This window comes from Streptomyces sp. RPT161 (genome assembly GCF_027533845.1).
GTDB classification, from domain to species: Bacteria; Actinomycetota; Actinomycetes; order Streptomycetales; family Streptomycetaceae; genus Streptantibioticus_A; species Streptantibioticus_A silvisoli_A.
The window spans coordinates 228845-286515 of sequence record NZ_JAPZVN010000003.1; the positions used below are offsets into that span (position 1 = coordinate 228845).

The following is a 57671-nucleotide window of genomic DNA, read 5'->3' on the forward strand; positions in this document are numbered from 1 at the left end:
GCGGTGGTGACCACGGCGGAGTGCATGTCCGCGCGGGTCAGGTACAGCGGACGGCCACCGGTGGCGGCGTCGAGTTCGGCGCGGGTCGGGGTGCGCGACCCGGGCCAGCGGGCGGCGTCCCAGCCGTGGCCGAGCAGCACCCGGTGCCCGGGGTGCTCGGCCGCGTAGCCGGTGACCCGGGCCAGCGTGTCGCCTAGGTCGCGGGCGCCGGACAGGTCCAGGCCGGTCAGCGCCAGACCGGTGGCCGTGGCGTGCACATGGGCGTCGGTGAACGCCGGGGTGACGAGCGCGCCGTCAAGCGGCACGACCTCGTCCACCGAGTCGGCGAAGCCGTCGGCCGCGCCTTCCGAACCGATCCAGGCGACGGTGCCGCCCTCCACGACCATGGCGGTGGCGAAGGGATCGGCGGGGCTGTACACGGTGCCGCCGCGCAGCAGCACGGTGCCCGGGGTGCGCTCGTTCATGGTCACCAGTCTGGCGCCCGCGCTGCGCGCGCCTGCGCCAGGGTGGCTCACAGATGCGGCGGCCGGGCCTCGTACGGGGTGGACAGCACGACGGTGGTACGGGTCGACACGCCCGCCAGGCTGCGGATCCGGGCCAGCAGGTGCTCCAGGGCGCCGGGGGTGGCGACGCGCACCTTGAGGATGTAGTTCTCCTCACCGGCGACGCTGTGGCACGCCTCGATCTCCGGTACGTCGGCGAGCCGGTCCGCGATGTCGTCGGGCGCGCTGGGGTCGAACGGCGCCACCGAGATGAACGCGGTCAGCGGCAGGCCGACGGCTTCCGGGTCTACGATCGCCGCGTAGCCGCGGATCACCCCCCGTTGCTCCAGTCGCCGTACCCGTTGGTGCACCGCCGAGGTGGACAGGCCGGTGGCCCTGCCCAGGTCGGTGTAGCTCATCCGCCCGTCGGCGACGAGCAATTCCACGATCTGCCGGTCCAACTCCTCCACGACCGATCAACCTACTGCCACCACGCCGCTCAGGCACAACGAGCGTTACCCATGCGCCCCGTGCGCCCCCTCGTGTGATTAACGCCACAGCCCGTGCCACCGGTCGTCCCTGGCGTTGCGATTATCGACTGGGGGTGACGGGAAATGCTCAGCTCAGGTCGTGGCCACGGGCCGGGCCGTCCCACCAGAAGGTGTCACAGGGGGAGATCCACCATGCGTGCAGGCAAGCGGCAACCGGTGCTCGACGAGGACTTCGCCGGGGACGTCACGCAGGACGTCGACGGCGGTGCGGAAGACGACGTCACGGAGGCGTTCGGGGACGGGGACGAGGAGATCTACGGGATTTTCCGGGTGCAGTGCCCGGAGTGCGGCCGCCCCATCGCGCTGCTCGCGGACGAGGAGGTGCTGCCGGAGCACGCTTTGTGCGCGACCCCGTGGAACCCCTTCGGGCTCACGGTGTGCGCGGGTTCCGGCAGCGCCGTCGAGGACGCGGCGCCGGTCGACGATGACGGGGCGGACGAGCAGGACGTGGCGTCGCTGCTCACCCTCCCCGAGGGGCTCGACTGGCGGACCCAGCCGTTCTCGCACGCGAACCGGCCCCGGCGATAACGGAGTTGGGTGGTCCGAGGGCTGCCGTCCTCGGACCACCCCAAGCCCGTGGGCGTGCGGCTCCGGGCAGGATCCCGCCGGAAGGGCGCCTAGCGGCTTTCCGGCCCCGCCAAGTGGCGTGCGATGACCATGCGTTGGATCTGGTTGGTGCCCTCGACGATCTGCAGCACCTTCGCCTCGCGCATGTAGCGCTCGGCGGGGAAGTCGGCCGTATAGCCGTATCCGCCGAGGAGTTGGACCGCGTCGGTGGTCACCCGCATCGCGGTGTCCGTGCAGTACAGCTTGGCCATCGCCGCCTGCTTGCCGAACGGCCGACCGGCGTCCCGCAGCCGGGCGGCGGTCAGGTAGAGCGCCCGGCCCGCCTCGATGCCGGTCGCCATGTCGGCGAGCAGGAACCGCAGGCCCTGGAAGTCCACCAGCGGGCGCCCGAACTGCTGACGCTCCGCGGTGAAGGCCAGCGCCTCGTCAAGGGCGGCCTGTGCGACGCCGATGGCGCAGGCCGCGATGCCCAGGCGGCCGGAGTCCAGAGCGGACAGGGCGATGGTGAAGCCCTGGCCCTCCTCGCCGATCCGCCGGGCGTCCGGCACCCGTACGCCGTCGAAGTGCAGCTGGGCGGTGGGCGAGCCCTTGAGCCCCATCTTCCGCTCCGGCGCGGCGGCGCTGAGCCCCTCCGCGTCGCCCGGCACCAGGAACGCGGTGATGCCCCGCGGACCCTCGCCACCGGTGCGGGCCAGCACGGTGTAGAAGTCGGCCACCCCGCCGTGGGTGATCCATGCCTTCGTGCCGTTGATCACCCACTCGCCACCGTCGCGCACCGCACGGGTGCGCAGGCTCGCGGCATCGGAGCCGGAGGCCGGTTCGGAGAGGCAGTACGCGCCGAGCAGTGAGCCGCCGAGCATCGCCGGGAGGTGTTCGCCGCGCTGCTCCTTGGTGCCGAACTGGGCGACGGCGTGGCAGGCCAGGGTGTGCACGCTGGTGCCGAGGCCCACGGTGAGCCGGGCCGCCGCGAGTTCCTCGAGCACCTGGAGGTACACCTCGTACGGCTGCTCACCGCCGCCGTACTCCTCCGGGTACGGCAGGCCGAGCAGACCGGCGGCACCGATGGTGGCGAAGGTGTCGCGGGGGAAGCTTCCCGCGTCCTCCTCCTCGGCGGCCCGGGGCCGGATCTCCCGCGCGGCGAGCTCGCGGGTGAGTCCGAGAAGATCGCGGGCCTCCTCGGTGGGCAGTTGTCGTTCGACCGGCTGCGGGCCGTCGTATGGCATGGCGGCGCTCCTCCCTGTCGGGCGGGTCGGCGGCGGACGCAGGGGGGTGGCCGACGCCGCCGCGATGGATTACCCAATGCCGATGATCGCCCACCGGGTTACGGTCGTGGCTGATCAGCGGCCTGTGGCGGTTGGAGTATGCCCGATCAGGGGCCGTCCGTCACGGGGTGTGGACCACGCCCCACAGCTCCCGGCCCGGGTGACTTCCCAGCTGGCGGGCACCGCGACGGGATCCACCCACTATCTGATAAACCGCCAGTTAACTGCGGGGGGCGGCTCCGGCGTACGATGGCCCGCCGTTACCGGTACGGGGGCGCGGCGTCGCACCGGCCGGTTCCGGACAACAGCCGGCGGGCAGTCTTGGAACGGTCCGATCCGCCCGGCCGGGAGGGGAAAAGTCACCGTGCCCACCACCATCCGCCGCTCGCTGCTGGTCCTGGCATCAGCGCTGCTGCTCGCGTCCTGTTCCGGCTCGAAGGGGTCAACTGGCCAGCAGGACAACGGCAACAAGGGCGCGCCGCCGTCCGCGGCTGCCCCGTCCGGCGCCAGTGGCTCGATCCCGCAGGGTCCGGGCCCACAGCCCGCCTACCGAGTACAGCCACAGCCCGCCCCGGGGTCGTGCCACTTCCGCTACGAGCACAACCAGCCGCTGCCCGACCCGTCCTGCACGCCGGGCGCGCTCAACCCCAAGGTCACCCAGGCGACTTTGGCCTCCACCATCTGCCGCTCCGGCTACACCTCCGGCATCCGGCCACCGGTGAGCATCACCAGCCGCGAGAAGGAGGCCAACGCCAAGTCCTACGGCTACACCCAGTCGCTGCGCGACGCGGAGTACGACCACCTGGTCAGTCTGGAACTCGGCGGTGACCCGAACGACGCCCGCAACCTGTGGGTCGAGCCCCCGTCCCCGGGCCACACTCCCGGCTCGGGCCCCAACAACGACAAGGACAAGGTGGAGGCCCGACTGCACAGCGCCGTCTGCAGGAACCAGGTAACCCTGTCCGCCGCCCAACAGGCGATCGCCCACGACTGGACGACGGCGGAGCAGGTCCTGGGCATCACGAAGAGCAGCCAGCAGAAGTAGCGCCCGCGGCAAGCGGGTTGACGCTGCTGACGCACCCGCCGGCTTGGCGCCCAGCCATGGCCGGCGGCTCAGCCCTTGGGGTCGAGCCAGTCGAAAAGCGACCGGTAGAGCCGCTGGACCGGTGCGGGGCGGTCGTCGCCGTAAAGGTCGTCGGCGACGGGGTAGCCCCTGGCGTTGAGCAGGTGGGTGAGCATCCGGTAGGAGGGCCGCGTCCCGGCCAGGGTGTCCGGGTCGATCCCAAGGTGTGTTCCCGGCACGCTGGGGAGCAGGCTGTCCCGCTCGTAGACGGGGTCCAGGGAGACGATCAGCCAGCGGCCCGTACGCCGCTCGGCGCGGTACAGGAGCCGTGCGTGTGAGGTGAGGTCCGCCTCGACGCCGTTGAGTTCGCCACGCATGTGGATGGCGGCGGCGACCTCCCCCACGGCCTTCGCGCCGAGAACGTCCACGACGGGCGGGCCGAGGGTGTGGGTCGCGCTGTCACCGCGGGCGGCCATCTCCCGCGAGGCGGCCACGAAGTCGGCGCCGCTGCCGCGAAACCAGCTGAGGCGGATGGCCGCGTCAGCCGCCAGGCACTCCCCCATCTGCGACCACCAGCCCCGATCGCGGCTTCGGCGCTCGTGCAGGATCAGCTGTGACACCTCGGTGACGTCGTCCATGAGCGGACCTTTCTGCTGGACGGAGGCGCGGCGGCGGCCCTGCCGTGGAGGATTTGGCTCACTGTGCCCAGGGCGGCGGGAAGGTGGTGCCGCCGACGGTGGCGTTCATACCGGCCGATGTGACCGCCGTGACCGCCGCCGGGGCGTGCGTTGAGGCGTTGCGCAGTCGCAGGACGGAGCGGGCGGGGACGATGACGGCATCGCCCGGCCCGGCGAGGACCTCCTCGCCCGCGACGCTGGCCGACACCTCGCCGTCGAGGACGACGAACACCTCTTCGCGGTCCATGTGGTGCGGTTCGCTTTGTGCGCCCGGCGCCAACTCCAGCGACCAGACGGCCAGTTCGGTGCTGCCCCGGGAGGGCACGGCCAGCGGACGGAAGGTGAAGCCGTCACGGTCGAAGACCGGCGCACCGGCGAGGGTGGACAGGGGCATGACGCTCCTCCAGGGGATATAGTCAACCTGATTGACCACTTCACACTATGCCGCAGCCACGGACAGGTCAATGCGGTTGACCAATTGAAGGAGACGCCGTGCCGTCCAACCCCGACCTCGCCGATCGCCGCCCGGGACAGGTGCCCCTGCTGCTGGCCATCGCCTACCGGGCGATGACCGACCACTTCCACAGCCGCCTGACCGAACTCGGACGCGAACCGCTACGTCCCGCGCACGGCTACACCTTCCGCTACCTCGCCGCCCACCCGGGCGCCACCACAGTCGACCTCGCCGCCCATCTGGGCATCACCAAGCAGGCCGCCTCCAAGGCCGTCGCCGAGCTCCAGGACTGGGGCTACGTGCGACGCCAACCCCACCCCGTCGACAAACGGGCACAGTCGCTCGCCCTCACCGAACGCGGCCACGAGTACGTGCGCCTGGCCGACCGGCTGTGGGCGGAGGTGGAACAGCGGTTCGCCGACATCATCGGCCCCGACCGCCTCGCCGCACTCGACCAGGACCTGCGCGCCTACATCGACCACGTCTACGGCGACCAGCCCGTCCCGTTCCGCCCGGTGTGGTGAGCGCACCGGCAACGCCAGCGCGGTCAGCGCACCCGGAGCCGCAGACGCCCTGGCCGCCCGGCGAGCCGCACCGGCCCTGTCCGACCCCGTCGCCGACTGCTCCCGTTACGCCGCCTTCGGCGAGACCAACTCCGAAGTCGCCGACGTGCCCGCCAAGTTCGACGAAGTCGTGGCCTACGAGCCTGTACGGCCCCACGCACGGACGCCACCCGGAACGGCCCATTGGGGCGAAAGCCTCACACCGAGATGAGCCGGAGCGAAAAGTCGCATATGTTCCTTGGTGGTTGCCGGACAACCCGCGTCATCCGCCAGTGAACCGACGTCGGCGAGCCCCCGCGTTCGAGGGTGTCGCAGCTACGCGCGAAACCGATCCACAGGCCCCCGCGTACCCGGGGCCCGGAGCGATGCCACGTTGCCGGCGGACCCCGCGGCCTGGTGAGTGGCGGTTGGACCGCCACTTTCCCGAGCGAAGGAGTGTCCCCATGCGCACGAGGCTCAGTTCGGCCCTGGCGATCCTGGCGGCGAGCGTCCTGGCGTCGATCACCGGCTGCTCAGCGGGCGGGGTACAGGAAGAGGCGGCGGTGAGTCCGGTCCGCGCGTCGAAACCGGCGGCCGACTCGGTCGGCGGCCCCGCACGGACACAGTCGGTGGTCCGCCCGCCGGGGTTGGCGCAGGGCCAGGAACGTACGGTCGTCCAGGCCCCCGCACTGCCCGGAGCACAGCCGATCTCCGGAAACGACCGGGTCTACACCGCCGACCAGGACTCCAACACGGTGAGCGTGATCAATCCGGCGACGAGCACGGTCCTCGGCACCATAGCCCTCGGCCAGCCGCGGATGGCTCCCGCCGCGGACGTGCTGGGAGCCATGTACCACGGTGAGATCGACGTGCACGGCCTCGGCTTCTCCCGGGACGGGAAGTGGCTCGACGTCGTAGATGTAACCAGCAACGCCGTCCACGTCATCGACACCGCCACCAACAAGGTCGTCCGCACCGTCTACCTCGGCCGGGCGCCGCATGAGGGATTCTTCTCGCCCGACGGCACCCGGCTGTGGGTGGCGGTGCGCGGCCAGGACTACGTCTCGGTGATCGACTGGCAGGCCGGCCGGGAGGTCGATCGCATCCACACCGAGGACGGACCGTCGAAGGTGGTCTTCAGCCCTGACGGCAGACTCGCCTACGTCAACCACTTGCGCGCCCTGGTGCTCGACGTGATCGACGTGGGCTCCCGGCGGGTCATCAGGCGCGTGCCCATCCCCGCCGAGGCCGGCGAGTCGTCCGACGAGGCGATCTCCCCCGACGGGCGGGAGATCTGGCTCGGCATGCCTACCAACGGCCGCACCACCGCCGTGCTCAACGCCGCCACCTACAAGGTCGAGGCGGTACTGCGCACCGGACCGCGCACCAACCACCCCAACTTCGCCACGGTCGGCGGCATCGACTATGCCTACCAGACCGTGGGCGGCCTCAACGAGACCCTGGTGTACCGCCGGTCGCACAACGGAACCCCGCCGACGCTGGTCAAGACCATCCACAACCATGGCTACGGATCCCACGGCATCTGGCCGAGCCCCGACAACACCCGGATGTACGTGGCCCTGCAGAATTCCGACGCGGTCGACGTCATCGACACCAGAACGATGTCCGTCATCACGACACTGCCCGTCGGCCAGTCGCCGATGGCGCTGGTGTACGTGGCCCGCAGCGCACCGGCCACCACGACGCAGAACCTGGGCCGACAGGGTTTGGGCATGCGGACCGAGCACCTTCCCGTGCAGGCCCCCGGTACCTCCGGCAAGGGAACGGCCCTGATCCGGGCGCTTCCCGGCATCGACGAGGTCACCATCGGCGCCACCGGGCTGCCACCCAACCGGACGTTCACCGCCTATGCCGTCGAGGGCAGCCGCAGGACGGCGCTGATGTCGGTGGTGAGCAACGAGTTCGGCAACATCGACGAGGGCCTGTCCTACTCGTACTTCTTCACCAACCACTACACCTCGGTCATCCTCCGGGCAGGCCTTCCGAGCTGACTGCCTCCCGTGGACAGGCAGGCTGCATCGGCGAACAGGCCGTGGCCACCCGAAGGGCTGGCGCCTCCTACGCCAACTCCGCTGCAACGCCGAACAGATCATCGGCATCGTGAGGACCGTCGTCGTCCTTCGCGGACGCCCTACAGAAAGCGACGATTTACGGAAGGATCGCGAGGTTTCCAGGTTGCCGTCAGGTCAGTCGCCTTCTGTCATGGAGGAGTCGGCCGGTGGGCCCGTCCTCGTCCAGGGTCGCTGCCCACACGACACCGCGTGCGCTTTCACTGGCGGGACGTGCGTCGTCTTCGTCGCCGCGTTCGGGGTGGGTGGCGGTCTCGCCCGGGTCGACGGCGTTGACGAGGATGGGCGTGTCCTTCAGTGCCCGAGCCAGCACGGTGGTCAGGACGTTGAGCGTGTGTTTGGCGAAGGAGTGGGCCGGTGCGCGCAGGCTGGCGCCGAGGTCGAGCCCGGTGGCGATCTGCTGGGCGGAGATGCTGGAGACGTTGACGATGCGGGCGGCGGGGGCGGCTTTCAGCAGAGGCAGCAGTGACTGGACCAGACGCCAGGGGCCGACCACGTCGACCTCCAGCGCGGAGCGCACGGCGTCGGGGTCGGCGTCCAGTGCGGACAGCACGGTGAAGTCGACGGCGTCGGATGCGTTGTTGACCAGGGCGTCCAGGCGGCCGAAGGTCCGGGTGAGGTAGTCGGCGGCCTCGTCCATGCTGGCCGCATCGGTGAGGTCGAGGCGAAGGGCTGTCGCCTGGTGGCTTTCCTGGCGCAGTTGTGCGGCCAGGGATTCGGCGCGGGAGACGTCGCGCGCGGTGAGGATCACGTGGTAGCCGAGCTCGGCGAGTTGGCGGGCGACCGCGAAGCCGAGGCCGAGCGGGCGGCTGGTGCCGGTGATGAGCGCGGTCTTCGTCGTCATGCCGTTTTCCTTACGTTGCAGGAAGGGCCTTGGCGGGTGCTGTTGGTCCGCCCGGCCCAGGGCAGGGAGGATTCCGCTCCCGGAGCCCGGGTTCACTCCTGGGCCTGCTGTGAGTGCTTGGGCAGGAGCCCGACGAGCAGCAGGGTCAGGAAGTACAGGCCGGCGCAGATGGCGAGGATCAGTTGTGCGGCGGCGAAGTAGGAGTGTGCGGAAGGGTGTCCCACGCGGGCGAAGAACGCGGTGCCCAGAGCGGCGACGCCGATGGCGTTGGCGAACTGCTGGACGGCGTTGAGCATGCCCGCGCCGGTGCCGACTTCCTCGGCGGTGGCGTCGCCGAGGATGAAGTCGAACAGCGGGATGAACACCAGGCCCGCGCCGAAACCGGTCAGGAACAGCGACGGTGTCAACTTCCACACCGTGATGCCGGTGCCCCAGTGGGCGGTGGACCACCACAGGGCGAGCAGGCCGATGACGGCGATGGACAGCCCGATGTGCAGAGCGGCACGCCCCAGCTTCCCCGCGAGCGTTCCGCCGCCGAGCAGAACGGCGACGGCGGTGCCCAGGGCCCAGGGAATCAGCGTCAGTCCGGTGCGCAGCGGCGTCCAACCCATGCCGAGTTGCAGTAGCAGGTTGACGACCAGGACGAACGCGCTCAGCGCGCCGTAGAACCCGGCGACGATCATCAGGCCGACCACGAAGCTGCGCTTGCGGAACAGGGACGGTGCGATGACCGGATGGCTGCTGCGGCGCTCGGAGACGACGAACAGCGCGAGCATCACGACCGAGCCGGCCATCATGGTGTAGGTCCAGGCCGGCCAGTCGAGTTCGCGTCCCTGGATGAGCGGGATGATCAGCAGGGTGGAGCCGGCGGTGAGCAGGCCCACGCCGGTCAGGTCGAGGCGGGCACCGGGATCCTCGCCGCCACGGCGGGGCAGCACGCGCCAGCCGAGCGCGAGGGCGATGACGCCGAAGGGCACGTTGATCAGGAAGATCGAGCGCCACTGGCTGCCGAACAGGTCCAGGTGCAGCAGCCAGCCGGCGAGGATCGGCCCGCCGACCGTGGCCAGGCCCATGATCGGGCCAAACGGCATCAGCGCCTTGCGCAGGAGTTCAGGCGGGAAGACGATCTTCACCAGCGCCATGCCCTGCGGTATCAGCACGGATCCGAACAGGCCCTGCAGCAGTCGCGCGACGATCAGGAAGGCGGGGCTGGGGGCGAGTCCGCAGGCCAGCGAGGTGAGGGGGAACCCGGCCATACCGATCAGGAACAGTCGGCGGCGGCCGATCAGATCGCCGAGTCGGCCCGAGGTGATCAGACCGAGCGCGAAGGCCGCGGTGTAGGCGGACAGCACCCACTGCAGGGTCATCGGCCCGCCACCGAGGTCGGCCCGGATGGACGGCCCGGCGAGGTTGGCGACGCTGGAGTCGATGAGATCCATGATCTCGCCGAGGAAGACGACAACAAGCACGAGCCACGCGGCACGCAGCGGCAGCACGGCGTTGACGCCGCCGCGCGAAGAGCACTGTTCGATAGATACGAACAGTATTCGACACTTAGAACGTTGCTCGCGTCAACCCGAACAACGTTCGCCGCACATGGAACGAGGTTCGTTCATCCGGTATGCTCGGAACATGCCACCGACACCTCAGCAACGGCGCGCAGCGCGGCACCACCAGTCCGTTCCCGATGTGAGTGCGCCGCCGGCGCGAGGTCGGCGAGCGAAGCCGATCACTGTGGACGCCGTCGTCGACGCGGCCCTCGACATCGTGGCGCGCGACGGCTACGAGGCCCTGACCATGCGCCGCGTGGCAGCCGCTTTGGACACCGGGCCGGCATCGCTGTACGCCCACGTCGTCAACAAGGACGACCTGGACGAGCTGCTCATCGGCCGCCTGTGCGCCGAGATCGACCTGCCCGAGCCGGACCCCGCCGCCTGGCGGGAGCAGATCACCAGCGTCTGCACCCAGATGCGCGACCAGTACCTGCGCTACCCCGGCATCTCCCGGGCCGCGCTCGCTGCCGCCCCCACCAACGAGGACACGCTGCGCCTCGCCGAAGGCATGCTCGGCATCCTGCTCGCCGGAGGCGTCGCCCCGCAGACCGCCGCCTGGGGCATCGACTCCCTGACGCTCTACGTCAACGCCTACACCCTTGAGCTCTCCCTGCTGAGCCGCTCCGGCAACGAGTGGGTCGTCAGTCGGGACGAACTGCTGAGCCGGTTCTCCAACCTGCCCGACACCTTCCCGCAGACCAAGCGCTATGCCGCCGAACTCACCGCAGGAACCGACCACGAACGCTTCGACTTCACCATCGAGCTGATGCTTGACGGTCTCGCGCCCCGCTGAGGCCAGGCGCAGGCAACCTGACTCGTCCCTGGGGTTCCGCGGTCCGCACTCTCTCTGGCACGGCGAGGAGTCAGAGTCGCGCGCCGTCCTCCCCACGTTGCTGGTAGATGGTCTCCGCGTGGCGCCGCAGGACCTCGGCCCACTGACCGGGGTCACGCGCGATCGAGATGCCGCCCGCCAGCACGTAGAGCTGCCGTTCGTTCAGGGGTTGCTGCGTGTTGGTCGCCGGGTCGACCAGGTCGGCGAGGTTGGTGAGCACTCGCGCGATGTGATCGGCGTCCTGCCCGTCGAGTTGCACGTTTTCGGCCATGGCCGGGAGCGTAGCGACCAGAGGACACGCAGCGATTCGAACTCCCCCTGGGCCTTGGGCCGTGTGGATTACGAGATCGACCGGGAGGCGGCACGGCCGCCGGGCGGGGCCGTATGCCGGATGCCGCCCGAGGAGGAGTAGCCGGCCACCCTGCGGCTTCCACAGCCAGCGCGCGGGCTGCCACCTACCAAACCGTCGGTACCCGCACGACGTGCGCTCACCAAGCCGCCGGGTCAGGCATACGGGTTGTAATCAGGAAATCGCGGGAAACATATCGAATAGTCCGCTTTGCTGACGGCGCCGCAAGGGTGCCGGAAGCATCGACGTTCTTCGACGACATCGGAGGTAGGCATGGCACGCCTGAGCCCCGTCGATCTGCAGAAGGCTCTATCGGGAGCCGACTACCCGAGCGACCGCGAAAAGTTGATGGAGCGCGCCAAGCGTAACCACGCCCCCAAGGAGGTCACGGAGGAGCTCTCCCACCTGCAGAAGAAGACCTACGAGAACCCCGCCGAAGTGAGCAAGGCCGTATTCGGCGAGTAGTGCCCACCGACGTACCGTCGCGAACGCCGGGCGGGTCCGACGCAGAGGGCAAAGTCGGACCCGCTCGGGACGACCGCCGCCCTCGCCGGACGACCGCAACGGAGAGATCGATGTGGCTGAGGATCGCACTACCGTCGCGGTGATCACGCACAACCGACGGGCCGAACTGCGCCACACGCTCGATCGCCTGGCGGCGCTTCCGGAACGTCCCACGGCGATCATCTGCGACAACGCCTCCACGGACGGCACCGCCGAGGCGGTCGCCGAACGACATCCCGATACGGCACTGCTGCGACCAGGCAGGAACCTCGGTGCCTGCGGACGCAACCTCATCGCCCGCCAGGTGGAAACGCCCTATCTGGCTTTCTGTGACGATGACACCTGGTGGGAGCCCGGTTCGCTCACGACGGCGGCCGACCTCCTCGAAACCCATCCACGGGTAGCCGCAGTCACCGGTCGGATCCTCGTCCACACTCCAGACTGCGAAGACGGCGGTCCGACACAGCCCTATAGGACCCCATCGTCGCCGAACTGCGTCACTCCCCCGTGCCCGGACCCGCCCATCTGCCGGGTCCGGCGCTCGGCTCGATCCTCGCGGCTGCCAGCGTCGTGCGCCTGGACGCCTTCCGCGCGGTGGGAGGCTTCTCCCCCGTCTCTGGCTCGGTGGCGAGGAAGAACTCCTCTCCGCGGACCAGTGCGCGGCCGGGTGGTGGCTGGCCCATGCCGAAGAACTGGTGGTGCACCACCGCCCGTCACCTGCCCGCGACTCCAGGCTCCGGCGACGCCAGGGGATCCGGAACACGCTGTGGTTCGCCTGGCTGCGCCGCCCCGTCGGCAGCGCGGTACGGCGCACCGCCTACCTCGCTGCCACCGTGCCCAAGGACACCACCTCACTGCTCGCCTTCTGCGAGGCGGCGGCCGGAATGCCCTGGGTGCTGCGCGAGCGGCGGGTCGTGCCCGCCATGGTGGAGCGGTCACTGCGCCTGCTGGAGGCACCACAGAGGTCCTCCCGCGCCCGCCGCTACGTGGGCTGAGGGTCGCACGCTCCTGTGATGCCGTGCCGACCTGGTCGAACTCCACTGCATCTACAGGCGCCGAAGATCCGCCACGACGAGTTGGGGAGAGCTCAGCGCCGCCATCAACTGCCGCGACACCCGTCCCGGCCTCATGCGTGAGTACGCAAGAGGTGAAGCCAACTGCCCTGTCTCGGGTGTCACTCGCGGACGGCAGTGGCCACACCGGAGTGGCCCACGTGCCACTGCCGTGCCGCCAATTGAGCCGCCCACATCCGGGCGTAGCGGCCGTCGCGGTCGGCGAGCAGTTCTGTGTGGGTGCCCCGCTGGGTGACGCTGCCAGCGTCGAGGACGAGGACCTGGTCGGCGCCGACGACGGTGGACAGGCGGTGTGCGATGACGACGACGGTCTTGCCGGCCACCAGGCGGTCGATCGCTTGCTGCACCACGACTTCTGATTCGGTGTCCAGGGCGGCGGTCGGTTCGTCGAGCAGGATGACGGGGGCGTCCTTGAGGATGGCCCGGGCGATGGATATCCGCTGGCGTTCACCCCCGGAGAGAGCGGAGCCGATCTCGCCCACGCGTGTCCGGTAGCCCTCCGGGAGGCGGGAGACGAAGTCGTGGGCGTTGGCGGCGCGCGCGGCGGCCTCGATCTCAGCGTCGGTGGCGTCCGGGCGGCCCATGGCGATGTTGGCGCGGATGGTGTCGTCGAAGAGATAGACGTCCTGGAACACGATCGCGATGTGGCGCAGCAACTCGTCCGGTTCCAGCGTGCGCAGGTCGACACCACCGAGGCGGATGGTGCCGTGCTGCGGGTCGGCGTAGCGGCTGATGAGTTTGGTGATGGTGGTCTTGCCGGAGCCGGACGGGCCGACCAGGGCGGTGAGGCTGCGTTCGGGCACAGCGAAGTCGACGCCGTCCAGGGTCGGTTGCTGCTGGCCGTCGTAGGCGAACGTGACATGGTCGAAGCGGATGTCGAAGGCGGTGGGCCGCTGTTCGCCAGGGGCGACGGGCAGGGGCTGGGTCGCAAGGACATCGTCCACCCTGCGCAGCGCCGCTTCGGACAGCTCGAAAAGCTTGGTCATCACGGCTGCCATGCTGAGCGGTTCGGCGAAACGGGCGGCGGTGACGACCACGGCGACCAGGACCACCGGGGAGAGCCGCATGCCCAGGGCGAGCGCGGAGCCCAGGGCGACCAGTGCCACGAGGGCGAGTTGGACGACGAGTTGGGCGCCGGCGACGGGCAGTGCGGCGGACCGGTTGGCTTCGACCTGGGCTTGGTGCTGGTGGGCAAGGACGGGGGTCAGGCGCGGGGAGTCGGCGCCGGCCTGGCCGGTGGCCTTGAGTACGGGCAGTCCTTGGACGTACTCCACGATGCGGCTGGAGAAGGCGGCGTCGGCCTCGTCCGTCTCGTGAAAGCCGGAGTTGGAGCGGCGCTGTACCTGGCGCACCAGTGGGAGAGCGGCCAGTGTGGCCGCGGCCAGCACCAGTCCGAGCCGCCAGTCGAGGGCCAGGACGACCACCCCGAGCACGGCCGGTACGGCGACGAGCTGGATGAAGAGGGTGGAGAGGGAGGAGATGGCGCCAGCCGCGGTGGTGGCGTTGTTGCCGACAACAGAGGTGAGGTCGCCGGCCGCCCGGCGGGCTAGCTCCTGCTGCCGCATGGACCGCAGTTTGACGCCGAGCCGGAGCCTGGTGGTGTGGGTGACGAGGTGCCAGTAGTCGTATGTGAACGCCATCTCGCGGATGCGCAGGGCCGCTTCGACGCAGACCAGGACGGCCAGTGCGCCTACCCAGAGCCAGGCCCGGCCGGTGCGGACCGGCTCGTGGATCAGCGCGGCGAGCAGCGGGACGAAAGTGGCGTAGGCGGCGGCCTGGACCAGGGAGGCCGCCGCCGAGATCCGCAGGGTGGCGCGGAACTGCGGGGCGTACGGGCCTGCGGCGGTGAGCATCAGGCGAAGGATCCGCCTCATCGGCCAGTCTCCAAGGTCGCGGTCTCCAGGTCAGAGGTGGCCAGACCCCAGCGGGTGGCCTGTTCGTGGCGGGTCCACAGCTGCGCGTAGCGGCTACCGGCGGCGACGAGTTCGGCGTGTCGGCCGCGTTCGGCGACCCGGCCACCGTCGAGGACCACGATCTGGTCCACGTCGACGATGGTGTTGAGACGGTGGGCGATGATCAGGACGGTCCGGCCCTGGGTGAGCCGGGCGATGGCCTGTTGGATCGCGGCCTCGTTCTCGGGGTCGGCGAAGGCTGTCGCCTCGTCCAGGATGACGATCGGCGCCTGGGAGAGGATCGCGCGGGCGATGGTGATGCGCTGGCGCTGTCCGCCGGACAAGAGTGCGCCGCGCTCGCCGACTTGGCTGTCGTAGCCTTCGGGCAGTTCGGTGGTGATGAAGTCGTGGGCTGCGGCGGCTTCGGCCGCCGCGTGTACCTCGTCATCGGTCGCGTCCGGCCGGGCCAGCCGGATGTTCTCGGCAACGGTGCCGGTGACCAGGAACGGCTCCTGGAACACGAGGGCGATGTGCCGGAGCAGGACGTCACTGCGGATCTCCCGCACATCGACGCCGCCGATGCGCACGGAGCCGGACTCGACGTCGTGGAAGCGGGGAATGAGCCTGGCTACCGTGGACTTGCCGGAGCCGGATGGTCCGACCAGCGCGCACACCGTGCCCGCCGGGATGTCGAGGTCGATCCCGTCGAGCGCCGGGCGACCTCGGTCAGAGGCATAGCTGAAGCGGACGCCTGTGAGGGTGATGGCCGAGCCGTTCGGGTCGCGGGGGTGCTCGGGTTCCGGCAGGGCGGGCGCGTCGAGCAGTTCGGTGATCCGGACGGCCCCGGCTTTGGAGTCGTTGATGTAGTTCGTCAGGTGCATCAGCGGTGCGACGGCTTCGATCGGCATCGCGCCGATCAACAGGCCGAGCAGCAGATCGGTGTCGGAGATCCAGCCGGCCGCGCGCATCGGCACCGCGGTGGCCGCGACCAGCAGGAGCGTGGGGAGCGGCACGATGAAGAGCTTCGTCAGGAGCCCGGAGGGCCGCGAGGTGGCCAGCCATCCGGCGACGGCTTCGGTGAACTCCCCCACCGCGGTGGAGAAACGCCGGAAGGAGCCCCGGCCGTCGTCGAAGGTCCGAACCACCGGCATGCCCTGGACGAACTCGACCACGGCCGCGGTGACGCTCTCGTTCGCCTGGTTGTAGCGTTCGCGCTGCTGGGTGTAGTCCCGAGAGAGCAGGGACAGGCAGACCACCGCGATCGGGATGATCAGCAGCACGGCGAGCAGCAGTCGCCACTGCACCACGCCGAGAGCTGTCAGTGCGGCGAGCGGCTGAGCGACGCCGGAGCCGGCGAACGGCAGGGAGTCGGCGACCACGTTGTGCAGCGACTTGACGTCGTCCTGCACGATCTTCTTGATCGGGCCGGAGCCCAGTCGCTGCACTTCGCCCAAGGGCATCCTGGCCAGGGTGTCCGCGAGTTTGCCGCGGAGCACCACTTCGAGTGCGTACGAGGCCTCATGGGCGACGTTCTCCGCACGCCATCTGGCGGCGAATGCGGTCACGAGCGCCACCAGCGCGCCCGTAGTCCAGGCGGCGATGCCCGATCGATGGCCGGAGAGCAGCTCGCCGACGGCGAAGGCCACGCAGACGTAGCCGACCACCGCCGCGACGCCGCCGACCACTGCGAGCAGTGCCGCCCGGCCGAGACGGGCCCGCGTGGCCGGGGCGAGCGCGACCAGGTCCATTACGCTGCGCAGACCACCCTTGTTCATCGCGTGCTCCCTGCGATGCGTTCGGCGAGCGCCCGCTTGTTGACCTTGCCAAGTGCCGTGCGGGGGAAGGATTCCATCACTTCGACGCGGTCCGGCAGTTTGAACGCGGCGAGGCCGAGGGCTGTGAGATGGGCGTTCAGTTGCGCGCGGGTGGGCGGGAGGCCGCGGGCGATGACGCAGGCGCAACTGCGTTCGCCCAGCGTCGCGTCCGGGATTCCGACGATGGCGACGTCACGTACGGCCGGGTGGCCGAGCAGGTGGTTCTCGACCTCCTCGACCGGGATTTTGTCCCCGCCCCGGTTGACGACCTCCTTGATCCGCCCCTCCACCGCGAGGTGCCCGCTGGGCAGTTGGCGCACCAGGTCACCGCTGCGGTAGTAGCCGTCGGGAGTGAACGCGGTGCGGTTGTGGTCGGCGGCCCGGTAGTAGCCGCGCACCGTGTACGGGCCGCGGACCTGCAGCTCGCCGACCTCGCCGGGTGCCACCTCGCGGTCGTCGGTGTCCACGATCCGCAGCTCGTCATCGGCGGCGAGGGGGCGGCCCTGGGTATGCAGCAGCAGCTCGTCGGGGTCGTCGAGGCGGGTGAAGTTGAGCAGTCCCTCCGCCATGCCGAAGACCTGCTGCAGGCGGCAGCCCAGCGCCGGACCGATGCGCGCGGCGGTGTCCGGCTTGAGCTTGGCGCCGCCGACCTGGAGTAGCCGCAGGGTGCTGAGGTCCGCCTCCGCCCACTCGGCGGCCTCCAGCCAGAGCAGGGCCAGCGGCGGTACGAGCGCGGTGACGGTGACCCGTTCGCGTTCGATCAGGCGGAAGGCATCCTCGGGACTGGGGGTAGGGCTGAGCACGACCGTGCCGCCGACGTGCAAGGTTCCGAGGACACCGGGGCAGGCCAGCGGGAAGTTGTGGGCGACGGGGAGCGCGGCCAGGTAGCGGGTGGTGGCATCGAGGCCGGTCGCCTCGGCGCTGGCGGTGAGGTTGTAGACGTAGTCGTCGTGTGTCCTCGGGATCAGTTTGGGGGTGCCGGTGGTGCCGCCCGACAGAAGGAGGAGGGCGACGTCGGAGGGATGGAGTGCGGGCAGCGGCTGCGGTTCGGCGTAGATCGACGACAGGGCGGTGAACTCCCCCGGGTCGCCTGCCACCAGCACGTGGCGCAAGGTCGGTGTCCGCTCCCGCACGATCCGGGCGAGGGGACGGTGGTCGAAGCCGAGGTGGGAGTCGGGGATCACATAGGCGACGGCCTCGGAGAGCCGCGCCAGGTGGCCGATCTCGGTCTCCCGGTGCGCGGGGAGGGCGAACACGGGGATCGCCCCGAGCCGGAAGAGCGCGAAGGACAGGACAAGGAACTCGGCGACGTTCGGCAGGTGCACCAGCACCCTGTCCTCGGGGGCGATCCCCAGGCCGTGCAGACCGGCCGCCAGGCGGTCGGCCCGCTCGTCGAGCTCGTGGTAGGTCCAGCGGCGGTCGCCGTCGATGACGGCGGTGTGGGCGGGCCGGGCCACGGCCCGGTCTCTCAGCAGCGAGCCGAGCGTGTACCCCTGCCAGTAGCCGCGTTCGCGGTAGCGGGTCGCGAACTCCTCCGGCCAGCCGGTGAATCCGTCCAGCATGACAGCCTTTCCTGCAATCTGACGATGCATCAGTTATCGGGCACGACGTACGGAGCGACGCTGGCGAGCTTCTCGCAGGTCTCCTCGTACTCCCGAGCCGGGCGGGATGCTCCAACCACACCAGCGCCCGCGCGCAGCCACGCCCGCCCGTCGCGCTGGTAGACCGCACGCAGCACCAGGGCGGCATCCAGCGAGCCGTCGCTGTCGGCCATCAGCACCGTCCCCGAGTAGAGGCCGCGTGGTTCCTCCTCCAACTCCTCGATGAGCCGGTACGCGGCCGGCTTGGGGATGCCGGAGGCCGTGACCGGTGGGAACACCGCGCCGAGTGCGTCCCATGCCGTATGGCCGTCGGCCAGCGTCGTGGCGACGCGGGAGGCCAGGTGCTGCACGCTGCCGCGCGGTTTGACGGTGAGGAACTCCGCGACCCCGGTGGTACCCGGCCTGCCCACCGAGGCCATCTCCTCGAAGGCGAGTTTGACGGAGGTGGCGTGCTCGAAGACCTCCTTGGGGTCGCTCAGCAGCTCCGCCCGCAGGGCCTCGTCGGTACGCGGGTCGCCGGTGAGCGCTCGGGTGCCGGCCAGCGGCTGGGTCGAGGCCGTACCGGCGCCGTCCACCTCCAACACGGTCTCCGGGCTGAATCCGGCCGCCCGCCAGCCGCCGAGGTCGAGCAGGAAGGAGCGGGCCGGGGTGTTGTGCCGGCGGCCGAGTACGTAGGTGGCGCACAGGTCGACGGCGAAGGGGATGGGCACGGTGCGCGACAGGATGACCTTCTGCAACCGATCGCGTCCGATCTCCGCCACCGCGCGGGCGACGCCGGCACGGTAGGACCGGTCACCGGTACGGACCTGTACCGGCACGGCGTCGGCGCGGGGCGGTTCGGCGGGTTCACCCAGCAGCTTGCGGGCGGCGTCGAGGGTGTCGTCGTCGAGGGCGCGGACCAGGATCTCGTTGTGCGCCACCTGGAACTCCAGTTGAGGAATCATCAGGTGGGCCAAACTCTGCCGCGCGCCTTGGCCACCCTGGCTGGCGAGTTCGAAGCAGGCCCAGCCGTAGGCGCGCCAGCCCGCCAGCGGTACCCGGTCGAGCGCCGCTTGTATCCGCCGCCAGGGGGTCCCGGCCCAGGGCTGGTCACCGCCGAAGGTGCTGCGCACACGACGTGCGTCGACGCGGATCTCCCCCAGCGGATTTCCCGCGACGTACCATCGCTGCCCGCGCTCGTACACCACGTGGTCGCCGAGCAGGCCGGAGCCCACCAGCTGGGCGACGACCGCGAGCGGGTCGAACCGGCCCTCGACCAGCGCCTCCCGGTAGCTGTCTGTCACGATGCCGTCTCCCTCACGGTGATCGGTGCGGCGATGAGCTCGGCGACGTGGCGCGCGTTCTGCTCCTCGATGCAGCTGAAGTGGTTGCCTTCGATGTCGGTGACCTGCATGTCCCCGATGCAGACCGCGCGCCAGAAGGCGAGGGTCGTCTCGTCCATCCCCGGTGCGAAGCCGGACGCCCCGTTCGGGCGCAGGAAGCGGATGTCACCGGCGTACGGCGCTGGGGTGAACCGCGCGGACAGGAAGCTCTGCCGGAAGACACGGAACATCGCGCCGACCATCTCCGCCGGCATCTGTTGGCCCGTCGCCTCGGAGGCGGCGCGGGCGTACTGAACGAATCGTTCCTCCCGGGTGTGGGCTTCGAGGCTTCGGAAGTAGGCGGCGACACGGTCCAGTTCGGGGTCACCTCCGACCTCGGCCAGGGCGCCCTTGGGCACCCGTCCGTCGTGGCCCTCGACCACCTTCATGAAGGCGCGGACCATGGCGTCGGTGTCGACTTCGCCGAAGCCGGTCTGCTGCAGAGAGATGTGAAGGTTGGGAATGAAGAGCATCTCGATCATCACGTCGTCCTCGACGTCGATCACCACGGGGTGGCTGCTCACCAGGATCAAGTCCTCGACCAGTACGCCCCGTTCGTCCAGCCGCCGGGCCACTTCGGCGGCGAACAGGCCGCCCAGGCAGTAGCCGATCAGCTGGAAGCGGGTATGTCCCTCGGCCAGCAGTCGCTCGGCGTAGTCGTCGGCCAGCCGCTCGACCACCTCGGCCGGATCGAGCGAGGTGTAGGCCTCGGTGTCGTCGATGACGATTCCGAGCACCGGGCCGAGGTCCTGTGCGACCAGTTCCTTGGCCAGCGGCCGGAAGCAGTCCATCGTGCCGAGCCCGGCGTGGAACAGCACCCGCACCGGGCCGTCTCCACCGGTGCTGAAAGGCACCAGAACGGCGTTGCTGGAATCGGCGCGTCGCCCGGCAGGAGCGGCTGCGCGTATCTCCGGGCGTGCACGCAGGAATCGGCTCAGCGCCTCGACGGTGGGATGGTTGAGCAGTTGGCGCAGCAGCGTGTCGAACGGTACGTCGGCGGCTTCCGGCAACTCCTCGCGCAGGCGTCCGGCCATCCTGGCCATGATCAGGGAGTCGGCGCCGAGGTCGTAGAAGTTCTCGGTGCGGCCGATCCGGCCGACGGCCAGGGCGGCTGACCACAGCTCTGCGAGCTGGGCCTCGAAGGGGTCGGCGGGTTCGTCAGCGCGCGCCGCACGGATGCCGCCGACCGACGCGGGCCGCCAACCCTGCAGCGTACGGCGGTCGATCTTGCCGTTGCCGGTGAGCGGGAGCGCGTCGACGATCTGCAGGTGTGACGGGAGCATGTGGGACGGGAGGCGAGCGGCCAGATGGCGCAGCAGGTCCGCCTCGGTCACTGTTGCCCGGTCGGTCTTCAGGCGGGCGGCGAAGAGGTGGACGCCCTGAGGCGCGAGGGTGTGGTCGTCGGCGGGCAGGCAAAGCACGTTTTCGACGCCGGTGACCTTCGCCAGCAGTTCCAGCCACTGGTCCCGGTCGAGGTACGACGAGCCGTTCGTACGGCGGGGATCCTCGGGGGCGGTCATCATGAACGCCTGGGAGGCCAGGATCCACGGGTGTTCCCGGGTCGGCTCGGTCAGCACCAGCCACCCCCCGGGGGCGACCAGTTCGGCGAGCCGGGCGAGCGCCGCCTCGGTGTCGCGGGCGTTCTCCAGCACGCCCGCGGCCAGCACCACGTCGAAGGAGTTCGGTGCCAGACCCTGCGCGCGGTGGTCCGCGTCGACGTCGAAGACCCCGAAACGCACCCACGGATGTGCGCCGAAGCGGTTGCGCGCCTCGGGCAGGAAGAACGGCGAGACGTCGGTGAACAGGTAGTCGGTCGCGAAGCCTTCGGCGAGCGTGGCGAGGACGCCCTCGGTGGTACCGCCGGTTCCAGCTCCCGCTTCGAGGACCCGCAGCGGGCGGCCCGCCGGGTGCTGCTCGGCGATGTGCCGGAAGAGCGAGGAGACGGCGCCGTTGAGGTAGCGGGCCATGCTGTGCTCGCGGTACAGCGCGTGGGCCGTGTCGAACTTCCCCTCGGGAAAGAGCAGTTCGACCGGGTCCTGCTCGCCGGTCAGCAAGGCGGGCAGCCGTTCGGCGTTGCGTCGCAGATAGGCGAGGAACTGCGGGGAGCCCAGCTCGTCCGTCCAGGCCGCGGAGACCTCCGCCCAGCGTTCGGCCGCCGCTTCCTCGTCGACGGGGCCGAGGTCGGCTTGCGCCAGCACCGCCCGCCAGCGCCCGACCAGCCACTCGTGGCGCGGGGCGATCGCGGCCCCCGCTGCCTCCACCTCGCGCAGCGCATGAGCCATCGAGGTGAGCACGGCCGTATCGAGTCGCTCGACATACGTCTCGACCTGTGCACGGGTCAGGCCCTCGGCGACCTCGTCCGCCAAGGCGCCCACCGGGGCGGGGACCTCGCCGCCGCTCCGGGCGGCGCGGGCGCACTCGGCCACCGCCAGCAGGCCGGTTTCGGAGCCGGAACCGTCCAGGACGACGCCCGCAGCGGCGACGGCCGGGTGCTCCAGCAGCGCGGCCTCGATCTCCCCGAGCTCGATCCGGTGGCCCCGGAGTTTGACCTGGGTGTCCTCCCGTCCGAGGAACTCGATTTCCCCGCCGGGCAGATAGCGGCCGAAGTCGCCGGTGCGGTACAGCCGTTGGCCGTCGTGCGGGTGGGTGATGAAGCGGTACGCCGTGGTCTCGTGGTCGCCGAGATAGCCCTCGGCGAGTCCCGCTCCGGAGATGTACAGCTCACCGACCGTCCAGACCGGGCAGTCGCGCAGCGCGGTGTCCAGCACTCGGAAGCCCTGGTTGGCGAGGGGTACGCCGTACGGGATGCTCCGCCAGTCCGGGGTCAGGCCGCTGTACGGGTGGTGGATGGACCAGATCGACGCCTCGGTGGCGCCGCCCAGGCTGATCACCCGCAGCCCGGGCAGGCGCCGGGTGATCGCGTCGGGCAGGGTGATCGGGATCCAGTCGCCGGAGAGCAGGGCAAGGCGCAGCGTGGGCAGCGCGATCCCCGGCTCGGTCTCCAGGTAGGTGGCGAGCATCTGCATCAGCGCGGGTACCGAGTTCCACACCGTCACGTCGTGCTCGGCGATCAGCGCGGCCCAGTGTGAGGGGTCGGCGCGTCGCCCGGCGTCCGGGTAGACCAGGGCGCCGCCCACCGCGAGAGGGCCGAAGATGTCGTAGACGGAGAGGTCGAAGCCGAGGTTGGCCAGACCCAGGACGCGGTCCTCACCAGTGACGCCGAAGCGGCGGTTGATGTCGGCGATGGTGTTACCCGCGGCGCGGTGGCTGATCACCACGCCCTTGGGGCGTCCGGTGGAGCCGGAGGTGTAGATGACGTAGGCGGGTTGGTCCGGGTCGCCGCCGGTCGGCACGGTTGCCGGTGTGGTGGAGGGCAGTCGGTCCACCGCGATGATGTGCGTGCCTTCCGGCCAGTCGGCCTCCACCCAGGACTGGGTCAGCACGTGGCGTACCTCGGCGTCCGCGAGGATGGCGGCGCGGCGCAGCGGTGGCTGGACGGTGTCAACCGGCAGGTAGACGGCCTCGCAGAGCAGCGTCCCGAGTACGGCCGTGACTTGTTCGACGCCCTTGTCCATGACGATCGCTGTGCGCTCCCCCGGCGTACAGCCGGCCGCGCGCAGAGCCTCGGCGACAGCGGTGGCCTGGCCTGCCAGTTCGCCGTAGGAGACAACGCCGTGCGGGCCGTACACCGCGGGTCGTTCCGGGGAGCGCGCCGCGTGGGCGAACACCGGCTGGTGCAGCAGGGTGTCGGGCAGGGGCGCCGCGGTGTCGTTGACTCGGCGGCGTTCCTGCTCCTGCCAGGCGGGCAGCGGGACGGACTCCCCGGCGTCCCAGGTCTCCTCGCTGGTGGCGAGGGCGCGCAGCAGCGCTTCGAAGGCGGCGTACATGTCGTCTACGACGCCTTCGGGGAAGACTCCTTCGCGGGTGTCCCAGTTGACCTGCAGTCCTTCGGTGTCGTCCATCGCCTGGCAGTCGATGAACACCTGCGGTGTCTGGGTGATGCCGAAGCCGCCCAGCCGACCGGAGACGTGGCGGCCGTCCTTGCCGTCGCCCAGACCGATGGCGCTGGTGAACACGATCGGCATGAGAGCGGCCTCGCGCCCGCGCCTGCGGGCGAGTTCACGCAGTACCTCGACTCCGGAGCACAGCCGGTGGTCGAGGTCGTCGAAGAGCTGACCGCTGACCACCTTGGCGCGTTCGGTGAACGAGTTACCCGTGTTCCAGTCCACGGCCAGCGGGTTGACGGAGGTGAAGTCGCCGACGATCCGGTCGACGTCCGGGTGCAGCGGCAGTCGGCCCAGCACGGTGAGGTTGAGGGAGAAGCGGGACGTACGGGCCCACCGCTCGATCACGGCCGCGTAGGCGGCCAGGACGGCCGAGGACGGGGTGAGTCCGCGCCGTTGGGCACGCTGTTTGAACTGCTCCCAGGCGGAGCTGTCGAGCCTCAGGAAGCGGCGTCGGAAGCGAGGCTCCGACTGGCTGTCGGCCGTCGGCAGTTCCGGTGCGGGCGGAAGCTCGTCGATCCGGGCCCACCAGTAGTCCCTGTCGCGCTGGTAGCGGCTGCTCTCGCGCAACTGGCGTTCCGCCAGCAGGTAGTCGCGGAACCGGACACCCAGCTCAGGCAGTTCACAGGCAGGGGCCGCGTGCAGGGCCTCGAACTCGGCCAGTAGCAACCGGATGCTGGCCCAGTCCGCAATCAGGAAGTCCAAGGACAGGTGCAACACGGCGCGGTCGGGACATCGGCTGACCCGCAGGTCGAACAGCGGCCACCGGGTGGTCTCGTGCACCTGGTGGCCCAGTTCCTCCCGCACGGCGTCCAGCGCACTCTCGATCCGCTCGTTGTCCGCCTCCCGCAGGTCGGCCGCCGGAACGGACAGGTGGGGGACGCTCGGCAGGACCCTCTGGGAGCCGTCGGCCTCGATGACGGCCCGCAGCATGTCGTGGCGGTCGATGAGCCGGTTCCACGCCGCCTCGACGCGCTCCGGGTCGAGGTCGGGGTAGTTCACCTCCAGGTAGACGTGGCAGGCGACCCCGCCGTAGCCGAAGGCGTCATTGCGCCCGAGGAGGTATGCGGCCTGGACGTCGGTGAGGGGGAACGGCTCGTGTGCGGCCCGCGGTGCGGGCGTGATGACGGTCGGGGTGCTCTCGGCCCGCAGGTGTTCGATGACGGCGGACTTCGCGCTCCGCAGCGCGTCGCGCTGCTGCGGGGTGAGGGCGCCCTTGGGAGCCCGGTAGCGCAGTTCACCGGACTCCTCCCACAACGTCACTCCGCTGCGGCGTAGTTCGGCGATCAGCTCTGCTGGGCTCATGCTTGTCTCGGCCTTCTGTCTGGTTGGGTCGCGGCGGAACGACGGCGGCTGAGGGGGGTCGCCATGGGTCATCCCTTCGGCACCGCGGCGGTGAAGGCGGCGCCGTGCAGCCTGTCGGGGTCCAGGTCGGCCTTGAGGCCGGCCAGTTCCACGCCGAGGAGCCCGGTCCGCGGCGCGGGTTCGACGGCAAGCCACCGGTCCCCGCCGATCAGCGCGTCGAAGCAGCGCCGGTCGGTATCGGCCACCCCCATCCGGACCCGGGCGATGCCGTGAGCGCCGTTGGGGTGTACGACGTGTGCGGGGCGCTGCGGCGGGTCGTAGGCGGAGACGACGAAGGGCAGCCGGGAGGGGCGCGGGGCGAGGAACTGGTACCGGACGAGCTGGCCGTCCGGCCGGGTGCGCCGTCCCTTGACGACCCGCGAGAGGGGAACTCCCGCCGCGCGCAGCGTGGTCCGGGTCTGGTGCAGGGCCAACTCGTCCGTCTCCAAGGCGAGATCGCGCCATCCCTCGCCGGGCCGGGCCCAGCGCATGAGGCGCTCGCCCGCGCCCGGCCCGTAGGCGGCCCCGAGTGGCCACCGCAACAGGCGGAAGGCCGTGTGCAGTTGGAAGAACTCGATGAACGGCCCCTCGGCGAACCACAGCAGCGCGTTGTGTGCCCGCGCGGGGTCGCTGCCGTACTCCACGGTGAATCCGAGTTCCGTGAAGTCCCTGACGAGGGCCCGGACGTCGTCGACCTTGTAGACGAGATGGCTGGTTCTCAGCATGGTGCGGTCCTTGCGGCGAAGAGGCGCTGGCCCAGTGGTGCCAGCGGATGGTCCTCGCCGGGCAGCGTGAGCACGTTGTCGATACCGGCGTCGCCGAGTACGTCCAGCCACTGGCGGCGCGCGAGGAAGGTGGTGCCCGAGTCGAGGCGGGTGTCTTGGGGGGCGGTCATCATGAACGCCTGCGAGATGAGGATCTCCAGGTGCTCCCGGGCCGGTTCGGTGATCAGCAGCCAGCCGCCGGGGACCAGCAGCTCGACCAGGCCGCGGACGGTCGTGCCGGTGTCCCGCGCGTTGTTCAGTACACCGGCTGCGATGACGACGTCGGCGGAGCCCGACGCGTACCCCTGGGCGCGGGGGTCCCGGTCGATGTCGAACAGGTCGAAGTGGATCCACGGGTGCCGCGCGAAACGCTCGCGGGCCGGGGCGAGGAAGAACTTCGAGACGTCCGTGAAGAGGTAGTCGGCTCTCACGCCGCCCTCGGCCAGCGCCGCGGTCACCGCTTCGGTGGTCGCGCCCGTTCCCGCCCCGACCTCGACGATGCGCAGCGGGCCCGGCCCCGGATGCCCCGCGGCGACGGCGCGTACCGTGGCCGCGACCGCGGTGTTGAGGTATCGGGCTGTGACGGTGTCGCGGTAGACGGAGTCAGCCAGTGCCGAGCGGCCTTCGGGGAAGAGCAGGAGCGCGGCCTGCTGCTCGCCGGTCATCAGCTGGGGCAGACGTTGCGCGTTGCGCCGGAGGTAGTCGATGAATTCGGGCGGCCCCAGTCGGCCGGTCCACGATTCGGCGGCCAGGTCCCATGCTCGGCTGGTGGCGGCCTCGTCGACCATGCTGGTGGAGCGGAACACGTCGCCCTCGCGCTCGACCAGGCCGTGCTCCACCAGCTCCCGGAGCCAACGCTCGATCAGCCAGTGGTGCGCGGGTGCCACACTTCCCGCGGTGAGGATCTCCGGCATGCCGCGGCCCGACTCGTCCAGCCCCTGGGTTTGCAACGTGAGCAGCACCGAGGACAGTACGGCTTCGTCAAGGCGCTTCACGAAGGCCTCGACGTGGTCGGCGGTGACTCCGCACACCTGCGCCTCCGCGCTGGTCACCGCCTGGGCGACGACGCCGTGCAGGGTGGCGGGTGTGCGCTGCCGCCCGGTCGGGCCACGTCCTGCCCCGACAGCGGCCACGGCGGCGGCCAGGTCGCCGACCGACACCGGCTGGTGGACCTGCTGGGGGCGCAGTGCGGGATAGCCCAGCTGCGAGGTGACGTCCTGCCACATGCGGCACAGCGTCAGGTGATACTGGTCGGGGCGCTCGCCGCCGGGCTCCCCCAGGATGGCGGCACGCAGCGCGAGCAGGTCGCCGCCGATCGCGGCGGGCCACAGCTCACCCAACACCTGGCGGTACCCCGGCTGTTGGGACGGCCCCAGAACGGTCGTGCTCGGCTCCCCCAGATGATCCGTGCCGGGCCCCGTGAAGTCGAAGTGGTTCTTGGCCGCATCGGGGATGTGCAGGCGCGGGCTCCAGGTGACCGGGCCGTGCGTGTCGCCGAGGGTGAGCCTGCCGCCCGCCGTACCGATGGTCGCCTGGTGCAGAAGGGGCAGATGGTTGTCGGGGTCGGCGGGATCGACCTGGTTGTGTACGCGCAGGGTGAGCGGCACGCCCCCGATCTGCCCGGTCAGAACGGAGAACGGGCCGTCGGCGCCGTCCGCCACATCCACCCGCCATGGTCGTACCGCCCCCAGCGCGTCGCCGAGGATGTGGAGCAGCGGGAAGGCGACCTGCACCGAGCAGGCCGCGTCCACGTGGACGGCCGACTGCCGGGCGAGCAAGGCGCGGGCCGCCGCCGTGAACCCACGCACGGCAGGCAACCGGGCGTACAGGTCGCCGACCCGGAAGTGGACACCCCGGCGGCGTGCCTCGCGCAGGCACGCGACCAGGTCGTCGTGGTGCACCGGCTGCTCCTGCAACACGTTGACGCCGCTGCGGATCAGACGCAGTGCCAGCTCGGTGCCCACCCCGCCCATCACCCCGGAGCGCAGGACGACGCAGGCCAGGTCGGTGCGGTCGGGCAGGTCCGCGGGGTCGGTGAACAGCGGGACGCCGTAGCGCTCGGCGCACGCGACCGAACGCCCGCTGCCCTTGGCGAGCACACCGATGACCTCGAACTCCTCCGGCAGCGCGGCGAGCGCGGACAGGTAGAACTGGCCGAACGTCGTCCCGCACACGATCACACGCAGCCTGCGACCGTTCACAGGGCTCCCTCCTCGACCACGACCAGCTGATCGATCGTTGTTTCCAGTACCGTCAGTTCGCATCTGCCGCGCAGCCGTCCGACCGTGGCCGACGGGTCAAGCGCCGTCGCGGCGTGCCGGACTCCGGCCGGTACCTCGCCGCGCAGCACGGCCAGCGTGGCGGCGGCGGTCATGGCGCCGGTGAGCTCGGCGATGCCGGGAGCGCGAAGGACCGCCGTGCGGGTGGCCGCCTCGCCCGCCGCCGTGGTGCCGTCAAGTTGAACCAGCAAGGTCGCATACGGGGTGCGCCCGGCGGCGTCCAGCGCGGTGGCCCGGCACAGGTCGGCCGCAGCCTCGTCTGGCGGCCGCGTACGGGCGGCGTCGAGCGCGGCGCCCACGTGCTCGCCGTCCAGCACGGTGTACCAGTGGCCGTGGATGAGCGAGAGGTCACGGGCCAGTTGCTCGCCCTCCGCGTCGAGGTACGGGATCGCGCTGACCTCGCGCGGGAAGAACGGTAGGGTGACCGCCGCCTGCCGGGTCAGTGCGGCGGAGCGGCGGTTGCCGTTCCGCCAGGCGGCGAGCGGCTCGTTGTCGCCGCCTAGGACGCCGTGCAGATAGTCCTCGGCGCCGGTGCGGGTGAACCGGTCGAGGACTCCGGCGTAGCAGGTCAGGGCTTGTACGGTGGTGAACTCCCGGGCCGCCAGCCAGCGGGGCAGCAGGCCGGACAGGCCGGGCAGGGCGCCTGCGGCGAAGACCGCGCAGCGCCCGCCCACGTACTCCCGTACTGCGTCCCCGCCCGCGTCGACGTGGTGTGCTCCGGCCGCCAGCGCCGCACGGGCCACACGTGCGGCGGTCCGGTGCGACGGCCCGGCGCAACCCACGACCACCTCGCAGCCATGGACGAACGCCGCCAGTGAGGCGTCGTCGTCGACGTCGACCAGGGCCGTCTCGACCGTGCCGGGCAGGGCGGCCGCAGCACGCTGAGCCGCCGTCAGGTTCCGGCCGCCGATGCGCAGCGGACCCGCGCCCCACTCGCTCAGCAGGCGGGCTGCCTGCGCACCGACCGCGCCATAGCCGCCGATGACGCCGATCACAGGGCGCCCTCTTCCATCTCGTCCGTCGCCGCCAGTTCCTCGGCGAGAGCCGCTGTCACCTGGGCGAGGCTCGGTCCTGCGAACAACCGCCGCAGGGGCAGTTCAACCCCGTAGCGCTGCTTCACGCGCTCGATGAGCCGGGTGGCCAGCAGGCTGTCGCCGCCCAGCTCGAAGAAGCTGCGCCTTCTGCCGACCGTTGCGCGACCGAGCAACTCGGCCCACAGCACCGCGATTTCCTGTTCCAGGCCGCCCTGCGGGGCTTCGTCCAAGTCCTCGGAGCCGTCCGCTGCGGCGAGCGCGGCGAGAGCCACGTGGTCCACCTTGCCGTTGGCGCTCAGCGGCAGCCAGGGCAGGACCTCGACGCGCTCGGGCACCATGTGCGCGGGAAGGCGCGTGGCCACGTGGGCCCGCAGCCCCACCGGGTCCAGGTCGACGGCCGCTTCAGGGCGCCGCGCCCACAGCAACTCGATGCCGGGTGAACCCATGGGGCGGTAGCCCACCTCGCTCAGGCCGGCTCGGGACAGCAGCTCGGCCCAACGTGAGCCGGGCAGCATCGGAGAACCCGCCTTCTGGCGTTCGCGGTCGAAGCCGTAGTAGCCACGGTCGAGAAGGGACCCCGTCAGCAGGACGATGGGCGTCAACTCGGCTCGCTCGGCGGCGATCAGCGTGCCGCCGCTTCGGGCGAGCAGGGCGGCCAGCGCGGGGCCCTGAGCGGGGTCCGGGTAACGGTGCAGGGCGTTCACGGCCACCACCGCGTCGAACCGGTGCCGCAAGTCGTCGGAGATTCGGCGCAGTTGGCGGCAGGCCGTGCGATGTGGCAGCTCTTCCAGACGGCGGCTCGCCTCGGCGACCATGGTCGGGGCGGGGTCGAGCAGGGTGTAGCGCACCTGATCCGGGTCGAGGAGACCCAACAGGCGGGCCGCGGTCCGGCCGTCTCTGCCACCGAGCTCGGCGACCTCGACGGGCCTGCCCGCTTTCTCCGCCAGGTCGGCCAGGCGGCGGGCGATCTCTGAGATGACCTGGGCGGTCCCCGGGTCCTGGTCGGCGAGGCTCACCGGGGACAGAGCATCGTCGTCGAGCAGTACGGCCGGGTCGAGGCGGCCGGCGAGGATCTGCCGGTAGTCCTCCAGCCGCTCCAGCAGCCGGGCGTGGACGCGGGCGATGAGGCCGCCGTACTCGTCGGTGCCTACCTGTGGTTGGGTGCGGGTGAGTGCGGAGGGAAGGCCGGGTCCGGCACCGTATGCCCCCGCCTCTTCGACCAGAACCTTCTGTTCGACCAGCCAGCGCAGCCACAGCCGCAGGGTCGGCAGGTGCTCGTCCGCCACGCTCAACCGCGTGGCGAAATCGTGTGGTGCTCCATCAGCGAGCTCGTCCAGGCGGAGCAACCTGATGAGGACGGCCTCGACCGCCTCGCCCTCCTGCTGGAGCGTGCGGGCGCGCTCCGCCAGAGCGTCGGCGCTCGGCTCGGCGCCCTCGGCGTCAAACGACCGCGGCGGCGTGGCCGGGACGACGGCGGCGAGCAGTTGGCGGGCCGCGGCGTCACCGGTGACGGTGACGACGGCGCGGCCGACACCAGGATGGCCCCCCAACGCCGCCTCGATCTCGCCCAGTTCGATCCGGTGGCCGCGTACCTTGACCTGGCGGTCGGCCCGTCCGAGGAACTCCAGCGTCCCGTCCGGCCAGTACCGGCCCAGGTCGCCCGTGCGGTACCACCGCTCACCACCGAGCTGTACAAACCGACGAGCCGTCACATCGGGCGCGCCACGGTAGCCACGGGCCACCCCCGCGCCGCCGATCCACAGCTCACCGGTCACCCAGTCCGGGCAGTCCCGTCCCAAGGTGTCCACCACCCGGTAACGCTGGTTGCGCAGCGGAAACCCGTACGGGATCGACCGCCACCCCGGCTCCACCTCGGCCACCTCGAACGCGTTGGACCAGATCGCCGCCTCGGTGGCACCGCCAAGAGCGACGAACCGGCAGTCGGGCCGCCGCGCCGCAAGCCGCCCGGGCAGATCGAGACCCACCCAGTCGCCGGAAACCAACACCAACCGCAAAGGATCAGGAGCCTGCTCCCCCTCCGCGACCACCAACAACATGTCCAGCAACGCGGGCACCGAGTTCCACACCGTCACCCCATGACTGCGAACCAACTCCAGCCAACGCCGGGCATCACGCCGCGACTCCTCCTCGACCAGCACCACCGCACCACCCACCGATAGCGGTCCGAACACGTCGAACACCGACAAGTCGAAATCCAGGGCGGACAACGCCAGCGTCTTGTCCTCGGAGCCGATGGCGAAGCGGGTGTTGATGTCGTCGACGGTGTTCACCGCCGCCGCATGCGTGATCTCCACACCCTTCGGCTCACCGGTCGATCCCGAAGTGAAGATCACGTACGCGAGTGCGTCCGGATCGGAGTCGACGGGCCGCGGCGCGGGCTCGGCCGAGACGATGTCGTCCATCACCAGCGGCCGAAGCGACTCCTTCCACGCCGACGCCGCCCGACCGGCCTCGTCGGTGACGACGAAGTGGACGTCGGCCAGGCGATGGATGCGATCCCGGCGCGCTGCCGGCTGGTCCGGGCCGACCGGCAGGTACGCCGCTCCGGCCGCCAGCACCCCGAGCACCGCGGCGATCTGGTCGGGCCCCTTGGGTAGCGTCACCGCGACCAACTCGCCTTGTCGCACGCCATGTTCAACGAGGAGCGCGGTCAATCGGAGTGCGCGTTCCGCGAGTTGGCCGTAGCTGAGCCGTTCCTGGTCGCCCCACCGCAGCGCGACGCGGTCAGGCCGCTCGGCGGCATGCTGGAAGAATCCCGCGTGAAGCAGCTGAGCCGGGGCCGTGGTACCAGTCGCGTTGACCTCGGCACGAGTGTCCCGCTGGGACCCGGGGAGCAGATCCGGTACGGCCGAGTCCCAGTCACCCCAGCCAAGCCAGTCGAGCAGCCGAAGATAGGCGTCGAACATCGCGTCGACCAGGCCGTCCGGGAAGAGTTCCTCGACGACGTCCCAGTTGAGGTGGACACCGCCGTCGGCGGCATCCGTGACCTGGTGGTCGAGCCACACCTGCGGGGTCTGCGACACCCCCCACACGTAGTCGGTGAACAGCCCCGAGCCGGGTTCACTGCCGACGCCGAGAGCGCTGGTGAACACGACGGGCATGGTCGTCTCGGGTTCGCCGGTGTGCCGGGCGAGTTCACGCAGTACCCAGACGGCTGACACCTCCCGGCGGTCGAGCGCTTCCCACAGCTCCTGCTGCACGCGCCGCGCCTTTGCCAGCCAGCTCTCCCCCGGCTGCGGACGGCAGGCGACGAGCATCAGCGAGGTGAAGTCGCCCAGCACGTTGGCGATGTCCGGGTGGACGTCCTTGCGGTCGAAGAGTGTGAGGTTGAGCGTCAGGTCGGCTCTGGCGCTCCACCGGCCGAGTACCTCGGCGAAGGCGGCGAGCAGCACGGCAGATGCGGTGAGACCGTGTTCGCGAGCCCGGTCGGTGATCGGCCGCCAGTGCGCGGCGCTGATCCGGGCCTCGCGCCGGGTGAAGCGCGGTCGGTGAACCGAGGCCGGATCCACGGCCAGCGGGAGCTGCGGCGCTGGCGGGAGGTCGGGCAGGCGTTCGGTCCAGTACTCCTGCGCGGCGGCAAGGGCGGCGGGTTCCGGAGCGGCGCCCAGCACGTAGTCACGGAAGGAGACACCCACCGGGGGAAGTTGGGCGCCCAAGTCCTCGTAGACGGCGCCGAGTTCGGTGTAGAAGGTGAGGATGCTGAGGGCGTCGAGGACGATGTTGTCCACGCCGATTCCGAGCCGGGTGCGGTTTTCCGAGCGGGCGGCACGGATCGAGAAGAGCGGCCAGCGCGCCGGGTCGAACACCTGGTGCGAGGCGGCGTTCCGCAGTTCCTCGAAGGCGGCCTCGGGCTCGGGCCCGGCCTCGGTGACGGTGACGCGGTAGCGGGGCACGTCGGGCAGGATGCGCTGCCGGCCGTGTTCGTCAACGACGGCCCGCAGCATCTCGTGCCGCCGCACCAGGCGGTCGACGGCCGCCTCAAGGCGCTCCACGTCGAGGTCCAGCACGTCGTACTCGCGGTAGAAGTGGCAGCCGACCCCGCCGAGGGTGAAGCCCTCACCCCGGCCGAGCCAGTAGGCGCGCTGGACGTCGGTGAGCGGGAACGGCTCCAGCCGGTGCTCCGGATCGGCGGCCAGGACGGGCCTGGACCGCGTGGTGTCGTCCAGCCTCAGGGTGGCGGCGAAGTCGGCGAGCACGGGGTGCCTGAAGAGCTGGGCGAGTGTGACGTCGGCGAAGCCGTCCGCGCGCAGCCGTCCGACCAGCCGTGTCGCGAGCAGGGAGTCGCCGCCGAGGGCGAAGAAGTCATGTTCGCGGCCGACTTCGGCCACTCCCAGGATCTCGGACCAGGCCGCGGCAGCACGCCGCTCGATCTGGCCGGTCGGCCGGGTGACGGACACGGCGCCCTGGACGTCGTGGTGCCCGAGCGTGCGGCGCAGGGCAGCGCGGTCGACCTTGCCGTTCGGTGTCAGTGGCAGTTCGGGCAGCAGGGCGATCCGCTCGGGCACCATCGCCGAAGGCAGTCGCTCCGCCAGGAAGGCACGGAGCCCGGTGAGGTCCGGTACCTCGGTGTCATGGTTGCGTGACCGTCCCGCGGCTATCTCGGCCAGCGCCTTCCAGTCCGGTACGGGCTCGGGCGACGCGTCCGTGACAGCGGCGGCCAGTCCGCCGTCCTCGCAGACGACCGCGATGCCCTGGCCGACACCGGGAAAGTCCCGCAACGCGGCTTCGACTTCGCCGAGTTCGATCCGGTGGCCGCGCACCTTGACCTGACGGTCGGCCCGGCCGAGGAACTCCAACGTTCCATCAGGCCAGTAGCGGCCCAGGTCCCCCGTCCGGTACCAGCGCTCGCCTCCGGCCTCGACGAACCGATCCGCCGTTAGTTCAGGCGCACTGCGGTAGCCACGGGCAACCCCCGCGCCACCGATCCACAACTCACCCGTAACCCAGTCCGGGCAGTCACGCCCCGACGCGTCCACCACCCGGTAGCGCTGGTTCCGCAACGGACACCCGTACGGGACGGAACGCCATGCCGGATCCACCTCGGCGACCTCGAACGCGTTCGACCAGATCGCCGCCTCCGTTGCCCCACCCAACGCGATGAACCGGCACCCCGGCCGCAACACCGCAAGCCGCCCCGGCAGATCAAGCCCCACCCAGTCACCAGAGACCAACACCAACCGCAGCGGCTCGGGAGGCGCTTCGCCCTCCGCCACGATCAGCAACATCTCCAGCAGCGCCGGAACGGTGTTCCACACTGTCACCCCGTGACGCCGGACCAGTTCCAGCCAACGTCCGGCGTCTCGGCGTGCCTCCTCCTCGATCAACACCACCGTCCCACCGACCGACAAAGGTCCGAAGACGTCGAACACCGACAGATCGAAGTCCAGTGCTGACAGCGCAAGGGTGCGATCCTCAGGTCCGATGGCGAAGCGCTCGTTGATGTCGTCAACGGTGTTCATCGCCGCCGCATGCGTTATCTCCACGCCCTTGGGCTCACCGGTCGAGCCCGAGGTGTAGATCACGTAGGCGAGGTCAGCGGGGTCCCCGGGCACGGGTTCGAGCAGTGGCGTGACGCCCTCCGGTACGGCGAGGTCGTCGAGGACGAGCCGCACTCCGGCGGTGCGGTGGATGCGTTCGCGCCGCAACTCGGGCTGGTCGGCGCCGAGCGGCAGGTAGGCCGCACCGGCGGCGAGTACCCCCAGGACCGCCGTGATCTGCTCCGGCCCCTTGGGCAGGGTGACCGTGACCAGGTCTCCGGGACCGACGCCCTGGGACCTCAGATGGGCGGCGAGGGCGAGTGCCCGTCCGGCCAACTCTCCGTAGCTGAGCGAGCGGTCCAGGCCCCAACTCAGTGCGACCGCCCGGGGGTTGCGGGCGGCGTACGCGAAGAAGCCGTCATGCAGCCGCGTACCTGGGATCGGCCCCGCCGTGTCGTTGACACGGGCCCGCACCGCGAGTTGAGCCTCCGGGAGAAGGGCGGGGACGGGCTCGCCCCAGGCGTCCTGGTCGGACAGCAGACGGTCGAGCAGTCGGCTGTAGGCATCAAACATGGCGTCAGGGACACCGGGCGCGAAGGAGTCCTCGCGGACGTCCCAGTTGACCAGCAGCCCGCCGTTCACCTCGGTCACCTGTGCGTCCAGCCACACCTGCGGTCCCTGCGAAATGATCCAGGACGGCTCGCCGAACGCTTCGCGGACCTCGGCCGGGAACAGCTCGCCCAGGCCGAGGGCGCTGGTGTAGACGACGGGGGCGAGGATCTGTTCGCCGTGCAGGCGGGACGCGTCGCGCAGGACCTCGACTCCTGAGTATCCGGCGTGCGCGGCGTCGGCGTGGAAGCGCGCCTGCAGCCGGGCGGCGCGTTCGGCGAAGGATCCGGGTGTGGCGCCGTCCCAGGCCAGCAGCACCGATGAGGTGAAGTCGCCGACCAGATCGCTGACTTCGGCATGCAGTGGTTCGCGGTCGAAGAGCGGGAGATTGAGCAGGAAGCGCGGTTGCGCACTGAAGACGGTCAGCGTCTCAGCGAAGACGGCGGCCAGTGCCATGGCCAGGGTCAGGCCGTGCCGTCGGGCCAGCTGGTCGAGACATCGCATCGTCTCCGGATCCAGCCATCGGTGCCGACGCACCGCGACGGCCGTGGCCGAGGCCGCCACGAGCGGCAGCTGAGGAGCGGCGGGCAGATCAGGAAGATGCCTGCGCCAGTAGTCGCGGTCGGCGTCGAGCGCTGCCGCACGGGGCTGCGCGTTCCGGGCGGCACGCCGCTCGGCGAGATAGCGGGGAAAGCTGTAGTCCAGCGCGGGCAGCGGCGTGCCGGGATCCGCGTAACCGCGGGCGAGATCGGCGAGCAGAACCCTCAGGCTCAGCGCGTCGGCCGCGACCATGTCCAGGTTGACGTGGACGCGGGTGCCGCCGGGGCGGATACCGGGTGGCAGCAACGAGAGTTGGATGTCGAAGACATCACCGGCCGCGATGTCCATACGGCGGTGGGACAGGCGTTGCCGGATGTCGTCCAACTCCCGCTCAGCCTCGGCGGCGGGCAGCGTGCGCAGGTCGTGGACCCGTAGTCCGGGCCAGTTGCTCCGTGCGACGATCTGTTGGCGGCCGTCATCGAGGATCCGTACCCGCAGCATGCCATGGCGTGCGAGCAGCGCCCGCACGGCCGATTCGAGGCGGACCGGCTCGACCTGCTCGCCGTCGAACTCGTTGTAGAAGTGCGCCGCCACGCCGCCGAGTTGCTGGCCCTCGGCGCGACCGACCCAGTACGCGTGTTGCATCAGCGCGAGTTCGAAGGGCTCGGACTCGTCCACGCGCGGGGCGCCGGTCGGCACCAGGTCGGACGTCGCACCGGCTTGCGAGGCAGCTGCGACCAGTTCGCACCAGGCTGCCACGGTCGGCTCGGCGGCCAGTTGCGGGAAGCTGATGTCCAGGCCGGACCGCCGCAGTCGGCCCGCCAGCCTCATCATCGCGAGTGAGTCCAGTCCGAGGGCGATGAGGTTCTCGTCCTCACCGACCTCCTGCTTCGGCAACCCGAGCAACTCCGCGACCTCGTCGGCCAGCTCAGCTGCGGCCATTTCGCGATCCTGCGACACGTGGGCCCTCTCCCCGTGATGTGGACGTGCACCCGGTTCTCGCTCCCGGGTTCGACTGTTACGACCACACCCCCTACTTGGAAGTGATTATCATATGCATTAAGCCGCTCAGGCAAGGCCCTTGAAGAGTGAACGTTCGACTCGCGCGCAACGGAGCTGTCCGGGCGGTGAATTGAGACCCCGAACACGTCGACGCTCGACGCCATACAGAGAGGGCGACCATGAGCACTACGGAAGCGGACCCCGTCGAGGCGGGGGCCCCGCCCGAGGTTCGGAGCAGCAGGCGCTGGACGACAGCCGTGACCTCACTCGCGGCGGCGATGATGACCCTGGACATCACCGTGGTCAACGTGGCGCTGCCGCGCATCGGCGCGGATCTGGACGCCTCACTGGACAGCCTCCAGTGGATCGTCAACGCCTACACGCTGTCCTTCGCCGCCCTGCTGCTCACGGCGGGCTCGGTGTCCGACCGGATCGGCCGCCGCAGGATCTTCCTCGCGGGTGTCGCCGTCTTCACCGCCGCCTCGGCCGTGTGCGCGCTGGCCCCGAACACGGCGGTCCTCATCGCGGCACGGGCAGCGCAGGGCGTTGGGGGCGCGATGGCGTTCGGCACCGCGCTCGCCCTGATCGCCGGTGCGTTCGAGGGTGCTCCGGCGCGATCCCGCACCACCGCCATCGGGCTGTTCACCGCGGGCGGCGCGGTCTCGGCGGCACTCGGTCCCTTGGTCGGCGGCTCGATCGTGGAGTGGCTCAGCTGGCCGTTCCTGTTCGCGGTCAATGTGCCGATCGGGCTGCTCATCCTGGCCGGCACCGCGCGGAAGGTACCCGAGAGCGTGGCCACCGACGCCCCCGCGAACGTCGACCACGCCGGAGCGGTGCTGGCCGTACTGGCGCTGTTCGCCCTCAACTACGGTTTGCTGGCCGGATCGGAGAAGGGCTGGACGGCGGCCGACGTGCTCACGGCACTCATCGTGGGTGGGGTCCTGGCCGTCGCGTTCGCCGCCGTGCAGTGGCGGCTCGGCCCGACCGCCATGCTGGACCTGCGGCTGTTCGCCATCCCCAGCTTCAGCGGTGCGGTTCTGCTGAGCTTCGCCGCCCGGGTCTTCAGCTTCGGGCTGCTGCCGTTTCTGACTCTCTGGCTCGGCGGCATGCTGAGGCTCACCCCCTTCCAGGTCGGCCTCGTCCTGCTCGCGCAGTCCGTGGCGCTGGTGATAGCGGCGCCGGTGAGCAGCCTGCTGACCAAGGTGATGTCGGTCTCCAAGGTGCTGGCGCTGGGCTCGGCCGTGGTCGGGGTGGGCATGTTCCTGGCGGTGGGGATCGGCCCGCACGACAGATGGACGGCTGTCCTGCCCATGCTGGTCCTCCTGGGTGCCGGAGCCGGCCTGACGCTTCCTCACCTACTCGCGCTGGCCGTGGGCGTGGTGCCCGCCTCGCGGGCGGGCACCGCATCAGGTGCGGCCAACAGTTTCTTCCCCCTCGGCACCGCGACCGGCGTCGCCGCCTTCGGCATAGTGCTGACCAGCAAGGTCGACACCACCATGAACGCCGCTACCCTCAGCCGGTTCGATCTGCCCCCTGGTCACGCCGCTCAGCTGCGCCAGCTCGTCACCGCTGGTCAATTCGACGCGCTGGGCGCCGCCGTCCCGGGGACGGTCCGCGGTCAGGTACTCGAACTGGCCCGTTCCGCGTACACCGGAGCGCTGTCGACGATCTTCCTCATCGCCGGTGTCGCGGGTCTACTGGCGGCGGTCGCCAGCCTGGTACTGGTCCGCGAGAAGGACAACTTCGAAGCCGCACAAGCGGCTTCGAGCAGCGGCTGACCAGAGGTCGAGGTCTGCCGGGGGTCTGCCACCAGTGGGGGTGGCAGACCTCATCGGCACTGGTCAGGGTGGTGCGATGGCGTTTCCGGCGAGTTGCCGCCGGATGGCGGCGATCACCTCACGGGGACGTTCCGAAAGGTAGAAGTGGCCGCCCGGGAAGGTCAGCAGCTCGAAGGGTGCCGAGGTCCAGTCCCGCCAGCCGTCGGCTTCCTCGGCGGTGAGTTCGGTGTCGTCCGCCCCGATGAGCGCCGTCACGGGACACGGCAGGAGGCCCACCGGCTGGGGATCGTAGTTCTCGATCAGCCGGTAGTCGCCGCGGATGGCCGGCAGGACCAGTTGACGGAGTTCGGGCATGGCCAGCAGGGCGGCGTCGGTGCCGCCGAGGCGGGCGAGTTCGGCACACAGGGCGTTGTCGTCGAGCAGATGAATGGTGCCGCGGCGATGGTGCTGAGGTGCCTCACGGGCCGAAACGAACAGGTGGACCGGCGCGGGGTGCCCCTGACGGAGGAGATGCGACACGAGTTCATGGCCGACCGCCGCGCCCATGCTGTGCCCGAAAACGGCCCAGGGCCGGTCCAGTAGCGGTGCCACCGCGGTCGCGAGGCCGGAGACCAGCCCGGGGAGGTCCGCCGGAATGGGGTCGTCGAGGCGGTCCTCGCGGCCCGGCGGGCAGGCGAGCAGAAGCTCGACCCGAGGCGGGAGCAAAGCGGACCACTCCCGGTAAAGACCGGTCGAACCGCCCGCGTGCGGCAGGCAGACCAGTCGTAGTGCGGCGTTCGGAAGGGGGTGGGGGCGGCGCAGCCAGCGTTCCGCGGTCATGGCGGGTGTCCTCAGTGTCAGGGTTGATCAGTGATTCCTGCCGGGGCGGGACGTGCCATCGGCAAGGACGGTACGGCGGCCAGGAGTTCGGCGGTCACCGGATCGGTCGGTGCGCTGAGCAGCCGGTCGGTCGGGCCGCTCTCCCTGATCCGGCCGTCGGCGAGCACCGCGAGCTGTCCGCCGAGCCGTGCGGGCACGGTGAGGTCGTGGGTGACAACGACCAGGGCGACGCCCAGTTCCCGCCGCAGCCCAGCCAGCAGGGCGATCACGGTGTCGGCGGTCGGCGCGTCGAGGGCGCTGGTCACCTCGTCGCACAGCAGCACCGCGGGTTCGACCGCCAACGCCCTCGCCAGTGCCACTCGTTGGCGCTGCCCGCCCGACAGGTGCTCCGGGCGGCGGTCGGCGTGCTCGGCTGCCAGCCCGACCCGTTCCAGCAGCTGGTGAACCTCGCGCCACAGCGCTTCCGCGTGCAGCTCGGGACGGTACTGACTGAGCGGGCGAGCGATGATCCGGCCGACGGTGTGGCGCGGGTTGAGCGAGTCGTGCGGGTCCTGCGGAACGAGTTGCAGCATCCGCAGCCGATCGCGGGACCGTCCGCGCAGTCCGTGCGGCACCTCGGCACCGGCCAGGCGCAGATCGCCCGACCAGTCGGGGTGCAGACCGGTGAGGCAGCGCAACAAGGTGGTCTTGCCGCCGCCCGAGGGGCCGACCACGCTGAGGCAACCGCCGGGATCGACGGACAGGTCGATGGCGGTCAGCACGCGCCGGGTACCGCGCCGGGCCTCCAGCCCGCGCAGGACCAGAGCGGGCGTGTCTGCCTGGTTCGCCACCTCGCGCGGTCCGGGCAGTGCGGTCATCCGGGCGGCGTCGACCAGCCGACGGGCGGTGGCGCTCGCAGGGCGGGCGAGTACCTCCGCCACCGGACCGCGCTCCACCAGGCGTCCCGCGTCGAGGACGGCCACTTCGTCGGCCACCGAGGCGACCTGGGCCAGGTCGTGCGCGACCAGCAGGATGGCCGGGCCGCCGTCCTCGCGCAGCCGTTTGATGTCGGCGAGCAGTGCCGCCGCGGTGGCCGGGTCCAGGGCGCTGGTGGGTTCGTCGAGCACCAGCAGGTCAGGCCTGTGGGCGAGCGCGGCGGCCAGCGCGACCCGCTGGCGCTGGCCGCCGGAGAGCTGGTGCGGAAAGCGGCGCAGAAAGGCGTCGTCGCACGGGAGTTGGACCGCCCGCAATGCGGACCGGATCCGCACGGGCCGTTGCGCGCGGGGCACCGAGCGGGCTCTCAGGAACTCCCCGATGTGGTCGCCCACCCGCATCGTGGGAGCGAGCGAGGTGCGCGGATCCTGCGGGACATAACCAGCGTGGCGGCTGCGCAGCCGCCGAAGCGCCCGCTCGGTCAGCCCGAGAACCGGGAGCCCGCCCAGGTGCACCTCGCCTTGCCGCAACTCCAGTCCCGGGCTCAGTTCTCCGAGGGCGGCCAGCGCCAGCGTGGTCTTCCCACTCCCCGACGGCCCGACCAGCGCGAGGACTCGGCCCGGGGCAAGTTCGAGGTCGACGCCGTCGACGACGGAACGTCTACCGGACGGCCCGTCTGCCTCCACGGTCAGACCGCGCAGCCGCAGCACCGGGGCACCTGCGACGGTATCCGCCGTCACGGCCACCGGCCGCCGGCGGGTCCGCGGCTGGCGGGCGGCGGGGAAGACCGCGTCCACGAGCAGGTTGGCGGCCAGCAGCAGCACGAGGATGCCGACGGCGGGCACGGCCACCGCCAGGGGTTGCAGCGACAGCCCGTCCCGGTTCTCAAGGACCATCAACCCCCAGTCCGCGGCCGGGGGTTGAGCCCCGTAACCGAGGAATCCCGCCGTTGAGACGACGAACACCGCTCCCACGAAGCGCACGGCGGCATCGGCCGCGAGCACCGGCGCGAGATTGGGCAGCACCTCACGCAGCAGGACGTACGCCGTGCGCTCACCGCGCGCGACCGCGGCCTCCACGTAGTCATGCTGGAGGGCCTGCAAGGTGGTGGCTCGTACCACCCTGACGATCTCCGGCAGCAGGACCACGGCGGTGGCGGCTCCGACCCCGGCCACTCCACGGCCCAGAGCCACCACGGTAAGGCTGAGCAGCAGGAACGCGGGCAGGCTCAACAACACGTCGGCCACACGCAGCACCACCGCGTCGATCCGGCCGCCGCGCAGCGCCGCCAGCATGCCAGCCGACGCGCCCAGCGCGTACGCGGCGGCGAGCGCCGCCAGCGAGAGCAGCACCAGTGTCCGGCCGCCGGCCAGGAACCGGCTGAGCACGTCGGCGCCGAGATGGTCCGTGCCCAGCGGGGTCGATCCGCCTGCCGGACCGTACGGCATGTCCAGCACCTCGCCCGTCCCGTGCGGGGCGAGCAACGGCCCGAGCAGGGCGAGCAGCACGGCTGCCGCCAGCACGGCACCCGCCACGATGGCACGCAGCTTTCCGCGGTCGCGGACCGGGGCGGCCTTGTCCATGCTCAACTCAGGCTCCTTGCCGCCGGATTGAGTGCGGCGGCGAGCAGGTCCGCCAGCAGGTTGAGGGTGACCGTCACGGCGGCGACCAGCAGGGTCACGCCCTGCACCACGGGCACGTCGCGCGCGGCCGTGGCGTCCACCAGGGCCGCGGCCAGCCCGGGGTAGCCGAACAGCGTCTCGGCGACCAGGGTTCCGCCGAGCAGGTAGGCGAGGTAGCGGGCCAGCACCGGCACCGCCGGAACCACGGCCGCCGGGAGCACCCAGCGCAGCACGACACGATGCTCCGGCACACCGCCGAGCCGGGCCGTGCGCGCCGCGTCCGAGGCATTGGCCGCGATCACTCCGGCGCGCACCAGCCGGACGTTCTGGGCCAGGCTCACCGAGAGCAGCGTGAGCACCGGAAGCACCAGGATCTGCGGCTGCGTCAGCACGCTGTGCCCGGCCGAGGGCACGGACACCGAGGGCAGCCAGCCCAGCCCGACGGCGAACAGCAGCACCAGCAGCGTGCCGATGACGAACTCGGGCATGCTGACCAGGGTGAGCGTCGCGGTCGACACCACCCGGTCCGCGGCCCGGCCGGCCCGTATCCCCGCCCACAGGCCGAGGCCGATGGCGATCGGCACCAGCAGCGCCGCCGCGACGGCCCCGAGCAGCAGGGAGTTCCCGGCCCGTTCGGCGATCAGCCCGGACACCGGGCGCCCGCTGGCGTAGGAGGTGCCGAGGTCACCGTGGAGGGCGTGCCACAGCCAGTGGCCGTAGCGGACCCACGCGGGCTGGTCCAGGCCGAGACTGTGGCGCAGTTGGGCGATCTGCTTCGGCCCGGCCCGCCCACCCAGCCGGGCGGCCGCCGCGTCGCCGGGCGCGAGCGTGGTCGCCGCGAACACCAGCACCGATGCGGCCAGCAAGGTGCCCGCCGCGGCGCCCAGCCGACGCAGCCACCATGTCCGCCGAGCGGTCTGGGTGGGTCTCACGAGCTGAGGAAGGCGTCGCGCAGACACGGGTAGTCGAAGACTCCATGCGGCTGGATGCCATGGACAGCGGGCGTTGAGGCCGCGATCGGGGGAATCCGCGCGAACACCGCGTCCCCACCGTGGTCGTACAGGTAGTGCTGGACGTCATGCACCGCGCTGGTGCGCTTGGCGTCCCCGACGGCGGCGTGCATGGCGGTCAGCAGGCCGTCCAGGGTGGCGTTGGACGGTCCGGTGAACGGGTAGGAGGCCTTGGAGCCGTAGTACAGGGAGAGTTGCAGCGGCAGTGGCTGGGCGTGGTAAAGGTTCGTCTGCAGCGGTGTGTGGAGCAGGGTCTTGATGTCGGTGTAGTAGTCCGCGGCCGGGATCTTGTCCACCGCCACCGACATGCCTGCCGCGTGGGCCTGTTGGACGAACGCGGTGGCGCTCTCGAGTGTCCCGTACTCGTAGTCGCTGGTGCGCACGGAGAAGTCGGTTCCGCCCAGCCCCGCCGATGACAGCAACTTGCGGGCCTGCTCGGGATCGTGGGCGCGGGGCGGCAACGATGTGTCGTACCAGGCCTGGTGGCGGCCGAGCGCGTCATCGGCGACCTCGCCGTAGCCGAGGGTGACGGTACGCACCATCGCGTCCCGGTCGACAGCGAGGCGCAACGCCTGTACGGCCTCGGGCTTGGCGAACGGCGCCATGCCGAGGTTCATGGTGAAGGACAGGTCGCTCCACAGCTCCTTGGGGGCGCTCAGGATCCGCAGGGCCGGGTTCTTCTCCTCGGCGCGGGCGGTGGCGAGGGTGAGCCCGCCCGCGTAGTCGAACTGGCCCGCCTTCACTCCGTTGAGGCGGGCACCGGCGTCGGAGACTGAGAACAGCTCGATCTCGTCAAGGTAGGGGCCGCCCTTCGCCGATCCCCAGTAGTCCTTGCGGGCGACGAGCAGGCTGCTGCTGCCACCGGTCCAGCTCTTGAGGACGAACGGGCCGGAGCCGGGAGCGTGCGCGAAGTCCTTGGTGCCGTCGGGGAAGACGAACATCGACTGGGCGAGCACGAGGTCGAAGAAGCCGTCAGGTCCCTTGAGTTGCAGCTCCAGGGTGTGCGCGTCACGCACCGTTGACTTCGCCGGGTCGAGACCGCCCAGCACCCCGCTCTGAGTGGTCGGGTTGGAGGCGAGCGTGCGGAGGCTGAACAACACATCCTCGGCCGTGAGTTGACGGCCGTTGCTGAAGGTCACGCCGTTGCGCACGCGAACGGTCCAGCGGGTGGCGTCCGCGTTGGGCTTGACCGACTGGGCGAGCCGCCACGTGGTGGAGCTGCCGTCGATCTCGCCGATGGTGTCCCAGATCAGCCTCGCCCTGACGTAGTCGATGGCGCTCCCGGTCGCCTGGAGCACGTTCGTCGACTCGCCGCTGGAACCGGCGAAGGCCGCACGCAGTCTGCCCCCGCGACGCGGCGGGACCGACGCCGATGCCGTGTCGGCGCTGAGCGGCGAATGGGTCGTCGCGCTGCTGCACGCCGCCAGCAGACCACCGCCGACCACCACTCCGGCTGCTGTGCCGATGGTGCGCAGCATGGACCTGCGGGATATCTGATGTGCGCTCACAGAGTCCTCACTCGAAGCGGGCGGGAGGCAGGGGCCGACCACGGTGACGCCCGTCACGACTTCGGGCGGGTGCGCCGCACGCTGGCGATGACCACCCTAGAGTAAAACGATAACGCTTTTCAATAAGAATGGCGGAGACTGCGTCTTGCGCCTGGAGGATCGCGACGGTTCACCCTTCTACGCACTGAGGCCGACAGGGGGAGGAGGAAGGCAACAGGGTCACCACACCGCAACAGCCTCCGTCGGCCCGGTGGGGTCGCCGGGAGGCTGAACGGTCCCATCCGATTGCCACGCCCCGGCACCGGTTCCTGGCCCGCTACCGGAGCGAGCCCGCTGAGGGACCGTCCGCGGGATCAGTTCGGTTCTGCGGCCTTGGGCTTCCAGCGGTGTTCGACCTTGGCCAGCCGCCAGTAGGTCAGTGCGCAGGCCCAGACCACCACGAACAGGCCGACGATGATGAAGCCCACGTTGTTCAGGTCGATGCCGGAGATCCAGTTGGTGACCGCGTCGTCCAGGTTGAGCTGGTCGTGCAGCACGCCGACCAGTTCGATGGTGCCGATGAGGAAGGCGACCGCGATGGACAGGCCGGTGATGGTGAGGTTGTAGTAGACCTTGCGCACCGGGTTGGAGAACGCCCAGTGGTAGGCGAAGTTCATGAAGGTGCCGTCAAGGGTGTCGAACAGGCTCATTCCGGCGGCGAACAGCAGCGGCAGGCACAAGATCGCGTACCAGGGCAGTCCGGCGGCGGCGCCGGAGCCCGCCATCACCATCAATGTCACCTCGGTGGCGGTGTCGAAGCCGATGCCGAACAGCAGGCCCACCGGGTACATCTGGCCGGGACGGGTGATGGACTTGGTGAGCCGTCCCAGGATGCGGTTCATGAAGCCGCGCGAATCCAGGTGCTTCTCCAGTTCGTGCTCGTCGAACTGACCCGCCCGCATGGCCTTGAAGACCCGGTAGATGCCAGCCAGGGAGAGCAGGTTGAGGGCGGCGATCAGATAGAGGAAGCCCCCGGAGACGCTGGTGCTGACCACGCCGAGCGTCTGGCGGGTACTGGAGTTGTCATTGGTCAAGGTGGTGGCGAAACGCGCTCCGGCCGCGATACCGCCGGCGAGCAGGACCACGATGGTGGAGTGGCCGAGGGCGAACCAGAACCCGACCGAGATGGGGCGCTTGCCGTCGGCCATCAACTTGCGGGTGGTGTTGTCGATGGCCGCGATGTGGTCGGCGTCGAAGGCGTGCCGCATGCCCAGGGTGTACGCGGTGACGCCCAGCCCGAGGCCGAAGACCTGCTTGCCGACGGTGTAGTGGTGTGGCGCCACCATCGCCACCAGGATCGCGAAGGCGACGATGTGCAGTGCGGCTATCACCGCCAGCAGACCGCCGGTGCGTATCCAGTCCTTGCGTTCCCAGCGGATCACCGGCGTGGCCGGAATCACCACTTCTGCGGCGGCTGTGGCGGAGTTTTCAGACAGGGTCATCTCAGGGAGCCTCTCCAGCACCTCGTGGACGGGGACTTGTGCGGTGCCGTGGCCGGTCTCCTGGCTGACGGGTCGAACGCCGACGTACCCGACCTTCCCAGCGACCCGAAAGTCACCAGTGGCGACCGCCTGGCGGCGGAGGTGCGTCAACTCCCCAATCACAGTGGCGAGGGCCGCTCCGGACTTCAGCCCTTGTCAGGGCTGTCACCGGTCTTCCCGAGCACCACGGCGGGACCACGGTAGAGGTCCGGCCATTGTGGCTACAAGTCTGCGAAGGTGCGCAGGTGTCTTGGTTACCAAGGTGAAATGCGGCGAGAACGACCGCATGCACCTGGTTCCGCCGGACCGCGCGCACCAACGCGCCACTGACGAACCACCGGCATCCGGGACACCGCGGTCTCCCAGGCACTGAGGCTGCTCCGCGCATCCGGCGCATTGGATTCGGTCAGGCCTGGTGATCATTCACCGGGTACGGAACGAACGTACTGGCGTTCTGGTCGATTCTCAGGGCGCGTCCGAGGGGTGGCACGGCGCGCTGGGGGCAGTCGAGACGTTCGCAGACGCGGCAGCCCATGCCGATGGGGGTCGCGGCGGAGTTGTTGCGGAGGTCAAGGCCGTCGGAGTAGACGAGCCGTGCGGCATGGCGGATCTCGCAACCGAGCCCGATGGCGAAGGTCTTGCCGGGTTCGCCCCAGCCGCCGCGGTGTCGGGTGACCGCACGGGCTGTCCACAAGTAGCGCTGTCCGTCGGGCATTTCGGCGATCTGGACGTGGATGCGACCGGACGCGCTGAACGCCTCGTAGACGTTCCACAGCGGGCAGGTGCCACCGGCCCGGGAGAAGTGGAAGCCGGTGGCGGACTGCCGTTTGGACATGTTGCCCGCGCGGTCGACGCGGACGAAGGAGAAGGGCACGCCGCGCAGACGAGGGCGCTGTAGCGTGCTCAGGCGGTGGCAGACGGTCTCGTAGCCGAAGCCGTAGCGGTCGGTCAGGCGCTCGACGTCGTAGCGCACCTCCTCGGCCGCCGCGTGGAAGACGCGGTACGGCAGGATCAGCGCGGCGGCGAAGTAGTTGGCGATGCCGATGCGGGCCAGCGCGTGTGCGGGCGATCCGGCCGGGAAGTCCTCGGCGGCTTGGCGGTCCAGTTCGTCGTCGTACTCCAGCAGGGCGAGCTGAGTCGCCATGCGGAAGGCGCGTTGTCCGGGACGAAGATGCGTGGACAGGTGGAGGGTGCGGGTCCCCTGGTCGTAGTGGTGCAGATGGTCGCCGGCATCTGCGGACAGGCGCACGCCGTGGCGGTTGAGCCGGGCCGTGAGGGCCTGGACGACGTCGCCGGGGTGGATGCCGATCTCCTCTGCGAGGTGTTCGGCCGCGAGGTCGGTGTCGTGCAGGTAGTTCTGACGGCGGTAGAAGAAGTCCCGGATCTCCTCGTGGGGTGAGCGGGGTGTCTCCTGGTCGCAGCCGCGCCTGTCCGTGCTACTGGCGAGCCGCTCGGCAAGGGCCTGGTTGCGGCGTCCCAGGTCGACCAGGACCCGGGCCACGGCGGGCATCCGGGAGGCGAGTTCCACGAAGTCGGACGGCGACACACGGGCTTCGGCGATCTCAGCGGCCAGCGTCTCCCGGAGGTCCGCCACAAGACGGGTCGTATCGCGTTCGGAGAAGAAGCCGGGGTCAACGCCGAAGGCTTCGGTGAGCCTGAGCAGGACGGGAACGGTCAGTGGACGGGAGTCGTGCTCCATCTGGTTCAGATAGCTGGGTGAGATGGCGAGGACGCGGGCCAACTCGGCCTGGCTCATCGAACGTTCCTCGCGCAGCCGCCGCAGCCGCGCCCCCGCGTAGGTCTTGCTCACCGCACTCCTTCCTGGCCGGGACGCCCTCAGCCTATGGGAACCGTCCACCGCCGCGCCCTTCGCAAAGTTGGCAATCAACGGGGTGAAGATTCGCTGAAGTTGGCATACAGCCACGCTTGATGGCACTCAGTGCCCGATGCCAGAGTCTCAGTGCGGCCCGCCGGACTCCGGCGACCGTCAGCCAAGCCGGGCGCGATTCATGCCCTGACATCGGAGATCCCGGTAGTGGCGACGGCCCGCTCAAGCAGCATTGCTCAGCTCCGCCCGGCGACACCAAAGGGCCGACTGTGCCCGGCAGTTCAGGCACTCAGTGCCACACCTGTCCGCGGCGGCAGGTTGGCTTGGCAGACGAACACAACCGAGGGAGACGGTGACACCCATGGCAGAGGCGAGGAAGACGGCGGCCAAGGAACTCGCGCGGCGCTGGGCCGACGACCGCCGGTGGCAGGGCATCGAGCGCACCCACACCGCCGAGGACGTCGTCCGGCTCTCCGGCAGCGTCCGCGAGGAGCACACGCTGGCCCGGCGCGGAGCGGAGCGGTTGTGGCGTCAGCTGCACGAGCGGGACTACATCCACGCGCTCGGAGCCCTCACCGGCGGGCAGGCCGTCCAGCAGGTCAAGGCCGGGCTCCAGGCCATCTACCTGTCCGGCTGGCAGGTCGCCGCCGACGCCAACCTGGCCGGCCACACGTACCCCGACCAGAGCCTGTATCCGGCCAACTCCGTGCCCCAGGTGGTGCGGCGGATCAACAACGCGCTGCTGCGCGCCGACCAGATCGCCACCGCCGAGGGCGCCGGTGACACCACGGACTGGCTGGCGCCGATCGTCGCCGACGCGGAGGCCGGGTTCGGCGGTCCGCTGAACGCGTTCGAGCTGACCAAGGCGATGATCGCGGCGGGCGCGGCTGGTATCCACTACGAGGACCAGCTCGCCTCCGAGAAGAAGTGCGGCCACCTCGGTGGCAAGGTCCTGGTGCCGACCTCGCAGCACATCCGCACCCTCAACGCGGCTCGGCTCGCCGCAGACATCGCCGACGTGCCCACCGTCATCGTCGCCCGCACCGACGCGCTCGCCGCCAACCTCTTGACCAGCGACGTCGACGAACGCGACATCGAGTTCGTCACTGGCGAGCGGACCGCGGAGGGCTTCTACCGGGTCCGCAACGGCATGGCGCCGGTCATCGCCCGTGGCCTGGCCTACGCCCCGTACGCCGACCTGCTGTGGTTCGAGACCAGCACTCCTGACCTCGGCCAGGCCCGTGAGTTCGCCGAGGCGATCCACGCCCGCTACCCGGATCAGATGCTCGCCTACAACTGCTCGCCGTCGTTCAACTGGAAGGCCACGCTCGACGACGGCCAGATCGCCAAGTTCCAGGGTGAGCTGGGGGCCATGGGCTACAGGTTCCAGTTCATCACCGTGGCTGGCTTCCACTCCCTCAACCACAGCATGTTCGACCTGGCCCGCGGCTACGCCGAGCACGGCATGAGCGCCTACGTCGAGCTCCAAGAGCGGGAGTTCGCCGCACAGGCGCACGGCTTCACCGCGGTCAAGCACCAGCGCGAGGTCGGCACCGGCTACTTCGACCTGGTCTCCACCGCAGTCAATCCCACCTCCTCCACCACCGCACTGGCCGGTTCCACGGAGGAGCAGCAGTTCCACTAGGCCACCTCCGGGCGCCGTCCGGTCCGCCCCGGCCGAGCGGGGGTCGTACGACCGTCCCCGTCCGACCCCTGCTCCCCTCTCTCCCGCAGGAGAACCCCGATGACCACCAGTGCTCTGACCCACCGTGTCCGCGTCCTCGCCGCTGCGGGTGACCGGCACGACGAGATCCTCACACCCGCCGCCCTGGACTTCGTCGGCCGGCTGGCCGCGGCGTTCGGTCGGCGTCGGCAGGACCTGCTGAAGGAACGCCGCCGACAGGCCCTGCGGCTGGCCAGCGGCTCCCCACTCGACTTCCCGATGGTCACCTCCGCCATCCGTGCCGACCCCTCGTGGCGCGTCGCACCGTCCGCTGCCGGGCTGACCGACCGCCGTGTCGAGATCACCGGGCCGCCGGACCGCCGCATGGCGGTCAACGCCCTCAACTCCGGTGCCCGCGTGTGGATGGCCGACTTCGAGGACGCCACGGCACCGACCTGGGACAACGTCATCGGTGGCCAGCTGACCCTGCTCGACGTCGTCGAGCGGCGCATCGACTTCACCACAGAGGAAGGCAAGGAGTACCGGCTCGCCGCCCCAGACCAGCTCGCCACCATCGTCGTCCGGCCACGCGGCTGGCACCTCGACGAGGAGCACCTGGAGATCGGGGGCAGCCCGGTGCCCGCCGCACTTGTCGACTTCGGCCTGTACTTCTTCCACTGCGCGCAGCGGCAGATCGACGCCGGGTACGGCCCGTACTTCTACCTTCCGAAGCTGGAGAACCGGTACGAGGCCCGGCTGTGGAACGACGTGTTCGTCGCCGCCCAGGAGCTGTTGGGCATTCCACGGGGCACGGTTCGCGCGACCGTCCTGATCGAGACGATCACCGCCGCCTTCGAGATGGAGGAAATCCTCCACGAGCTTCGCGAACACAGCTCCGGCCTCAACGCGGGCCGTTGGGACTACCTGTTCAGCCTGATCAAGACCTTCGGGCACCGCACCGACTTCCTCCTGCCGGACCGTGCGAAGGTGACGATGACCGCCCCCTTCATGCGGGCGTATACCGAACTGCTCGTCCGCACCTGCCACAAGCGCGGTGCCCACGCGATCGGCGGCATGGCCGCGCAGGTGCCCAGCAAGGACCCGGCGGCCCACGAGGCCGTGCTCGCCAAGGTCCGGCTGGACAAGGAACGCGAGGCGGAGGACGGCTTCGACGGCTCCTGGGTCGCCCATCCCGGTCTCGTGCCGGTGTGCCGTGAGGTGTTCGACGGTGTGCTGGGCGAGCGGCCCCACCAGATCGACCGGTCCCGGGACGACGTGGCGGTCACGGCGGCGGACCTGCTGTCCGTGCGCAGGATCAGTGGGCCGCCCACGGCCGAAGGCGTGCGCACCAACATCGCGGTCACGCTGAGGTACTTCGCTGCCTGGCTGCGCGGCCAGGGCGCCGTCGCCCTGTACGGCCTCATGGAGGACGCGGCCACCGCCGAGATCGGCCGCGTGCAGATCTGGCAGTGGCTGCGGCATCGGGTGACGGACCGGGAGGCGGTCCTGGGGCTGCTCGACGAGGAACTCGCGGCGTTCGGCGCCGAGTATCCGTGGGCGCCACTGGACGAGGTGCGGGCGCTCTTCGAACGCACCGCCCTGGCTGGCGAGTTGCCGCTCTTCTTCACTGCGGACGCCTACACCCGCCACCTCGTGCGCCGTGCGGAGCAGCTGTCATGAGCGGAGACATTCAGCGTGTCGGGGTGGTCGGCGGCGGCCAGATGGGTGCGGGCATCGCCGAGGTGTGCGCGCGGGCCGGGCTGGACACGGTGGTCTGCGAGGCCGACACCGCAGCCGCCCGCGCCGCGCGGGAACGCGTGACCTCGTCACTGGACCGTGCCGTACGCCGGGGCAAGTTGGAGTCGGCCGCAGCGCGGGACGCCCTCGCCCGCCTGGTCTTCACCGGGAGCCTGGAAGACCTGGCCGACCGGCAGTTGGTCGTCGAAGCCGTCACCGAGAACACGAACGCCAAGACCGACGTGTTCGCCGCGCTGGACAAGATCGTCGAAGACCCGACGGCGGTCCTGGCGACGAACACCTCCTCCATCCCCGTCATGCGTCTGGGCATCGCCACCAACCGGGCCGACCGGGTCGTCGGGCTGCACTTCTTCAATCCGGTGCCCGTGCTCCCGCTGGTGGAGTTGGTGGTCTCCCTCCACACGTCCCTGGAGACGGTAGCCGTCGTGGAGGACTTCGCCGCGGGGACCCTGGGCAAGACGGTCGTCCGCTCCCAGGACCGGGCCGGGTTCGTCGTCAACGCGCTGCTCATTCCCTACCTGTTGGCGGCGATCCGGATGGCGGAGTCAGGCTTCGCCACCGCGGCCGACGTCGACACGGGCATGGAGCTGGGCTGCGCCCACCCCATGGGGCCGCTGAGGCTGGCCGACCTGATCGGGCTGGACACCGTCGCCTCGATCGCCGAATCGCTCCACGAGGAGTTCAAGGAACCCCTCTACGCCCCTCCTCCGCTGCTCCAGCGGATGGTGGAGGCGGGGCTGCTGGGCCGCAAGACCGGCCGGGGGTTCCACGTGTACGGCCGGGACTAGGCATCCCGGCGCAACCGGGCTGAGGGGCCCGGGTCGCACCGCCGACAGCGGGAGCCGGCGGTTGCTCACAGGGGAAGGGCGGGAAGCGCGAGTGCGGCGCTTCCCGCCCTCGTGCCCGCCGGTGCAGCTGGTTCGGCCCGTCCGCCGGGCCGAACAGGACGCGCCCCGAAGCCGATGCTGGGCTTCGCGTGCTTTCCAGAGTCAAACGCCAGCACCGGACAAAGCGGCCATAACGAGCTGTTCCGGGACGCATCCCTGGACGAACGGCACCATAACGCCGGTGAGCAAAGCGCCTTGCGTGCTAGTGTGCGCCTGCCGAAAATCTGCACGATGGTGCAGGTGTTCGGCAGCGCGCCAGGCAGCGAAGCCGGTGACCCCCGTGCCACACGGGCCAGTCCGGCGCTGTCCCGCAACTGTGAGGGCCGTCTCCACCACGCCCGAGCCAGGTCGCCTCCTGCCGCGCTACGACATCGACCCTCGTGGGAAGGGCGATCCGTCTCCGTCGGCGCGCGCTGGTGCGCGGCCCGTCGACGGGTTGGCTTCTTCCCGCCCTCACGGGAGGAAGTGGCGCATGACGCGCCAACCTGTACGGCTTCGGCCTCGGCGGCACAGACCGCTCGTCCGCGTCGCGTCGACAGCGACCGCCGTGTTCACAGCCGCAGCGATCCTCGTCGGCTGCGGCTCCAAGAGTTCCGGCGCCGGCACCTCGTCCGCCTCGGCGTCGGGATCATCCACTGCCTCGTCGTTCCCGGTCACGGTGACCTCGGCGAGCGGCAAGGTCACGGTCAAAAGCCGACCGCAGCACATCGTGTCGCTCTCGCCGACCGCGACCGAGGACCTCTACGCCGTCGGTGCGGGCAAGCAGGTCGTCGCAGTGGACTCCAACTCCAACTATCCGGCGGGCGCCCCCGTCACCAGCCTCAGTGGTGTGTCCCCGAACGTCGAAGCGATCGTCAAGTACAACCCGGACCTGGTCGTCGCCTCACAGGACTCCGGTGGGCTGGTGGCCGGGCTGCGCAAGCTGGGCGTACCGGTCCTGATCGAGCCCGCGGCGACGACTGTCGACGGCGCCTATGCGCAGATCGACCAGATAGGCCAGGCCACCGGCCACACGACGCAGGCAGCACAGACAGTCGCCGGCATGAAGTCCGCGATAGCCGCCACGGTGAAGCAGGCCGGTGCCCGCCATGCCAATCTGAGCTACTACTGGGAGCTGGGGGCCAACCCCTACTACTCGGCGACCTCTTCGACCTTCGTCGGGCAGATCGCGTCCCTGTTCGGCCTGAAGAACATCGCTGACAAGGCAGACAAGGCTTCCGACGGCGGATATCCGCAGCTGTCTCAGGAGTACATCCTCTCGGCACAGCCGCAGCTGATCTTCCTCACTGACAACCAGTCATCCGACGGCGCTCAGAGCCCCGCGGTCGTCGCGGCCCGGCCCGGCTGGTCAGGGATTCCGGCGGTGAAGAACAAGGAGATCATCGCCCTGAACGACGATGTCGCCTCCCGCTGGGGTCCGCGTCTGCCCCAGCTGGTCGCGCAGATCTCGCAGGCGGTCGAGAAGGCTCCCTCCCGTTGAGCCGGGAGGGGCAGCGGCTGTGAGCAGGGTCGGAATGCGGGGCCGCACCCTGCGCGCCTACGGCATCGCGGTGGTGTTCCTGGCCACCGCGGTGCTCGTCGGCGCGATGGCCGGGGCAGCGGACCTCAACCCGCTCGCGACGGCCGCCGCGCTGCTGGACCGGGTGCCGTTGGTGCACCTGCCATCAGGGCTGAGCCCGCTGGACCGCGCGGTGCTGTTCCAGATCCGGCTGCCGCGCGTCGTGCTCGCAGCGCTCGTCGGCGGGCTGCTCTCGCTGGCCGGAGCGGGCTACCAGGGCGTGTTCCGCAACCCTTTGGTCGACTCGTCGCTGCTGGGCGCGTCGGCGGGTGCCGGCCTCGGTGCGACGGTCGCCATCGTCTGCCTCGGCGGCGCGGCACCCGAAGCCGTGCCGGTGGCCGCGTTCGTCGGGTCGCTGGCCGGGGTCGCCGTCGCCTATCTGGCCGGTGCGGCGGGCGGACCGGGCACCGCGACGCTGCTGCTGGCCGGGCTGGCGGTTTCGATGTTCCTGACCGCCGTCCAGACCTACGTGCTCCAGCGCTCGGCCCAGGACATCCAACAGGTGTACTCCTGGCTCCTGGGCTCCCTGTCCGCCGCCACCTGGCACCAGACGCTGGAGATCCTGCCCTACGCGGCGGTCGGCATCGTCATCGTGCTGCTGCACGGCAGGCATCTCGACGTGCTGTCCGTCGGGGACGAGGAGAGCCGCTCCCTCGGTATGCACCCCGCGCGGATCAGGCTGGCCGTCGTGGCGGCCTGCGCACTGGCCGCGGCAAGCGCCGTGGCTGTGAGCGGGCTGATCGGATTCGTCGGCATCATCGTGCCGCATGCGGTGCGCCGCCTGGCCGGGACGTCCTATCGGCTCGTGCTACCACTGTCGCTGCTGTTCGGCGCGGGTTTCCTGGTGCTCGCCGACACTCTGGCGCGCACCGTTGTGGCACCGGCCGAGCTGCCCATCGGCGTCGTCACCGCACTGATCGGCTCACCCGCATTCATCTGGATCCTGCGCACCACCCGAACGGTGCGCACATGAGCCGACGCGCCGAAGGCGGGATCGATGCCAACGGGCAGGGCGGCCTCCGCGCGGACGGGATCGACGTCGACCTGGACCGCACCCCCGTCGTGCGCGGGGTCTCATGCGCCGTCGCCTCCGGTGGCTGGCTGGCACTCATCGGCCCGAACGGCGCGGGCAAGTCGACCCTGCTGCGCGCCATCGCCGGCCTGCTGCCTCACCGGGGCAGGGTCGTCGTCGACTGCACGGACATCGGCCGCCTACGCGCCCGGGAGAGAGCTCGGCTGCTCGCCTACGTGCCGCAGGCTCCCGTACTCCCGCCCGACATGACGGTTGAGGAGTACGTGCTGCTCGGCCGTACGCCACACCTCGGCTACCTCGCCAGCCCCAGCGGGCGTGACCGCCAGGCGGCGGCGCGCATGCTGGCCGCGCTCGACCTCACCCACTACGCCGACCGTCGCCTGGCCGCGCTCTCCGGCGGCGAGCGGCAACGCGCCGCGCTCGCCAGGGCCCTGGCCCAGGAACCCCGCCTGCTGCTGCTCGACGAACCCACCTCGGCACTGGACCTCGGGCACCAGCAACACGTCCTCGACCTCGTCGACGAGCTGCGCCACACGCAGCGCCTGACCGTGGTCGCCACCCTGCACGACCTGACCACCGCCGCCCAGTACGCGGACCAACTGGTGCTGCTCAACGAGGGACGGGTGGCGGCGAGCGGCACTCCGGTCGAGGTCATCACCCAGGAGCTGATCGCCCGCGTCTACGGGGCAAGGGTGTCCGTGACCACGGACACCAACGGGCGCCCGGTGGTCACCCCGCTACGTGAGCCCCGGATGTGACGAGGCATCGTCTGCCCGGCCGCACCACCGGTGCAGGGATCCGGAGGCTGCTCACCGGGAATGGCGGGAGGCGCGAGGGCGGCGCTTCCCGCCCTCCGCTCATTTCACGCACCGCGACCGCGTGTTTCAGCTCACCATCCGAATGATGGACGTGCTGCACCCGGTCATTGGACGGCCCCTTAGGCTGGCCGGTGCAGCTGGATCGCCCCGTCCGCCAGGCGGGATGCGTCGTAAGAGGGAACCCGGTGGGAATCCGGGACTGCCCCGCAGCGGTGAGCGGGAACGACCGCCGTCATACGCACTGGGCCCATCCGGGCCTGGGAAGCGACGGCCAGTAGGTGTCCTCCTCGGTGAGGACGTGCCCGCGAGTCCGAAGACCTGCCAACTGCCCGCGTACGAACGACTCGTGCGCGGACATCCCGGTGACCTCGAGGGCGGGTCGGCGTACATACCAGGCGGAGGACCGCGCATGCCGCGCGGGGTCGTGCCGCCCGGTCCGTCACCCTTCGCGTCCTCGTCCCGTACCGGGATCTCAGGGATTCATCTCGCGAAGGAGATCTCCGTGACCACCAAGTCCGCAGCCGCGGCAGCACGGGCCACCGTGTACGGCTACCCACGCCAGGGACGCAGCCGGGAACTGAAGAAGGCGATCGAGGGCTACTGGAAGGGCCGCGTCACCGCTGCCGACCTCCGCGCCACAGCAGCCGAACTTCGCCGCGCGAACTGGCAGGAGCTGGTCGGAACCGGTATCCACGAGGTGCCGACCGGCGACTTCTCGTACTACGACCACGTCCTGGACACCACCGTCATGGTCGGTGCGATCCCCGAACGCCATCGCGCCGCCGTCGAATCGGACGCCATGGACGGCTACTTCGCGATGGCCCGCGGCACCCAGGACGTGGCGCCGCTGGAGATGACCAAGTGGTTCGACACCAACTACCACTATCTCGTACCGGAGTTGGGCCCGGACACGGTCTTCACTGCCGACCCGGGCAAGCAGGTCGCGGAGTTCAAGGAGGCCCTCGCTCTGGGCCTGACGCCGCGGCCCGTCATCGTCGGCCCCGTCACCTACCTCCTTCTCGCCAAGCCCGCGCCCGGCGTGGCAGCTGGCTTCGACCCGCTGACGCTGCTGGACCGGCTGCTGCCGGTGTACGCCGAGGTCCTCGCCGACCTGCGGGCCGCGGGCGCCCAGTGGGTGCAGCTCGACGAGCCCGCCCTGGTCCAGGACCGCACCCCAGCCGAACTGAACGCCGTCCAGCGCGCTTACCGCGCCCTCGGCACACTCGCCGACCGGCCCAAGCTACTGGTCGCCTCCTACTTCGACCGGCTCGGCGATGCCCTGCCGATACTGGCCAAGGCCCCGGTCGAGGGGCTGGCCCTGGACTTCACGGAGACCGCGGCCGCCAACCTGGACGCACTCGCCGCGGTCGGCGGACTGCCCGGCAAACGCCTGGTCGCAGGCGTGGTCAACGGCCGCAACATCTGGGTCAACGACATGGAGAAGTCCCTGGCCACGCTCGGCACCCTGCTGGGTCTGGCCGACCGGGTCGACGTGGCCGCCTCCTGCTCGCTGCTGCACGTCCCGCTCGACGCGACCACCGAGCGGGACATCGAGCCGCAGATCCTGCGCTGGCTCGCCTTCGCCCGCCAAAAAGCCGCCGAGATCGTCACCCTCGCCAGGGGCCTCACCCACGGCACCGACGCCATCGCCGCCGAACTCTCCGCCAACCGGACCGCCCTGGCCTCCCGCAACAGCTCCCCCATCACCCGCGATCCCACCGTGCGGGCCCGTAGCTCCGCCGCCACGGACGCCGACGCCCGCCGCTCCCAGACGTATCCGCAGCGGTCCGCCGCCCAGCGCGCGCACCTCAACCTGCCGCTGCTGCCGACCACCACGATCGGCTCCTTCCCGCAGACAGGTGAACTGCGTACCGCGCGTGCCGACTTGCGGGCGGGCCGGATCGACACGGCTGGCTACGAGGAACGCATCAGGGCCGAGATCCGGGAGGTGGTCTCCTTCCAGGAGAAGACCGGCCTGGACGTCCTGGTGCACGGCGAGGCCGAACGCAACGACATGGTGCAGTACTTCGCCGAGCGGCTCACCGGCTACCTCGCCACCCAGCACGGCTGGGTGCAGTCCTACGGCACGCGCTATGTCCGCCCGCCGATCCTCGCGGGCGACATCTCCCGACCGGAGCCGATGACGGTGCGCTGGACGACGTACGCCCAGTCCCTCACCGACCGGCCCGTCAAGGGCATGCTCACCGGTCCCGTCACCATGCTCGCCTGGTCCTTCGTCCGCGACGACCAGTCCCGGGCCGAGACCGCCCGCCAGGTCGCCCTCGCCCTTCGGGACGAGGTCAACGACCTTGAGGCGGCCGGGACTTCGGTCATCCAGGTGGACGAGCCCGCGCTGCGCGAGACCCTGCCAC

The 57671-nt window shown here is 70.5% G+C and carries 37 protein-coding genes, 1 pseudogene and 2 riboswitches (2 of these 40 running past the window's edge); of the genes and pseudogenes, 15 read left to right on the forward strand and 23 right to left on the reverse strand.

Annotation, left to right across the window (positions count from 1 at the left end):
- Together O5O46_RS09140 and O5O46_RS09145 are read right to left on the reverse strand one after the other, a co-directional pair.
- A protein-coding gene (locus O5O46_RS09140; protein WP_269854805.1) for an amidohydrolase crosses the window boundary here: on the reverse strand, window positions 1-464 show its start. It extends 1171 nt beyond the left edge of the window; only the first 464 of its 1635 coding nucleotides appear in the window; its start codon is at window positions 462-464; the stop codon falls past the left edge of the window.
- Window positions 465-511: 47 nt separating this feature from the next.
- On the reverse strand, window positions 512-952 hold the full coding sequence (locus O5O46_RS09145; protein ID WP_255925064.1) for an Lrp/AsnC family transcriptional regulator: 441 nt from the start codon (window positions 950-952) through the stop codon (window positions 512-514).
- 213 nt (window positions 953-1165) lie between these two features.
- Here O5O46_RS09145 and O5O46_RS09150 point away from each other — a divergent pair, with 213 nt between their 5' ends.
- Window positions 1166-1561, forward strand: a complete 396-nt coding sequence (locus O5O46_RS09150) for a hypothetical protein (protein WP_269854806.1) — start codon at window positions 1166-1168, stop codon at window positions 1559-1561.
- Between the two features lie 89 nt (window positions 1562-1650).
- Here O5O46_RS09150 and O5O46_RS09155 read toward each other — a convergent pair whose 3' ends face one another.
- A complete protein-coding gene (locus O5O46_RS09155; RefSeq protein ID WP_269854807.1) occupies window positions 1651-2823 on the reverse strand; it encodes an acyl-CoA dehydrogenase family protein in 1173 nt (390 codons plus the stop codon).
- Window positions 2824-3226: 403 nt separating this feature from the next.
- Here O5O46_RS09155 and O5O46_RS09160 point away from each other — a divergent pair, with 403 nt between their 5' ends.
- Window positions 3227-3907: a hypothetical protein gene (locus O5O46_RS09160; protein WP_269854808.1), complete on the forward strand. Its 681-nt coding sequence runs from the start codon at window positions 3227-3229 to the stop codon at window positions 3905-3907.
- A gap of 68 nt (window positions 3908-3975) precedes the next feature.
- Here O5O46_RS09160 and O5O46_RS09165 read toward each other — a convergent pair whose 3' ends face one another.
- Both O5O46_RS09165 and O5O46_RS09170 read right to left on the reverse strand, forming a co-directional pair.
- Entirely contained in the window at window positions 3976-4563 is a 588-nt protein-coding gene (locus O5O46_RS09165; protein WP_269854809.1) for a nuclear transport factor 2 family protein, read from the reverse strand.
- A gap of 58 nt (window positions 4564-4621) precedes the next feature.
- Window positions 4622-4996 (reverse strand): cupin domain-containing protein, encoded by a 375-nt coding sequence (locus tag O5O46_RS09170; RefSeq protein ID WP_269854810.1) that lies wholly within the window; start codon window positions 4994-4996, stop codon window positions 4622-4624.
- A gap of 98 nt (window positions 4997-5094) precedes the next feature.
- On the opposite strand from O5O46_RS09170, the gene O5O46_RS09175 reads away from it, so the two are divergent.
- On the forward strand, window positions 5095-5580 hold the full coding sequence (locus O5O46_RS09175; protein ID WP_269854811.1) for a MarR family winged helix-turn-helix transcriptional regulator: 486 nt from the start codon (window positions 5095-5097) through the stop codon (window positions 5578-5580).
- A gap of 482 nt (window positions 5581-6062) precedes the next feature.
- Complete coding sequence (locus tag O5O46_RS09180) at window positions 6063-7610, forward strand: YncE family protein (protein WP_269854812.1); 1548 nt, start codon at window positions 6063-6065, stop codon at window positions 7608-7610.
- 190 nt (window positions 7611-7800) lie between these two features.
- Here O5O46_RS09180 and O5O46_RS09185 read toward each other — a convergent pair whose 3' ends face one another.
- Both O5O46_RS09185 and O5O46_RS09190 read right to left on the reverse strand, forming a co-directional pair.
- Window positions 7801-8532: an SDR family NAD(P)-dependent oxidoreductase gene (locus tag O5O46_RS09185; RefSeq protein ID WP_269854813.1), complete on the reverse strand. Its 732-nt coding sequence runs from the start codon at window positions 8530-8532 to the stop codon at window positions 7801-7803.
- A gap of 92 nt (window positions 8533-8624) precedes the next feature.
- Window positions 8625-10028: an MFS transporter gene (locus O5O46_RS09190; protein WP_269854814.1), complete on the reverse strand. Its 1404-nt coding sequence runs from the start codon at window positions 10026-10028 to the stop codon at window positions 8625-8627.
- Window positions 10029-10164: 136 nt separating this feature from the next.
- Here O5O46_RS09190 and O5O46_RS09195 point away from each other — a divergent pair, with 136 nt between their 5' ends.
- Window positions 10165-10878, forward strand: coding sequence for a TetR/AcrR family transcriptional regulator (locus tag O5O46_RS09195; protein ID WP_269854815.1), 714 nt, complete (start codon window positions 10165-10167; stop codon window positions 10876-10878).
- A gap of 70 nt (window positions 10879-10948) precedes the next feature.
- On the opposite strand, the gene O5O46_RS09200 is transcribed toward O5O46_RS09195, so the two are convergent.
- Window positions 10949-11188, reverse strand: coding sequence for a hypothetical protein (locus tag O5O46_RS09200; RefSeq protein ID WP_269854816.1), 240 nt, complete (start codon window positions 11186-11188; stop codon window positions 10949-10951).
- Between the two features lie 351 nt (window positions 11189-11539).
- On the opposite strand from O5O46_RS09200, the gene O5O46_RS09205 reads away from it, so the two are divergent.
- A complete protein-coding gene (locus O5O46_RS09205; protein ID WP_269854817.1) occupies window positions 11540-11731 on the forward strand; it encodes a DUF2795 domain-containing protein in 192 nt (63 codons plus the stop codon).
- 112 nt (window positions 11732-11843) lie between these two features.
- A pseudogene (locus O5O46_RS09210) lies at window positions 11844-12765 on the forward strand (glycosyltransferase family 2 protein).
- Between the two features lie 179 nt (window positions 12766-12944).
- Here the strand turns inward: O5O46_RS09210 and O5O46_RS09215 are convergent.
- From O5O46_RS09215 to O5O46_RS09255, 9 genes are all read right to left on the reverse strand, one after another.
- Window positions 12945-14717: an ABC transporter ATP-binding protein gene (locus O5O46_RS09215; protein WP_269854818.1), complete on the reverse strand. Its 1773-nt coding sequence runs from the start codon at window positions 14715-14717 to the stop codon at window positions 12945-12947.
- The gene (locus tag O5O46_RS09220; protein ID WP_269854819.1) at window positions 14714-16510 is read right to left on the reverse strand and encodes an ABC transporter ATP-binding protein; all 1797 of its coding nucleotides are present in this window, start codon (window positions 16508-16510) and stop codon (window positions 14714-14716) included. Before O5O46_RS09220 ends, O5O46_RS09215 begins: the two co-directional genes overlap by 4 nt.
- On the reverse strand, window positions 16507-18111 hold the full coding sequence (locus O5O46_RS09225; protein WP_269854820.1) for a (2,3-dihydroxybenzoyl)adenylate synthase: 1605 nt from the start codon (window positions 18109-18111) through the stop codon (window positions 16507-16509). The genes O5O46_RS09220 and O5O46_RS09225 overlap by 4 nt, the downstream gene beginning before the upstream one ends.
- Window positions 18112-18140: 29 nt before the next feature.
- Window positions 18141-19433: a salicylate synthase gene (locus tag O5O46_RS09230; RefSeq protein WP_269854821.1), complete on the reverse strand. Its 1293-nt coding sequence runs from the start codon at window positions 19431-19433 to the stop codon at window positions 18141-18143.
- Complete coding sequence (locus tag O5O46_RS09235) at window positions 19430-24820, reverse strand: non-ribosomal peptide synthetase (protein WP_269854822.1); 5391 nt, start codon at window positions 24818-24820, stop codon at window positions 19430-19432. The genes O5O46_RS09230 and O5O46_RS09235 overlap by 4 nt, the downstream gene beginning before the upstream one ends.
- 68 nt (window positions 24821-24888) lie before the next feature.
- Window positions 24889-25584, reverse strand: coding sequence for a VOC family protein (locus tag O5O46_RS09240; RefSeq protein ID WP_269854823.1), 696 nt, complete (start codon window positions 25582-25584; stop codon window positions 24889-24891).
- On the reverse strand, window positions 25578-27824 hold the full coding sequence (locus tag O5O46_RS09245) for a bifunctional Gfo/Idh/MocA family oxidoreductase/class I SAM-dependent methyltransferase (protein WP_269854824.1): 2247 nt from the start codon (window positions 27822-27824) through the stop codon (window positions 25578-25580). The genes O5O46_RS09240 and O5O46_RS09245 overlap by 7 nt, the downstream gene beginning before the upstream one ends.
- Window positions 27821-28897, reverse strand: coding sequence for a saccharopine dehydrogenase NADP-binding domain-containing protein (locus tag O5O46_RS09250; RefSeq protein WP_269854825.1), 1077 nt, complete (start codon window positions 28895-28897; stop codon window positions 27821-27823). Before O5O46_RS09250 ends, O5O46_RS09245 begins: the two co-directional genes overlap by 4 nt.
- A complete protein-coding gene (locus O5O46_RS09255; protein WP_269854826.1) occupies window positions 28894-36525 on the reverse strand; it encodes a non-ribosomal peptide synthetase in 7632 nt (2543 codons plus the stop codon). The genes O5O46_RS09250 and O5O46_RS09255 overlap by 4 nt, the downstream gene beginning before the upstream one ends.
- A 239-nt stretch (window positions 36526-36764) precedes the next feature.
- Between O5O46_RS09255 and O5O46_RS09260 the strand changes: the two genes are divergently transcribed.
- Window positions 36765-38363 carry an MFS transporter gene (locus tag O5O46_RS09260; protein WP_269854827.1) on the forward strand — a complete coding sequence of 533 codons (1599 nt, stop codon included), beginning with the start codon at window positions 36765-36767 and terminating at the stop codon, window positions 38361-38363.
- Window positions 38364-38426: 63 nt separating this feature from the next.
- Here the strand turns inward: O5O46_RS09260 and O5O46_RS09265 are convergent, their stop codons facing one another.
- The 6 genes from O5O46_RS09265 to O5O46_RS09290 form a co-directional block, all read right to left on the reverse strand.
- The gene (locus O5O46_RS09265; protein WP_269854828.1) at window positions 38427-39182 is read right to left on the reverse strand and encodes a thioesterase II family protein; all 756 of its coding nucleotides are present in this window, start codon (window positions 39180-39182) and stop codon (window positions 38427-38429) included.
- 17 nt (window positions 39183-39199) lie between these two features.
- Complete coding sequence (locus O5O46_RS09270) at window positions 39200-41677, reverse strand: ABC transporter ATP-binding protein/permease (RefSeq protein WP_269855149.1); 2478 nt, start codon at window positions 41675-41677, stop codon at window positions 39200-39202.
- Between the two features lie 2 nt (window positions 41678-41679).
- A complete protein-coding gene (locus O5O46_RS09275; RefSeq protein ID WP_269854829.1) occupies window positions 41680-42648 on the reverse strand; it encodes an ABC transporter permease in 969 nt (322 codons plus the stop codon).
- Entirely contained in the window at window positions 42645-44234 is a 1590-nt protein-coding gene (locus tag O5O46_RS09280) for an ABC transporter substrate-binding protein (RefSeq protein WP_269854830.1), read from the reverse strand. Before O5O46_RS09280 ends, O5O46_RS09275 begins: the two co-directional genes overlap by 4 nt.
- A gap of 353 nt (window positions 44235-44587) precedes the next feature.
- Window positions 44588-45715, reverse strand: coding sequence for a HoxN/HupN/NixA family nickel/cobalt transporter (locus O5O46_RS09285; protein ID WP_269854831.1), 1128 nt, complete (start codon window positions 45713-45715; stop codon window positions 44588-44590).
- A 33-nt stretch (window positions 45716-45748) separates the two neighbouring features.
- Window positions 45749-45958: riboswitch (cobalamin riboswitch) on the reverse strand.
- 202 nt (window positions 45959-46160) lie between these two features.
- The gene (locus O5O46_RS09290) at window positions 46161-47564 is read right to left on the reverse strand and encodes a short-chain fatty acyl-CoA regulator family protein (RefSeq protein ID WP_269854832.1); all 1404 of its coding nucleotides are present in this window, start codon (window positions 47562-47564) and stop codon (window positions 46161-46163) included.
- A 379-nt stretch (window positions 47565-47943) separates the two neighbouring features.
- On the opposite strand from O5O46_RS09290, the gene aceA reads away from it, so the two are divergent.
- The 7 genes from aceA to metE all read left to right on the forward strand — a co-directional run.
- A complete protein-coding gene (aceA, locus tag O5O46_RS09295; RefSeq protein WP_269854833.1) occupies window positions 47944-49227 on the forward strand; it encodes an isocitrate lyase in 1284 nt (427 codons plus the stop codon).
- A gap of 99 nt (window positions 49228-49326) precedes the next feature.
- On the forward strand, window positions 49327-50925 hold the full coding sequence (gene aceB / locus O5O46_RS09300) for a malate synthase A (RefSeq protein WP_269854834.1): 1599 nt from the start codon (window positions 49327-49329) through the stop codon (window positions 50923-50925).
- Window positions 50922-51791 (forward strand): 3-hydroxybutyryl-CoA dehydrogenase, encoded by an 870-nt coding sequence (locus O5O46_RS09305; protein ID WP_269854835.1) that lies wholly within the window; start codon window positions 50922-50924, stop codon window positions 51789-51791. Before aceB ends, O5O46_RS09305 begins: the two co-directional genes overlap by 4 nt.
- Window positions 51792-52437: 646 nt before the next feature.
- Window positions 52438-53370 (forward strand): ABC transporter substrate-binding protein, encoded by a 933-nt coding sequence (locus O5O46_RS09310; protein ID WP_269854836.1) that lies wholly within the window; start codon window positions 52438-52440, stop codon window positions 53368-53370.
- Window positions 53371-53389: 19 nt separating this feature from the next.
- Window positions 53390-54421, forward strand: a complete 1032-nt coding sequence (locus O5O46_RS09315) for a FecCD family ABC transporter permease (RefSeq protein WP_269854837.1) — start codon at window positions 53390-53392, stop codon at window positions 54419-54421.
- Window positions 54418-55239 carry an ABC transporter ATP-binding protein gene (locus tag O5O46_RS09320; RefSeq protein WP_269854838.1) on the forward strand — a complete coding sequence of 274 codons (822 nt, stop codon included), beginning with the start codon at window positions 54418-54420 and terminating at the stop codon, window positions 55237-55239. The genes O5O46_RS09315 and O5O46_RS09320 overlap by 4 nt, the downstream gene beginning before the upstream one ends.
- 194 nt (window positions 55240-55433) lie before the next feature.
- Window positions 55434-55639: riboswitch (cobalamin riboswitch) on the forward strand.
- A gap of 162 nt (window positions 55640-55801) precedes the next feature.
- Window positions 55802-57671, forward strand: partial view of a 5-methyltetrahydropteroyltriglutamate--homocysteine S-methyltransferase gene (gene metE / locus O5O46_RS09325; protein ID WP_269854839.1) — the 5' portion only. 449 nt of this gene lie beyond the right edge of the window; 1870 of the gene's 2319 nt are visible here — the first part of the coding sequence; it begins with the start codon at window positions 55802-55804; the stop codon falls past the right edge of the window.

Bases quoted from the DNA above. Each gene is read 5' to 3' on its own strand.
- O5O46_RS09150 (WP_269854806.1), top strand. From the start codon at position 1,166: ATGCGTGCAGGCAAGCGGCAACCGGTGCTCGACGAGGACTTCGCCGGG.
- O5O46_RS09155 (WP_269854807.1), bottom strand. From the start codon at position 2,823: ATGCCATACGACGGCCCGCAGCCGGTCGAACGACAACTGCCCACCGAG.
- O5O46_RS09165 (WP_269854809.1), bottom strand. From the start codon at position 4,563: ATGGACGACGTCACCGAGGTGTCACAGCTGATCCTGCACGAGCGCCGA.
- O5O46_RS09170 (WP_269854810.1), bottom strand. From the start codon at position 4,996: ATGCCCCTGTCCACCCTCGCCGGTGCGCCGGTCTTCGACCGTGACGGC.
- O5O46_RS09180 (WP_269854812.1), top strand. From the start codon at position 6,063: ATGCGCACGAGGCTCAGTTCGGCCCTGGCGATCCTGGCGGCGAGCGTC.
- O5O46_RS09185 (WP_269854813.1), bottom strand. From the start codon at position 8,532: ATGACGACGAAGACCGCGCTCATCACCGGCACCAGCCGCCCGCTCGGC.
- O5O46_RS09195 (WP_269854815.1), top strand. From the start codon at position 10,165: ATGCCACCGACACCTCAGCAACGGCGCGCAGCGCGGCACCACCAGTCC.
- O5O46_RS09200 (WP_269854816.1), bottom strand. From the start codon at position 11,188: ATGGCCGAAAACGTGCAACTCGACGGGCAGGACGCCGATCACATCGCG.
- O5O46_RS09205 (WP_269854817.1), top strand. From the start codon at position 11,540: ATGGCACGCCTGAGCCCCGTCGATCTGCAGAAGGCTCTATCGGGAGCC.
- O5O46_RS09215 (WP_269854818.1), bottom strand. From the start codon at position 14,717: ATGAGGCGGATCCTTCGCCTGATGCTCACCGCCGCAGGCCCGTACGCC.
- O5O46_RS09220 (WP_269854819.1), bottom strand. From the start codon at position 16,510: ATGAACAAGGGTGGTCTGCGCAGCGTAATGGACCTGGTCGCGCTCGCC.
- O5O46_RS09225 (WP_269854820.1), bottom strand. From the start codon at position 18,111: ATGCTGGACGGATTCACCGGCTGGCCGGAGGAGTTCGCGACCCGCTAC.
- O5O46_RS09235 (WP_269854822.1), bottom strand. From the start codon at position 24,820: ATGAGCCCAGCAGAGCTGATCGCCGAACTACGCCGCAGCGGAGTGACG.
- O5O46_RS09240 (WP_269854823.1), bottom strand. From the start codon at position 25,584: ATGCTGAGAACCAGCCATCTCGTCTACAAGGTCGACGACGTCCGGGCC.
- O5O46_RS09255 (WP_269854826.1), bottom strand. From the start codon at position 36,525: ATGGCCGCAGCTGAGCTGGCCGACGAGGTCGCGGAGTTGCTCGGGTTG.
- O5O46_RS09260 (WP_269854827.1), top strand. From the start codon at position 36,765: ATGAGCACTACGGAAGCGGACCCCGTCGAGGCGGGGGCCCCGCCCGAG.
- O5O46_RS09265 (WP_269854828.1), bottom strand. From the start codon at position 39,182: ATGACCGCGGAACGCTGGCTGCGCCGCCCCCACCCCCTTCCGAACGCC.
- O5O46_RS09270 (WP_269855149.1), bottom strand. From the start codon at position 41,677: ATGGACAAGGCCGCCCCGGTCCGCGACCGCGGAAAGCTGCGTGCCATC.
- O5O46_RS09285 (WP_269854831.1), bottom strand. From the start codon at position 45,715: ATGACCCTGTCTGAAAACTCCGCCACAGCCGCCGCAGAAGTGGTGATT.
- aceA (WP_269854833.1), top strand. From the start codon at position 47,944: ATGGCAGAGGCGAGGAAGACGGCGGCCAAGGAACTCGCGCGGCGCTGG.
- aceB (WP_269854834.1), top strand. From the start codon at position 49,327: ATGACCACCAGTGCTCTGACCCACCGTGTCCGCGTCCTCGCCGCTGCG.
- O5O46_RS09305 (WP_269854835.1), top strand. From the start codon at position 50,922: ATGAGCGGAGACATTCAGCGTGTCGGGGTGGTCGGCGGCGGCCAGATG.
- O5O46_RS09320 (WP_269854838.1), top strand. From the start codon at position 54,418: ATGAGCCGACGCGCCGAAGGCGGGATCGATGCCAACGGGCAGGGCGGC.